This window comes from Actinomyces naeslundii (assembly GCF_001956585.1).
In the GTDB taxonomy this organism is placed as follows: domain Bacteria; phylum Actinomycetota; class Actinomycetes; order Actinomycetales; family Actinomycetaceae; genus Actinomyces; species Actinomyces naeslundii.
Genome location: NZ_MSRR01000007.1, coordinates 1 through 57,671, shown reverse-complemented (window position 1 = coordinate 57,671; position 57,671 = coordinate 1). Strand labels below are relative to the sequence as shown.

Here is a 57,671-nt window from a genome sequence, read left to right as displayed (position 1 = left end):
TCAGTGGTTCGGGCACCTAATCGGCTCTCTGTCGCCCAGAACAGGCCGTTGTGGACGGTTCCCGCTCCGGTGGGAGGAATGTGTGCGGGCGGGTACTCTGAAACCATCATCAATCCAGAGGCTCGGCCTCACCGTCAACCAGGCTCGCTGAACGCCAGCACATATGCAGATCATGCAGTGGAACAGAAGGTGTTCGCAGCGTGAGATGCACGGTGTGGTGGTCGTAGCCGGGACCCAGGGGAGGCGAAGATGGCGCAGTCGCAAGGACACCGCCCCGCTACCCCTGTCTCCGGGGCCCGTGTGCTGCACGGTCCCGCAGTGCGGCGCTGGATCGCGCTGGCAGAGATCGTCGCCGATCAGACACGCGATCTCGTCGACGTCCTCAACGTCTTCCCCGTGCCGGATGCCGATACGGGAACCAATGTCCTGCTCACCCTGCGCTCGGCCTCCGACGCTCTTCACCGCCTGGGGTGGGCCGCCGACGCCGCGCAGGTGGCACGGGCTGCAGCCGATGGCGCTGTGCGTGGCGCGCGCGGAAACTCGGGCCTTCTGGTCTCCCAGGCTCTGGCTGCCTTCGCCGACGTCTGCGCAGACACCCCCGACCCCGCCGGCCTGCGCCCCGTTGAGCTCGTGCACGCCTACGAGACCATGGCGGACACCACGTGGGCCGCGGTCTCGCGCCCCGTGGCGGGCACCCTGCTGTCGGTGGCCAGGGACGCCGCCACGGCCGCCCGCGCCGCCCTGGAAGAGGCGACGGCGAGCTCGCCGGCGACCCTGAGCGTCATCGCCGCCGCCGCCGCATTCGGGTCCCAGGAATCCGTCGTCGAGACCGCGGGCCTCGGACACGGACCGGTGGATGCCGGGGGAGCGGCCTTCATGCTGCTGCTGACCTGCCTGTCGGACACCATCGACGCGGTCCAGGACGCAGACCCCGGGGCGGCTCCGGAGCTGCGTCAGGGCGACGAGGACGCCGACGAGCACGCCCCGTATACGGCCGTCGCCCGCCAGATGCTCACCGATCTGGCCAAGGGCGGGGTTCCGCACGGCGTCGGCCCCGAGCCGCTGGGCATGTCCACCGGCGAGTTCGAGGTCATGTACCTGCTGGAGGCCACCGCGGTCCAGGCCGGCCAGCTGCGTCGCGACCTGGAGCTCATCGGTGACTCCGTGGGAGTCGTCGGCACCCCGGACGCTTTGGGTGTGGGCCTTTACCAGGTCCACGTCCACACCGACACACCGCGGGCGGCCCTGCCCCATGCAGGCCGCGCCCGCCAGATCTGCATCCACCACCTCCACCCCACCGCCCTGGTGGCCTCCACCGATGAGCCCCCGTCCCCGTGGGGCGCGCTCGACTCCGATCCCATGGGCCACGTGGTCTCCTTCGAGCGCCTGGCCGCCCGCCGGGCTGAGCGCAAGGCCAAGTCGGTGCGAATGCATCCCTCCCAGGCAGCCGTGCCCCAGCCCGCTCCGGTGGAGGGACCTCGCCTGGCCGCCCGCTCGCGGGAGGCGGGGGTCGGGGTCATCGCCTGCACCCGGGCCCCCGGGCTCATCGAGCAGCTCGCCCGTTCCGACGCCGCCGTTGTCCTCGATCCTGACCGGGAGGGGATCGCCCGTGCCGCTGCGGACCTGGGGTCCTCCCAGGTCATCGTGCTGCCCTGTGACGCCGCCTGCACTGAGGCGGCCCACGATGCCGCCCGCTTCCTGGCGGCCCGCTCCGCCGTCTCCACCGTCCGTCCTCCGGTCGGGAAGCGGAACGCAGGAGCCGCTCGTGAGACCGCTCGCGCCGGGATGCAGGCGGCGGCTCCGTCGGAGCGCTACAAGTCCGAGGGCATTCAGCTCCTCGTGTGCGACACCGATGACGAGGCCCGGGTCCTTGCAGCCACCGTCGCCCTGGCCGGACGGAGCGAGGAGGATGAGCTGGCCGATCTGGCCCGCCGCGCCTGGAGCGCCGCAGCAGGTCTGCGCACCATCGCCCTCAATGGGGCCCAGGCCGACGCCGACGCCGTGGCCCATGCCGTGGCATCGGCTCTGCGGCCCTCCGACGAGCTGCTGACCGTCATCACCGGTCGCAACGCCGGCCGTGACGTCGGGGCCCTGGCCGCGAGCGCAGCGGTGGGCGCCCGAGGGCAGGTACTCGGTGAGGATGTGGAGGTAGCCGTCCACGCGGGTGGCCAGGAGCGCCCGGACGTCCTCATCGCCATCGAGTAGTGGCACGGTAGGCCCCTCAACGTCACAGGACAGTCGTCGGCATAGGGTGGGTACCGTGCCCAGCTCGCCTGATCGCTCGACCCACGCGCCTCGTCCCGGCAGCGTCGGGCTCCTCGGGCGTCCCGTGACCCGGTTCGTGGGTAAGCGCACCGCCGCCCAGCTCGCCAAGCAGGGGGTGGAGACGGGGGGCGACCTACTGCGCCTTCTGCCCCGGCGTTACGACACCTGGGGGGACCTCACCGACATGCGCACGCTCGTCAAGGGCGAGCAGGCCACTATCCAGGCCCAGATCGTGCGGGCATCCTCCCGCCGCACGCGTTCGGGCCGGGCGCCGGCCCTCATGGAGGCCACCGTCACCGACGGCGTCTCGACCATGGACGTCGTCCAGTTCGGCGCGGCGGGCCAGATGCGCGCCCGCGCCACCCAGCTTGCCCCCGGAACCACTGTTCTCATGAGCGGCAAGGTGGGGCTCCACCGTGGACGCAGGCAGTTGTCCAACCCGCGCCTGTACGTCCTTGACGAGCTTGACGAGGCCGAGCGCGAGGCCCTCCTGGCCCGTCCCATGCCCATCTACCCGGGCACGGAGGCCCTCCCGTCCTGGTCGGTGGGCAAGGCGGTGCGGACCGTGCTGGACCAGCTGGAACCGGGAGACGTCCCCGACCCCCTGCCCGAGGACCTGCGGCGCCAGGCCGGACTCATCGACGCCTACACCGCCTACCGGTGGGTCCACCGACCCGATGACGCCCACCAGTGGAAGGCCGCCCGTACCCGGCTGCGCCACGAGGAGGCCCTTGTCCTGCAGGTGGCCCTGGCTCAGCGGCGGGCGCACCACGAGGCGACCCGGACGGCGGTTGCCTGGCCCGAGCCGGAGGCGACCGGATCCCTTCGAGCCGACCTCGATGCCGCACTGCCCTATGACCTGACTGCCGGGCAGGTGCGAGTCGGGCAGGAGATCACCACCGACCTGGCTCGCACCGTCCCCATGCAGCGCCTCCTCCAGGGCGACGTGGGCAGCGGCAAGACCCTTGTAGCCCTGCGTGCCATGCTCCAGGTGGTCGGAGGTGGCGGTCAGGCGGCCCTGCTGGCTCCCACCGAGGTGCTCGCCGCCCAGCACCACTCCTCCCTCGAGGCGGTTCTCGGCCCCCTGGGCCGCCTGGGGATGCTCGGTGGCGCCGAGCGCGCCACCCGGGTCCATCTGCTGACCGGCTCCACCCCGGCGGCCCAGCGCCGCCGGGTCCTGGCCGACCTGGCCGCGGGCGAGCCGGCCATCGTCGTGGGAACCCACGCCCTGCTGTCGGAGACGGTGCAGATCCCCTTCCTCGGACTGGTCGTCGTCGACGAGCAGCATCGCTTCGGTGTCGCTCAGCGCGATGCCCTGCGTGAGCGCGGCGGTGTCACCGACCCGGTCACCGGTCAGCGTCACACCCCCCACCTGCTGGTCATGACCGCCACCCCGATCCCGCGCACTGTCGCCATGACGGTCTTCGGCGACCTGGTCACCTCCGTCCTGGACGAGCTGCCCGCCGGGCGCAGTCCCGTGACCACCCACCTGGTCCCGTGGTCACGCACCTCCTGGGTCGAGGGCATCTGGCGGCGCGCCGCCAAGGAGGTCGCCGCCGGAGGGCGCGTTTACGTCGTGTGCCCACGGATCGAGGGGGGAGACGACGAGCCCCAGCAGGGGGATGCAGCCGCTTCTGATGCAGACATCGATGACGAACGGGCCTCAGGGCTGCTTGCGCTCGAGGAACCCGCCTCGCGTCCCGACCGTCCGCTGGCCTCCGTCGGGGAGTGGAGGCAGCGGCTGGAGGCCGAGCCCGCCCTGGAGGGCATCGGCGTCGGAGTCCTCACCGGCCGCATGAGCAGCGAGGACAAGGCCTCCGCCATGATGGGATTCGCCTCGGGTGCTACTCCCATCCTGGTGTCCACCACCGTCATCGAGGTGGGGGTGGACGTGCCCGAGGCCTCCATGATGGTCATCCTGGACGCCGACCGCTTCGGCCTGTCCCAGCTCCACCAGTTGCGGGGGCGGGTCGGACGCGGTGACCGGGAGTCGGTCTGTGTGGCGGTCACCGGCGTGGAGGTCGGTACCACCGCCTTCCACCGGCTCAAGGCCTTCGCCTCCACCACGGACGGATTTGCCCTGGCTGAGGCCGATCTCGACCTGCGCAGCGAGGGTGACGTCCTGGGGGCCTCACAGTCGGGGCGCACCTCCGGCCTGGACCTGCTGCGCGTGACCCGCGACGCCCGGCTCATCGCCACCGCCCGGCGCCAGGCCGAGCGGATCGTGGACGACGATCCGCAGCTGCGCGAGCACCGGGACCTGGCCGCGGCGATCGTTGAGCGCCTTGACGAGGAGGCTCAGGCCTTCCTTGAAAGAGCGTGACAGGTCGGGCTCAGGCAGGACTGGTGGACGCGACGGGATCGGTGGTCGGCTCGGCGAACCAGACCGTGGTCTCGCCGTAGCGCTTGTCCGCGAAGCGCGCCAGTCCCGCCGGCCAGGCGGGCTCCGCTGAACGCGTCGAGCGCTCGACGACGACGACGGCGCCGGGAGCCAGCCACGGGTCCTCGCCGCGGGCCAGGGGAGTGAGGATGTCGGTGAGCTCCTCCTGGGTCAGGTCGTAGGGCGGGTCGATCAGCACCAGGTCCACTGGTGCTCCCGCCGCTCCAGTCAGGAACGTGGCCGCCTTCGCGGTGACCGCGGTGACCTCGTTCAGGCCCAGCGCCCGGATGTTGCGCCGACAGGTGTCGGTGGCCGCGCGCGAGGAGTCCACGAGGGTGACGTCACCGGCCCCTCGGCTCGCCGCCTCCAGGCCCAGGGCCCCCGAGCCCGCGCACAGGTCCAGCACCCGGGCACCGTCGAGCACCCCGTAGTGGTCCAGTCGGGCGAAGAGGGCCTCGCGCACCCGCTCGGAGGTGGGGCGCGTCCCGGACCGGGGCACCTCGATCCTGCGCCCGCCCACGGTTCCGGCCACGATCCTCGTCATGAGGCAGACCCTACCCGGACTGCCCCCGCCTCTGTTCCAACGGGGCGCTCAGCCCTCCTCGGCCGGGGCGTGCTGGCCGTAACCGGTGTCCCGGATCTTGCGTGCGACCGCAGCGATCTGCTCATCGGAGAGGATCTTGGGGCTGCCGACGGCGAGCGTGCGCAGGTAGAGCTCGCAGACCCACTCCAGCTCCTGGGCCAGGACGTAGGTGGCGGCCAGGTCGGGGCCGGTCACCACGGAGCCGTGGTTGCTCATGAGGGCCGCCGTGCGTCCCTCGAGCGCCCGCTCGACATTGGCCGCCAGCTCGGGGGAGCCGTAGATCGCGTAGTCCGCCACCCGTACGTCGCTGCCGCCGAACATGCAGATGTAGTAGTGCACTGCCGGAAGCGCGCTGACTCCCTCAAGGCTGGCCACGGCGGTGGCGGCGTAGGAGTGGGTGTGCACCACGGACATCTGGCCGGTCGCCCGCAGCGCGGTCAGGTGCAGGTCGAGCTCGCTGGCGGGCTTGAGCGGCCCCTCGACCTGCCTGCCCGTGGCGTAGTCGACCACGGCGACCAGGTCGGGGCGCATGTCCTTGTAGGGCAGCCCTGAAGGGGTGATGGCGACCAGGTCGCCCTCCCGGACGGACAGGTTGCCGGCGGTGCCGACGACCAGTCCGTCGTCGGCCAGGTGGAAACAGGCCTCGGTGATCTGCTGGCGAGCGTTGTTGAGAAGCATCATGGGCTCTTTCCTCGGGGCGTACCGCTGCACGCCCCGTTGCGTCAGAAGTGGTACCGACGAATCATCTCATGTTGGCGCTCTCATGTCTATGACTGCGATGTTTTGCCTTAATGCTTGACATTACCGATTGGTTAGAGCCATTCTTTGTTTGCGCTCACATTCGTGTGGGCCCTGGTCATCGTCGCCCAGTGAAAGGAACCTGTCATGCCTACTGCGTCCTATCCCGCCATCGGAATCCGCCCCCTCATCGACGGCCGCCGTCGCGGCGTGAGGGAGTCCCTCGAGGACAAGACCGCTCAGCTGGCCAAGGATGTCGCCGAGCTCATCTCCTCCCGCCTGACCTACCCCGATGGCAGCCCGGTGCGATGCGTCGTTTCCGAGACCGCGATCGGGGGAGTGGCCGAGGCCAACCGTTGCAAGGAGCAGTTCCGCACCGAGAACGTGTGCGCCGACCTGACCGTCACCGCCTCCTGGAACTACATCACCGAGGTCCTCGACCTCGACCCCTCCATCCCGCACGCCATCTGGGGCTTCAACGGCACCGAGCGCCCCGGGGCCGTGACCCTGGCCGCCGCGGCCGCTGCCTACAACATGCTGGGCATCCCCTGCTTCGGCATCTACGGACACGACGTCCAGGACGCCGACGACTCCGGCCTGACCGACGACGTCGTCGAGAACATCCTGCGCTACGCGCGCGCAGCGCTGGGGGTCGGCCTCATGAAGGGGCGCAGCTACCTCTCGATCGGGACCGTCTCGATGGGGATCGCGGGCTGTCGTGTCCCCGAGCAGTTCTTCGTCGACTACCTGGGAATGCGCGCCGAGTACATCGACATGATCGAGATCGACCGCCGCATCGCCCACGGCATCTATGACCACGAGGAGTACGAGACCGCCCTGGCCTGGGCCCGGGAGAACCTCACCATCGGGGAGAACCGCAACCCCGAGGCCAACCGCTTCACCCAGGAGGAGTACGACGAGCAGTTCGACTACTGCATCAAGATGCTCCTCATCGGTCGTGACCTCATGGAGGGCAACCCCGCCCTGGCCGAGCTCGGCTTCGTCGAGGAGGCCGACGGGCACGACGCCATCGCGGCGGGCTTCCAGGGGCAGCGCCAGTGGACGGACTACAAGCCCAACGGCGACATCCTCGAGACCTTCCTCAATACCACCTTCGACTGGAACGGCAAGCGGCCCGAGAAGGTCTTCGCCACGGAGGGCGACGCCGGCAACGCCGTCGCCATGCTCTTCAACTCCGTCCTGACCCACCGTCCCCAGCTCTTCAGCGACGTGCGCACCTACTGGAGCCCCGAGGCCGTTGAGCGGGTCACCGGGTACAAGCTCGAGGGACGCGCCGAGAACGGGTTCATCGACCTGCGCAACTCCGGGGCGACGACCCTCAACGCCACCGGTGAGGAGAAGGACGCCGAGGGCAACCCCATCATCAAGCACTGGTGGGAGATCACCGAGGCGGACATCGAGGCCGACCTGAAGGCCTCCACCTTCCACGCCGCCACCCGCGAGTACTTCCCCGGAGGCGGCTTCTCCACCCACTTCACCACCGCCGGCGGCATGCCCGTCACCGCGACACGCCTCAACTTCGTGGCCGGTCAGGGGCCCGTTCTCCAGATCTCCGAGGGTTGGACCCTGGAGCTGCCCGACGACGTGCGCGACCAGATCGTCTACCGTACCGACCCAACGTGGCCGACGACCTTCTTCGTCCCACGCCTGACCGGCCATGGCGCCTTCACCTCCGTCTACGACTGGATGGCCAACTGGGGCGCCAACCACACGGCCACCGGCTACGGACACTTCGGCGCCGACCTCATCACCCTGGCCTCGATGCTGCGCATCCCCGTCTACATGCACAACGTCGAGCGCGAGAGGATCCTGCGTCCCAAGGCCTGGGTGCCCTTCGGCACCGCCGAGCTCGAGAGCGCCGACTTCAGGGCCTGCGCCACCTTCGGTCCCCTCTACCGCTGAAGGACCGACGCCATGACGAGCACCGACGAGCACCACGCACTCGCACTCGATCTCGGATCCAGCTCCGTACGAGCGGTTCTGGGAAGCTACCGTCAGGGAGCCATCAGCACTGAGGAGGTCTTCCGGCTCCACCACCAGGCGGTGGATGACCACGGCACCCTCACCTGGGACCTCGAGCGCATCATGGACGGTGCTCGTCGGAGCATCGTCGAGGCGACTGAGCGTCTGGGGCGGGCTCCTGACAGCATCGGCATCGACACCTGGGGCGTCGACTACGGCCTCCTCGACGCCCAGGGAGAGCTGCTGCGCGCCCCACGGGCCTACCGCGACGGGCGCATGGCCCGATGGGCTACGGACCTGGACCGGGCCATCTCCCCGGAGGCGGCCTGGCGAGCGACCGGCATCCTGCCCCAGCAGATCAACACGGTCTACCAGCTCTACGCGGACCTGAGGCAGGAGCCGGACCTCGTTGATCGGGTCGACCGCTTCCTGCCGCTGCCCGACCTGGTGGCGCACCTGCTCGGCGCTCCGGTCGAGGCAGGGCGGGCGATCGCCTCGACCACCGGGCTCGCCTCCCCAGGGGCGAGGCACTGGGCGTCTCAGGTCCTTGAGGCCACTGGGATCCCCGAGCGGTGGATGCCCCCGCTCGTCGACGATGCCACAGTGGCCGGGATGACGCCGGAGGGGATCACCATCGTGCGCCCCGGTGGACACGACACCGCCTGCGCCGTCCACGCACTCGGGCTGAGGGGGCACGAGGTTCGCCTGTTCATCTCCTCAGGATCCTGGAGCCTCATCGGGGCTGCCGTTCCCAGCCCCATCCTGGACGGAGCGGCGCTGCGGGCCGGACTGACCAACGAGGTCCGTACCGACGGAGGTATCCGGCTGCTGCGCAACCTCACCGGCTTCTGGCTGCTCCAGGAGTGCCAGCGCTCCTGGAACGAGCCCGATACCGGCGCGCTGGTCGAGGCGGCGGGGGAGTGCGCCTCCCTCGGGGTCGTCATCGATCCCGACGACGAGCTCTTCGCCAGTCCCGGCGACATGCCGGACAAGATCGCCGACTGGTGCCGCCTCCACTACAAGGTGGCTCCCGAGGGACCGGCGCAGACGGTCCGGCTCATCCTCGAGTCGCTCGCCTGCGCCCATGCCGCCTACGCCCAGGGGCTGCAGGACGTCGTCGGCGACCAGCTGGACCCGGCGGCACCGATACACCTGGTGGGAGGCGGGGCGCGCAACAGCCTCCTGCCGGCCATGACGGCGGCGGCCTGCCACCGTCGGGTTGTCGTAGGCACACCGGAGGCCAGTGCCCTGGGCAATATCCTCGCCCAGCTCGAGGCGGCCGACGTCCTCGACCCCAGTGCGCGCGGTGAGGTGCTGCGCCGCAGCATCAGCTCCGTGGAGGTCGACTCCTCCGGGGCCATTGCCGATCCCGGTGCCTTCGACGCCATGCGGGAACGGCTGGACAACGCCACCGCCGACTGACCATCAGCCACATCGACCACAACCACGACATTCAACTCAACACCCACCACATGAAAGGAGCAACGATGCTCCGCAACATTCCCGCCAACCTGTCACCCGAACTCGTCAAGATCCTGCTCGAGATGGGCCATGGGGATGAGATTCTCCTGGCCGACGCGAACTTCCCCGGGCACCACCTCCACCCCACCACGGTGCGGGCCGACGGCCTGGGGATCCCCGACCTGCTGAGGTCTATCCTCACGCTCATGCCCCTGGACCGCTACAGCAGCTACCAGGTGGCCCTCATGGAAACGGTTGGCGACGACCCTCGGCCTCCGGTGTGGGACGTCTACGAGCAGATCTGGAACGAGGCCGAGAAGGATGCCGGACCGGTGAGCGTCAAGACGATTGAGCGCATGGCCTTCTACGACTACACCCCCAGCGTCTACGCCGTCGTCCTCACTGGCGAGACCGCCCTGTACGGCAACCTCATCCTCAAGAAGGGCGTCCTGTGATGACTGCGATCCGCGACTCCGTGACTGAGGAGGCCCCCGTCCAGGAGGGGACGGCCAAGCGGGGCTTCCTGTATCCCGGCATGGTGCTGCCCTTCTGTCTGCTGGTCTCCTGCTTCGCCGCCTGGGGCCTGGCCGGAAACATGACGGATCCCTTGGTCAAGGTCTTCCGCTCCGTGTTCTCTATGACGAACCTGCAGTCCTCGCTGGTGCAGTCGGCCTACTACGGGGCCTACTTCTGCCTGGCGATCCCGGCGGCCTTCATCAACAGCCGCCTGGGCTACAAGGGCGGTGTCCTCATCGGGCTGGTGCTGGCGGGAACCGGCGGGCTGCTGTTCATCCCCGCGGCCTACGTCATGACCTACTCGGTGTTCCTGACCGCCCTGTTCACCCTGGCCGCCGGTCTGTCCATTCTGGAGACCAGTGCCAACCCCTTCGTCATGTCCATGGGGCCGGAGCACAACGCCACGCGGCGCCTCAACTTCGCGCAGGCCTTCAATCCCATCGGTTCCAATCTCGGGGTGCTGCTGGCCGCCCTGCTGATCCTGCCTAAGGTGAACCCGGCCACTGCCGAGCAGCGTGCGGCCATGAGCCAGGAGACGCTGCTGGCCACCCAGAGCGAGGAGCTCAAGGCGGTCATGGGCCCCTATGTCGCCCTCGGGCTCCTCTACCTCCTGCTGGCCTTCATGATCGGTCGGGTCAAGGTCGTGGAGCGGCAGATGGACGCCGCTGCGGGTGACAGTGGCGGGCCGGGCAGGCTCATGCGCCTGCTACGGAATAAGCGCTACAGCTTCGGAGTGGTGGCGCAGTACTTCAACGTGTCTGCTCAGACCTGCATCTGGACCTACACCCTGCACTATGTCACGAGTGCCTTGGGAGTGTCGGACAAGGTCGCCGGATACTGGTTGCAGGCGAGTCTCATCGTCTTCCTGGTCTTCCGTTTCCTCATGGTGGGGCTCATGGGGCGGTTTGACGCACGCAAGCTGCTTCTGTTCATGTGCTCCCTCGGGGTCGCTCTGTCCCTGTTCGCCATGGTGAGCGTGAACATTCTGGGGGTGCTGGCCATCATCTCCCTGTCCGCCTGCATCTCCTTGCTGTTCCCCACCATCTACGGCGAGGCCCTGATGGGGCTGGGGGAGGACACCAAGTACGGGGCCGCAGGTCTGGTCATGGCCATCATCGGCGGGGCCACCATGCCTCTGGTGCAAAGCGCCATCATGGACTACACGTCTCCTGCGGTGTCCTACGTCACGGTTGCCGGGTGCTTCCTGGTGGTGGCCGCCTACGGGGTCTACACACTGCGCACGCCCAGGCCCATCAGTGCGGCCTGACGGAAAGCACTCACACCATTCTCTCCGCCCACGCCGTACCGAGTGGGCGGAGAGAATGCTCAGTGGATCCGCTTGGCAAGGATGATTCCAGGTCCCAGTTGAGTGGGAGCGGTCGTGAGGACTCCATGGTCATGACTCACCTGTGTCTGTCCATCTCCCGGCCTCGACGATCTCCAGTCGAACTTCGCAGGCAGGCGGTCAAGCGGGACTGCGACATTCTCCAGGGCAAAGAGAACCGCATGGTCTCCGTGAGACATGAGTCGCGCACCCGGTAGTGAACAAGCCTGCTCCAGTAGCTCCGCAGAGGGGTGAGACAGTTCCGATCTCGCTGCTCGCATCCACGCGCCTAGTCCCCTCAGGCAGGCGCGTTGAGGATCAGGAATGGTTCCGTCGGCGTGCGGGCCGACGTTGAGCAGGAGACGTCCTCCCCGTGAGACGACGTCGACCAGGTGTCGAGCTGCGGACGGGCCGGTGAGGTACTGCTCATCGCCCTCCATCCGGTTGTAGCCGAAGGATAATCCGATACCGCGACAGTTCTCCCACCGGTCCGCAGCCTCCGAGTCGCGCATTGCCTGATATTCACTAGTCTCGTAATCGGAGTGGAACCCACCGAAGCGGTCATTGACGACGCCCTCCGGGCACAATTTGTAGTAGTGCTCAAGCAGTGTTCCCAGTCCGTGGGCATCGAAATTCTTCGCGCAGTCCGGCCATTCGATGTCGTTCCAGAAAATATCGGGGTGATACCTCTGAAACAGGTCAAGACAGTGATTGAAGATGTAGCGCCCGTACTCAGGGTCCACAGATCTGGCGAGCCGTTCAAGATCCTCTTCGCTCAGGATGACAGGAAAAGGTCTGTAATGCCAGTCCACTCCGCCCGAATAGTATGCGCCGAAACGTAGTCCTGCCCGACGTGTTGCCCGTGAGATTTTTTCGACGAGGTCTTGTCGGGGGCCGCGTTGAACCGTGTTGCGGCCATAGGTTTCGGGGGCCTCCCATAGGGTGATGCCGTCGTGGTGCTTGGTCGTTAGGACAACCAGTCCTGCCCCGGCTTCTTTGAACAGCGCTGCCCAGTCGTCAGGGTCGAATTTTTCAGCATGCCACATGTCCAGAAAACCGTCATACGGCAAGGAGCCGTAGGTCTCGTGGTGGTACTGGGAGGCGCGGCTACCCGGAATTCGTATGGTGTTGAAGTACCACTCGGCGTAGGAGTTATGAGTAAACCACGTCCTCTCATCGGGTTCGGTGCCGAGCTCTCCGTGAGGTTCTGCCCAACTTGGTACCGAATACGCTCCCCAGTGAATGAAGATCCCAAGGGGGGTGTGGTCCAGCCACTCAGGCTGATGGGTTCCCAGGCGATCTCGGTGCTGCGATACAGGTGGTCGATTCATCACTCAGCGACCTCCAAAGGCGCCGAGAGTGACGCCCTTCTCCAGCTGACTCTGCAAGAAGGCCACGATGAAAAAGGAAGGGATGACCGACATGGACACGGCGGCCATCATGGGTCCCCAGTCCGTGCCTCTCTCTCCTGAGAACATCTGAAGTCCCAGCGAGATTGTGGCCAGGTCCGCATCATTGACGACGATCAGAGGCCACAGGAATGTTGACCAATAATCGATGAAGGAGAAGACGCCAACGACGAGTATCGGAGCCTTGAGCAGTGGGATGAGGATGTGCCAGAGGATCTTGAGGTCGCCGGCCCCATCGATTCTGGCCGCCTCCTCGAACTCAAGGGGCAGGCTCAGGATGAACTGTCGGATGAGGAACGCCCCGAAGGCTCCGAAGGCAAAGGGAAGAATGAGGGCCGTGTAGCTGTTGACCAGTCCGAGGTACTGGAATCCGATGTATAGAGGGATGACAAGCACCTCCTGGGGAAGCACCAGAGTTCCCAGAAACAGCATGAACAAGTGGTCTCGGAATCGGAATCGAAGTCTGGCGAAGGCGTAGGCGCTCAGCAGTGAGACTGCCATGGTCAGGGCTGCTCCGCAGGTCGAGACAAGAATAGAGTTCAAGATGATGCGCCCCAGAGGAATCTGCTGAGTCGCCTCGGTGTAGTTGTCCCATGCAAGACGGGTGCCTGTGAGTGAGGCTCCTGAGGAAAACACCTCAGATGTCGGCTTGAGGGAAGAAGCCAGCATCCAGGCGAATGGGAAGAGGAATGCTATCGCTATCAGTGTGAGTAGCGAGTAGGAGAGAAATTTGCCAATTTTGGATCGGTGTTCAAGAGTCATAGTTCACCCACCTCTTCTGCTGGCTGAATTGAAGGGCCGTCAGCAGCATAACGATGACGAATAGTATCCAGGCCAGGGCGGAGGCGTAGCCCAGCTTGTCGAAGGAGAAGCCGTTGCGGTATAGTGCGAGCACAATGGTGTTTGTCGACTCACCTGGTCCTCCTTTTGTGAGAAAGAATGGTTGTGCGAACACCTTGAATGCTCCGATGACGGTCATGACGGTGCAGAAGAAGAAAGTCGGAGACAGGATGGGGAAGACGACCTGGAAGAATCGTCTGAATCCAGTTGCGCCGTCGAGCTCGCTGGCCTCCAGTATGGACGGGTTGATGCCGTTGAGGCCGGCAGTAAGGACCACGATGTTGTAGCCAAGACCCTGCCATAAGCTCATGATGACGAGCGAACCCATGGCAAGGCTGGGGTTGTTCAGCCAGGGTAGCGAGGGGAGCCCTATGCTGTTGAGGGCAGAGTTCACCACCCCTTCGTCATTGAGGAGGAGGCGCCAGATCAACGCATTCCCTGCCATTGGGGTGACGACGGGGATGAAGAAGATGATTCGCAGCACTCGAGAGAACCTGTTGGGGAGGTGCTGCAGCCAGTATGAGATACCAGTGGAGATGATGAGGTTGGCACCTGTGTATAGAAGGGCGAACACCACGGTGTTCTTAAGGATGGTGTAGAACGCTGGGTCCTCCCCGGAAATCATTCGTCGATAGTTGTCAAGGCCGACGAACTCTGATGTTCCCAGAAGCGACCATGAAAACAACGAGATGATCAGTGACGCGATCAGGGGGATGATGATGAAAACCAGAAACCCTGTCATGCCGGGTGTCAGGTAAGCGATGATGCGTAGTGTGTCTTGGGGAGCTCTGTGGCGCCTTCGACTCTCAGCGGTGGTTGCGGCTCCCATCATCCTGCACTCTCTTGCAGGTCCTTGAGGATGTCTGCCGCGGTACGTGAGCCCCGGTAGCCTTCTGGGCAGTACTGGGTGAAGGACGTCACGATCTGATTCCAGTTTGCTGGGGTTACCAAAGCGGTCCCGTGATCCAGGAGGAATTTGATGGCTTCAACATTTCCGGTCGGTTTACCTTCTGCCCATCCGTCGATTTGGGAGCCGATGGATGGTACCGTCCCGCGGGTGCGTGCCACCTTGCCGATGACCTCAGGGCTGACCAGCTTCATGATGTTTTTAAACGCGGCATCCTTGTCCGGACAGTTTTTGCCGATCCCGAAGCCCGATCCCTGAATGACTCCGATGGCCTGTCCGGAGTCACTGGGGATGACGCACACACCCAGGTTGTCGTTGAGCTGCTCGGCGAAGGTCGCGTACATCCACGGGCCGTCAATGATGGCGGCAGCCTGACCAGAGGTGAATGCGCCTTGTGCGACCTCGTCGCCGTCCGAAGCGGAAGGAGCCTTGGCGTAGCCGTTGACTGCGGCAAGGTCAAACGCCTTCTGCACGGATGAGACGAAGGCGCTGGAGGTCAACGAAAGGTTTCCCTTGTCGTCGAGGGCAGTGGCGCCATTGGCGTATGCGAATGCTCCAGGAGCGTTGTCCATGAGATTTGGTTTGATGGCCATGCCGACCTTCCCACCAGTAGTCAGGGCCTTCATGTCCGACAGGAACTGTGCGTAGGTGTACTTGGTTGTCGGCTCCTTCAACCCCGCTGCCTTGAAGGATTGCCGATTGTAGAACATGACGCAGGGCTCTGCGTCGTACGGCAGTGCGTAGATTTTTCCGTCCACCGTCATACCTTCAATCATGGCCTTGTTGAAGACTGACGTGTCGACCCCGTGCTTCTTGATGAGATCGTTCAGCGGTTCCATGATGCCGACGAGCTCCTTGGTTCGGGCTGCCTGTGTGGTCAGGATCCCTGGAGCATCAGCTGCCGTCATTCGGGTTTTGGCCTTGGTGTAGTAGTCGTTGTAGCTGGGACCTGAGAAGTCGAGCTTGAAGCTGGAGTCAGTTTCTTTGACTGCGTCGACGAATGCCTGCCACTGGGCGCGGTCCGACTCGCTGGACACCCACGTGAACATCTGGGTCGGGGCGTTATTGTTCTTGCTCTTCCCTGATGAGCATGCTGACAGCAGTGCTGCTGCCGTCCCACTCAAGAGCGATGCCGAGATGAAGGTGCGGCGGGGAAATGAAGGTGGGGTCATGGTCTTCTCTCTTCAGTGAGTGCGTAGGGGTGCCTCGTTGCAGCCGCTGGGGTCCGACGGCGATGTCGGAAGCAGCGGATGATGGCGGTAACATTAACTTGGTCACAAAAGGGTGTCAACCGTTGTGGCTTGCTGAATGCCCTGAAATGAAGCGAAATAGTGGGTGTGTCGAGGTGTCGGGAGGTGCGGGTCGCGGAGGAGTGGTCTGTGGGTTGAGGAGGTTTGAGTGAGCGCTGACATGTAGGTTGCCGTTGCCCTTTGCTGGAGACTGCTGCTGGTTGGGGCGTGCACTGGGTGGGGGCAATGTCGGGTGCTCGGGGGACGGCAGTCGCCCTCCAGGTGGGGCGGTCGTCGAGAACCGCTCACGCGGAGAGGTGGTCGCAGGTGCTAGGCCTTGGTCGTTGACGCCCTGACGACGAGCTGAGGCTTCAGGCAGATGCTGTGGGCAGGGGCGCCCTCGACGAGCTCGTCGGACAGCCTCAGTGAGGCCTGCCCCAGGGCGTCGAAGTCCTGAATCACGCTCGACAGCGACGGAGTCGCCCAACGCGCCAGGGGAATGTCGTCGAAGCCGACGACGGCGACGTCGTCGGGTATCCTCACGCCGGCGGCGAGAAGCTCGTGGCACAGCCCCAGGGCGATGTCATCGTTGGCGGCGAAGACGGCGTCGGGTAAGCCGCTATCGAGCAGACGTCTGGCGACCTTGGCCCCTGCTTCTCCTGTCCAGGCGTCCGTGCCCACCCAGCGGCCGGGAACTCCGGCCTGCGCGCAGACCGACTCGTAGGCGGCCAGGCGCTCCGAGGCATCCTGCCAGGAGAGGTCTCCGGTGACATGCAGCAGGCGGCTGCGTCCCTGAGCCAGAAGGTGCTCCGTTGCCAGCCTGGCTCCCAGGGCCTGGTCGATGGAGACGGTGGACAACTCGGAGAACTCGTGCTGACCTGAGATGATGGCCACGACCGGACCGCGGTTGCGTTGAGACGAGAGGACGGCCAGGACGTCGGCGCGTTGGGCGAGGACCACGACGGTCGTGACGCGGTGGCCGTGCAGGTGGGCGAGTGCCTCCTTGACCGACTCCGGCGCGTGGCCGTCAGCGGTGGCCAGGACGAATGTGTCCCCCCGCTCGCGCACCGCCCTGGCGATCGCGGAGAAGATGGAGGCCATCCCGTGCGACAGCCCGGCGGTCAGCAGAATTCCCACGCCCCCGGAGGAGCCCGAGGCCAATGAGCGGGCGGCGAGGTTCGGCTCGTAACCCAGTGCCTGGACGGCCGCCAGGACCTTCTGACGCGTCTCGGGACGAACCGACGGGTGGTTGTTGAGCACGCGGGAGACGGTCTGAGGCGAGACTCCGACTGCGTCAGCCACGTCACTGAGAGTCACGCGTGTGGACACAGAGGAAATATAGCAGCGCCTCCTTGACGTTCCGGGATATCCGGGTGCCGGCGGGCAGCGGGGTGAGGACTGACGGGCTGCTGCGGCGCGCGTCCCGCACGGCAACATGCCCAGCCATTAACGTGGCCGCATGAGCCTGGCCGTCTACCCCGGAAGCTTCGACCCCCTCACCCTGGGGCACGTCGACATCGCCGCGCGCGCGACCACGCTCTTCGACGTCGTCGTCATCGGGATCGCCCACAACGCCGCCAAGGCCGGACGTCATCTGCTCGATGCCGACGAGCGGTTGTCCCTGGCCAGGGACTCCACCTCCCACCTGCCCGGCATCGACGTGGCTCTCATCCCCGGGCTCCTGGCCGACTACTGCCGCGGGCGCGGTGCAAACGCCATCATCAAGGGACTGCGCAACGGCAGCGATCTGGACGCCGAGCTGCCCATGGCGCTGCTCAACCGGGACCTGGGCGCCCCGGAGACGGTCTTCCTGACCGCCTCACCCGCCTACGCGCACATCTCCTCCTCCCTCGTCAAGGACGTCGCCGGCTACGGCCGCGACGTCTCCGCCCTCGTCCCGCCCGCCGTCGCCCGCGCCCTGGAAGCCCGCCTCGCCTCCGCCGGAACCCAGCCCGCCCGACCGGTGGCTCAGCAGGGCCGTGCTTCAGGGACCCTCCCCACCAAGACCCAGCCAGGCCGCATCGTCGGCGCCGACCACACACGAGAGGACCTACCGTGACGACCAGCCGCGATGCCGGAGACGACCTGCTGCACATCCTCGATGAGCTCGATGATCTCATCACCCATGCCCGCTCGATGCCGATGAGCGCCTCCGCGATCGTCAACCGGGAGGCCGCGCAGAACCTCATCGACCGGGCCCGTGACGCGGTCCCCACCGCCGTTCACCGCGCCGAGAAGATCGTCGCCGACGCCGACGCCGTCCTGGCGGAGGGACGTGCCGAGTCCGAGCGGCTCGTGCAGTACGCCCAGGAGGAGTCCGAGCGTCTGGTGGCCGGCGAGAACATCGTGCGCATGGCCAACGACCGGGCCGACAGCATCGTGGCCGCCGCGGAGGACAAGGCCGCCTCCCTTCGCCACGGGGCGGACGAGTACTCCGACCGGGCCCTGGCCTCCCTGGAGGCCGAGGTCGCCAAGGTCGCCGAGCAGATCCGCGCCGGCCGGGAGGTCCTGGCCGGGCGCCTGGGTGACGGCATGGACCAGTCGGTGGAGGTCCAGGAGCCCGTTCGTCGCCGCTCCGGCTGGTCCGTGGACCCCTCTGCCCGCTGAGTCGGTGCTGCTGGGACTGCCGGGTACGCTCGCGCCAGACACATCGTTCATCACCTCGCCGACGACGGTCATCGTCTCAGACGGCGCGGTCAACCAGCTGTGGAGGAACTCATGTCAGGACTCGTCGTCGACATCGTCGACCTGCCCCGTGCCACCGGCTCGGTCAAGAACCTGCAGATCCGAACCCCCGCCCCCGCCGACCTGGGCACAGAGGTCATCGGTGTGCCCGAGGGCAGCGACCTCGTCCTCGATGTCACCCTGACCTCCATGGACGACGGCGTCCTGGCCCACGCCGATGCCGACCTCCATGTTCACGGCGAGTGCGTGCGCTGCCTGCGCGACCTCGACGAGGACCGTACCGTGAGGATCGACGAGCTCTACCTCTTTCCCGAGGCCATTGAGGCTCAGCGGGCCCAGGGCGATGAGGAGGCCGACGATCTCCTCGCCCTGGGAGACACCACGCTGGACCTCGAGCCCGCCCTGCGCGATGCCCTGGTGCCCACGCTGCCGTTCCAGCCCCTGTGCCGCCCCGACTGCCCCGGGCTGTGCCCCGACTGCGGCAGGCGGCTCGAGGACCTGCCCGCCGACCACCACCATGAGGTCCTCGATCCGCGCTGGTCCGCGCTGGCCGGCCTGCTGGAGACCGAGCCCGACCCGCAGGGCGAGGCCCCCGAGGAGGGCCGGTCCTGATGGCCAAGCGCCGCAGCGCCCCGCCCGCACGCACTGACACCGAGGCACTCGTCTACCGCTGGGGTCCCAGCATTGACGGTGAGCTCCTCGACCTGGCCCTGACCCACCGCTCCTACGCCCACGAGAACGGTGGCCTGCCCACCAACGAGCGTCTGGAGTTCCTGGGAGACTCCGTCCTGGGGATCATCGTCACCGAGCATCTCTATCGCACCCACCCGGACGTCCCCGAGGGCCAGCTCGCCAAGATGCGCGCCGCCACGGTCTCCGAGCCGGCGCTGGCCGCCGTCGCTCGCGACCTGGGACTGGGGGAGTTCATCAAGCTCGGCAAGGGTGAGGCGCTCTCGGGCGGACGGGACAAGGACTCCATCCTGTCCGACACGGTCGAGGCCCTCATCGGCGCCACCTACCTCACCCACGGGCTGGAGGAGACCCGCACAGTCGTCACCCGCCTCGTCTCACGCTTCCTGGACTCGGCCCGCACCCGCGGTGCGGGTCTGGACTGGAAGACGAGCCTCCAGGAGCTCACCGCCGCCCACCAGCTCGGCAACCCCGCATACGAGGTGGCCGGCACCGGTCCCGACCACCAGCGGGTCTTCACCGCCAGCGCCATCGTCGACGGCGAGGTGCTGGGACAGGGGACGGGAAGCTCGAAGAAGGTCGCCGAGCACGACGCCGCCGAGGCCGCCTACGCCGCCATCCTCGCCGCCCGGGGCGACGGCGGGCTGGACCTGCCCGGTGTCAACGAGGCCCTGCGCGCCGACCTGCTCACCCAGCAGACCACCCAGAAGAGCTGATGCCCGAGCTCCCCGAGGTCGAGGTGGTGCGTGCCGGGCTCGCCCGGCACGTGGTCGGTCGCACTGTCACGGGCGTCGACGTTCTCGACCCGCGCCCTCTGCGCCGCCAGGACGGTGGTGCTCATGCCTTCGTCGACCAGCTCACCGGGCGCATTCTCACCGCGGCGGTCCGGCGGGGGAAGTTCCTGTGGCTGACCCTGGACGACGGTCGTGCTCTGTCGGCCCACCTGGGTATGAGCGGCCAGCTGCTCGTGCGCGGCACCGCCGCCTCAGCCGGAGCAGAGGTCGCCCCCGGAGCAGTGAGCGCCGCCCCCTTCCTGGTCGACCCGGATACTCAGCCCAACGGACGCCCGGTGGACCTGAGTGCCACCGAGCAGCCCCGCTACGTACGGGACATCTCGACCTCGCTGCGTCACCTGCGCGTGCGCATCCATCTCAGCACCGACCCGAGTACGGAGCCGAGCACCGATGACGGTGACGGTGGGGACGGAGCAGCCCTTGACCTGGTCGACCAGCGCATGCTCGGAGGCCTCCATGTCATCGACCTCATCCCCACCGCCGACGGTGCCCCTGGAGGCGCGGGCAGCCCGGAACCGTTACTGCCGGCCGACGCCACCCATATCGCCCGCGACCTGCTCGACCCCGCCCTGCAGCGCACCGGTCCCGACGGGGTCATCTCCCGGATGCGTGCCTCGAGGCGCGCCATCAAGACCCTCCTGCTCGACCAGGGGATCGTCTCGGGCATCGGTAACATCTACGCCGACGAGGGCCTGTGGGAATCAGGGGTGCATGGACTGCGTCCCGGGACCGCACTGGGACCCAGGGTCGTGGCCCGGATCCTTGAGTCCACGGCGGAGGTCATGACGAAAGCCCTTGAGGCCGGTGGCACGAGCTTCGACGCCCTCTACGTCGACGTCGAGGGCGCCGCCGGATTCTTCGCCCGCGAGCTCGGGGCCTATGGGCGCCAGGGACTGGAGTGCCGCCGCTGCGGGGCCACCATGCTCCGCGAGGTCCTGGGAGGGCGCTCTCACACCTACTGTCCCGGCTGTCAGACCCGACCACGACGGCCCGGCCGACCGCAGTGGTCGAGCAGGGTGGGCTGAGGCCGGCACCGAGATGTGCTGAGACGTGTTGAGCGACCCCGTGCACACCCTGCGGGAACGGTGCCATGATGCGGCAGTTCATGTGACGTAGGTCCCCGGCCCTGGTAATGTCATGAGCATGCCACACACCCCCTCCTCGGAGATCGTCCGCGTCATGATCGTGGACGACCACGAGATCGTCCGTCGCGGTATCGCCGAGATCATTGACCGTGCCGACGGGCTCGATGTTGTTGCCGAGGCGGGCTCCCGGGCGGAGGCGGTGCGCCGGGCCGAGCTGGTCCGTCCCGACGTCATCCTCGTAGACCTCCAGCTGCCCGACGGCACGGGCATCGAGCTCATGCAGGAGCTGCGCGAGTCCGTGCCCCAGGCCCTGCCGATCGTGCTGACCTCCTTCGACGACGATGACGCCCTGGCCGAGGCGCTGGCCGCCGGGGCCAGGGCCTACCTGCTCAAGACCGTCCACGGCGCCGAGATCAGCGACGTCGTGCGGGCGGTCGCCTCCGGTCGAGTCCTGCTCGACGAGCGCACCGTCACGCGCCGGCGGGCCGACCACGACGACCCCACCGCCGACCTGACCAATGCTGAGCGCAAGGTGCTCGACCTCATCGGCGACGGCCTGTCCAACCGGGAGATCGGTGAGCGCCTCGGGGTCGCCGAGAAGACGGTCAAGAACCACATCACCTCCCTGCTGGCCAAGATGGGCCTGCAGCGGCGCACCCAGGTCGCCGCCTGGGTCGCCGGGCAGCGCGCCTCGGGCTGGCGCAACGGCTGACCGGAGCGTCCCGCAGAGGACCCACCGCGGGCTGCGGCGCAGTCAGCGCAGCGCGCCGCCCACGTCCAGCGGCACCCGCCAGGTGAAGCAGGTACCACGGCGCTCGCCGTCGGAGCGGGCCCTGGGGCCGATGACGAAGCTTCCGCCGTGGCGGCGGGCCCGCTCGGCCATATTGGCGGTCCCCGAACGTCGCTTCACCGACGGGTTCACCCCGACGCCGTCGTCGCGGCAGACGATCTCCACCACCGGCCTGCCCCGGAAGGGCTCGGCGTCGCCCGAGGCGTGGCCCTCGTCGTCCCCCGGCCCGCAGCACAGCTCCGAGCCCGGGAGCACGCCTTCGATCTTGACGTCCACCGTCACCGAGGAGGCATGGGCGTGGCGGGCCACGTTGCTCAGGCCCTCGCGCACCACGGCCACCATGTCGTCGGCGATGTCCGGGCCCACGACGGCGTCGACCGAGGTGATGAGCCGGTCCTCCTCGTCGCGGTCCACCTGGGCCAGGCCCCGGCCGTCGACGCTCAGCAGCAGCGAGGGGGCGTAGCCCAGGGCGTTACGGGCCAGAGAGGCCTCCCGTCGCAGGCGCTCGACGACACCGACCTCCTCATCGCGGTCACGCAGGGAGCGCACGATGGAACGGATCTGACCCACGGAGTCGTCCACCGCCTCCAGGGCGGTGCTCAGCACGGAGCACACCACGTCCAGGTCCACCTCGTTGCCGGCGCTCTCATCGTTGTCCCGGGCTCCGGCCAGCCGCTCCCGGACCGCCGAGATCTGCATGCCGGTGGCGAAGAGCTGCTGGATGGCCAGGTCGTGCAGGTCCCGGCCGATTCTGGCCCGCTCGTCCAGGAGCGTGGCCATCTCCTCGGCGTGCTGGGCGTCGGCCAGCTCGAAGGCCATCGTGGCCTGACCCGCCACGAGCTCGGCGATCTCCAGGTCCTGGGCGGTGAACGGGGCCGCTCCGGGGGAGCGCAGCAGCAGCATGACGCCCACACCCCGCCCCCGGTGGATCATCGGGGCGTAGAGGGCCGGCCCGAACCGGGCCAGCTGGGGCACTAGGAGGTCGCCGTCCTGCCAGGCATCCTCCAGGGAGGCCACGACCAGGCCGGTCTGGTGGGCCAGGGTGGTCAGGGCCCGGCCCTCGGACGGGAAGAAGGTGCCCACCAGCTCCCGGGCGTGCTCGCCGTCGGCGATCTCGCAGATCCAGCGCTCCCCGATGCTGGGCAGGATGAGGGCGGCGGTGTCGGCATGGGCGACCTGGCGGACCCGGTGGGCGATGAGGGTCAGGGCGTCGTCCTCCTCGGCCCCGGAGAGCAGCAGCGTCGTCAGCTCCTGGGAGACGACCATCCACTGCTCGCGATCGCGGGCCTCTCGGTACAGGCGGGCGTTCTCCACCGCCACGGCCGCGGCCTGGGCGAGGGTCAGGACGGCGTCGGCGTCGGAGCGGGTGAAGCCCCCGGGCTTGTCACACAGGTAGAGGTGGCCGTAGACCTGCCCGTGCAGCCGCAGCGGGGCGGAGAGCAGACTGCCGGTGTCCTCGTCCTCGATGGCGCCAGTGAAGGCCGAGGCCCGACCCAGGTCATTGTCGATGACCAGGCCGGTCCCCTCGAGCCCACTGAGCAGGGCGTCCGCGGCTCTGCTCGGATCAGTGGCGGAGCTCGTGGCACCGGCCATCTGGGCGAGCTCATCAAGGGTCGCCGTGGGCACGCCGCTGCTCAGGCCGGTACCGGTCCCTCCAGGGGCGGATCCGGCCTCGACGGCCTCAACATCCATGTCCGCGTGGCTGAGCACGGCGATAGTGCCCCAGGAGGCACCTGTGATGGAGCAGGCCGACTCCACCAGGCGGCGCAGCGCGTCAGGCACCCGCAGGGAGCTGGTGAGCCTCAGGGCCGCCTGGATGAGGGCGACGGTCGCCTGGTCCAGGCTCGGGTGGACGACCGCCGCCCGTGGGCCTCGGGTGGACACGAGCTGGTCGGCGTGGACGGCGTAGGCCAGACGCCCTGCCGGGGTGGTCTCCTCCGACGGCGGCGCCGCCGGTTCCCGGTCCTGGAGAGCGGGGCCGTCGGACTCCTGCGGATCGTCCTCGGGCACACCGGGAAATCGGGGGCCCTGCGGGGGCGTGTCTGCTGCGTGTCTCGTCTCGTGTGTCGTCATCGTGCTCAGCTCGTCCGGCTCACGTGGGACGTGTCGTCCTGTTGTCTGTCCTGGTCCTCCTGGGAGAGCGCCCACCGGTAGGCATCGGAGACGTTCTGGAGGCTGTCGTGGCTGCCCCTGTGCAGGATAGTCGCCGGCGCCTGCTCCGTGGTCGCCTGCGGGGGGCGTCCCATGACCATGACCTCGTCGGCGTGCGCCAGAGCGCTCAGGCGGTGGGTGATCAGGAGCGTGCCGCGGCCCTGAGAGGCCCCCACCGTCAACAGGTCGGCCACGAGCCGGTCCGCGGTGGCGGCGTCGAGGTGCTCGCCGGGTTCATCCAGGAGCATGAGCGGGGCGGGAGCCGCCAGCGCCCGGGCCAGCAGAAGCCGACGTCGCTCCCCGCCCGACAGCGTTGCGGCGTCCGTCCCGATGATCGTGTCGACGCCATCGGGTAGCGCCTCGAGCCAGTCGCCCAGTCCGGCCCGCACCAGCAGCTCACTCGCCTCGGCGGGAGTGACGTCCCCACGCGCCACACGCAGGTTCTCCAGAACACTCGTGTGGAAGACATGCGCGTCCTCCGCGGTCAGACAGACTCGGGCTGCCGCCTCGGCACGGGCAACCTCCCACGGCGGGACGCCGTCGAGCGTCAGGCTGCCGCCCCGGGGCTCCAACAGCCCCGCCAGAGTGGCCAGCAGGGTCGATTTCCCGATCCCCGAGGGGCCCACGATCGCCACCCTGCTGCCGACCTGAAGGTCCAGGTCGATGCCGTCGGCCACGACCGGCCCACCCGGCCAGCCCACCGCCAGGTTCCTGGCCCGAAGCCACGGCCCCCGCTGCGAGGGGGCCGGTAGCTCCCGGGTGACCGATGATCGCTGAGCGCTGGCCTCAGCGGTCTCAATGAGCTCCACGATACGGCAGGCGGCGCCGGCGGATCTCACCAGCTGCACGCTGGCAGGGCTGAGCGCGGAGGTGGCCTCGAAGGCCGCCAGCGGAACCAGGACGATGACCGCCAGCCACACCGGGCCCAGCTGTCCGGCGGCCACGGCCCCCACCCCGACCACCAGGTTGCCCACGACCGCAACACCCATGGCTGCTGTGTCCAGGGCCGCCGCGATCGCCGCGGGGACGGCGGCCCGGTCTCGCAGACGGACCAGGCTCGTCTCCCGGGAGGCGACCTGGCGCATGGAGTCCGTCAGGCGTCCGGAGACAGTCAGTTCCGGGGCGCCCTCCAGCACCGCGAGCACGTCCGCGGACAGCTCGGAGGCCTGCTGCTGGCGGGCCTGCTCGGCGATCCGGGCCGAGCGGATCGTTGCCAGCGGTGCCCCCAGCCCGGACAGAAGCAGACAGGTCGCCAGGATGAGGCCGGCCGGCCAGTAGACGAGCCCGATCCCGACGGCGGTGGCCGCACCCAGGACGGCTGCGACTACCGCGGGCAGGTAGGCGCGCACGACGAGGTCACCGACCGCGTCGATGTCGCTCCCCACTCGCGCCAGCACGTCGCCGCGACGCAGCCCGGCGACCGTGTCGGTGCGCGCCGAGGCCAGCGACTCGTAGAGGCGCGTGCGCAGGGCTCCCATGCCCCTCAAGGCGGTGTCGTGGGAGACGAGCCGCTCGCAGTAGCGCAGCACCGAACGGGAGATGCCGAAGAGCCGCACCGCCACCGGCGCCACCCCCAGAGCGACGACGTCGGGCATCTGGGAGGCCCTCGCAATGAGCCAGGCCGCCACCCCGGACAGGGCCACCGCCGAGGCCATTCCGGCAGTGCCGGCCAGCGCGGCCAGGGCGAAGCGCGAGCGGTCCAGGTGCAGCAGCCCCACGGCCCGGCGCAGTGCCCGGCGCTCACGGGCGGACAGGGCAGGGGAGAGGAGGATGCTGGACATCGCTTTCACAGGGCCTCCTCCTGCGCTCGCGCAGCCTCATGCGCGGCAGACCCGTCGGTTGAGACCTCTGCCTGAGGTCCCGGCGGTATCGGCTCGCTTGTCACGGCGACGGTCTGCTCGGCCAGGGCGATGAGCGCCGGACGGTGCGCGATGATGACAACCGTGCGCCCCGAGGCGTGCAGCGCGCGGACCGCAGTGAGTACGTGCGCCTCGCTGGCGGCGTCGAGGTGCGCGGTCGGCTCGTCCATGACCACCAGGGGCGCCGTCGAGCACAGTGCCCGCGTCAGCGCCAGGCGCTGGCGCTGACCCACGGACAGCCCCACGCCCCCACTGCCCACGAGTGTGTCCCATCCCTGCGGCAGCCCCGCCACCACCTCATCGAAGCCGGTGGCCCGGGCGGCCTCCACCAACTCTGCGGGCACGGGCCCGGTCCCGCCTGCGGTCGGCGAGGCACTGCAGGCGGCGTCGGCAGCGTTGCCTGCGGTATCGCCCGGTGCGTTGCTCAGCACGTTCTCCAGCACCGTTCCCGGGGTGATGGTGGGACGCTGGGGGACCCAGACGATCTGCTTCCACCAGGTACCCGGATCGATCTCGCTGAGGTCGACGGCGCCGTCCAGTCCGTCCCCCTCGGGGGCGGGCACGACCCTCACCCGTCCCCGGTCCGCGGGCAGCAGGCCGAGGAGGACCTGCGTCGTCGTGGTCTTTCCCGCGCCCGATGCCCCGGTCAGGGCCACGAGGCTGCCGGGACGGATCGTGGTGCTCAGGCCCGCCGGCGCCCATGCTCCTCGGGCCGCCACGGACACGGCGTCGAGCCTGATGGTCGCGGTGCGCAGATCGGGGGCCGGTAGGCTGCCGTGCTCGGGGACGGGCGTCTCAAGAATCTCGAAGACGGACTCGGCGGCGGCCACCCCGTTGGCCGAGGCATGGAACTGAAATCCCACCTGTCGCAGCGGCTGGTAGACCTCCGGGGCCACCATGAGCACGAGCAGACCGGTGAACAGGTCCATGCGACCGGCCACCAGCCGGAACCCGATCTCGACGGCGATGATCGCCACCGACAGGGTCGTGATGAACTCCAGGACCGCCCCCGACAGGAAGGCGATCCGCAAGGTCGACATGGTGGTGCGTCGGTAGGAGCGCCCCAGGGCTCGCACCCGCTCGGCCGGCTTCTGCTCACGCCCCAGGGCCTTGAGGGTGGGCAGTCCCGAGATGAGGTCGAGCACCTGGTCGCCCAGGACCTGCATGGTCTCCAACCGCTCCTGGGAGACGGACTGGGTCATCCTGCCGATAAGGATCATGAAGATCGGGATGAGGGGCAGGGTGCACACCACGGCGACAGCGGCCGGCCAGTCCTGGGTGATGAGAACCAGCACTGTCGCAGGAGTGACCGTGGCGGTCAGTACCAGCTGGGGCAGGTAGCGGGTGAAGTAGGGTTCCAGGTCATCCAGGCCTCGGGTCAGCAGCGTGGCGGCCTCGGTCCCGTGCACAGCCTGCCACCGAGGGCCCAGCCGGGCGGCGTGCTCCAGGACCAGACGGCGCAGCTCGATGATCGTCCCCGCCGCAGAGCGATGGGCATGGACCTCCTGCAGGAGGATCACCAGGGCCCGAGCCGCCACGACACCTCCCAGAGCCAGCAACAGCCCTCTTACCGCCGTGGGGCCGGCGCCTTTGGAGATGACTGCGCCGACCGCGCCCGAGACGAGGAAGGCCTGTGCCACCACCAACGCGGCGGTCGCCATTCCGGTCACGGCCGTCGCGGCGATGTATCTCCGGGCCGAACGGGCGTAACGCATCAGCCGAGGGTCGAGAGGCTTCACCCGTCCAAGGATAGGGGAGTAGGTCCAAAGACCCGATGCCCTCGGCCCGTGCGTTCATCCGGGGCCTGTGACAGCTCAGTACCCGAAGTGCGCCTCGGGCTGGGCGGAGTCACGCACCAGCGTCGGGTGAAGCCCGCCCTGATCGGGGTTGATGCCCTCCACGCTGATGCGTGAGGCGAACACCTTGTAGCTCCAAACGGTGTAGGCCAGGACCCCGGGGACGAATACGGCCGCAGCGACGGTCATGATGAGCAGCGTCGTGTCGGCGCTCGCGGCCTGCTGGATCGTCAGCGAGTAGGCCGGGTCCACCGAGGAGCGCATGACATTGGGTGCCATGGCCGCGAAGATGAAGACGGCGGCGAAGGCGATCCCCACGAAGTGCAGGGCGAAGGCCCATCCCTCCCCCCGTCCCTCACCGGCGGTGCGACCGGCCAGCAGCGAGCCGATGAGTCCGGCTGCAGCGATGGCCAGCGGGATCCAGGACAGGGCACTGTTCGAGTAGGCCAGCTGCGCCCACAGGGCCCAGGCGGCGGTGACGGCGGTGGCCGCCGGAGCCAGCCTGCGGGACAGGCTCAGCGCTCGCTGGGAGAGATCACCGGTGGTCTTGAGGGCCACGAAAAGCGCGCCGTGGTTGAGGAAGAGCAGGCAGGTGACGGCGCCACCCAGCAGGGTGAAGGGTGTCACCATGGTGAGCAGTCCTCCGGTGATCTGGTGGGCGGCACCGGGAACCAGCGAGTCCGCCGGAACCTGGCCGGCCGGGACGACGGCGCCGTTGGAGATCCGGACGACCTCGATGTGCATGCCCTGGACCAGGTTCGCAAAGGCCACGCCCCACAGGATGGAGGGTAGCCAGGCGCTGATCGTGTGCACCCAGTCCCAGCGGTCACGCCAGGTCTGGCAATTGACCTTGGGGCGCCACTCGATGGCGCACACGCGCACGATGAGGCACAGCAGGATGACGAACAGGACGATGTAGGCCCCGGAGAACAGGGTGGAGTACCACTCGGGGAAGGCGGCGAAGGTCGCCCCGCCGGCGGTGAGCAGCCACACCTCGTTGCCGTCCCAGTGGGGGCCGATGGTGGCCAGCGTCGCGCGCCGCTCGCGCTCATCACGCCCCAGGATCTTCAGAAGCATTCCGACGCCGAAGTCGAAACCCTCCAGGGTGAGGTAGCCGATCCACAGGACGGCGATGAGGATGAACCAGAGGATGCTCAGTGTCATGGGTGTCTACCTTCCTCGGTTCAGTAGGCGAAGGACAGGGCCGGGGTGCTCGTGGATGAGCCGGTGGCCTCGGCGTCGGAGCTGTCGGAGTCCTCCGAATCCGCGTCGTCGGATCCTGAGGCCTTGCCGGTGTCGGAGATCTTGTCCGGCACCGGGGTGCGCACGCCCTCGCGGATGTAGCGTCTCAGCAGCACGAACCAGACCACGCCGAGCGCGGCGTACAGCAGGGTGAAGATGACCATTGAGGCCAGCACCGTGCCCGAGGAGACCACGGAGGAGACTCCGTCGGCGGTGAGCATGTAGACCTGGGAGACCGGGTCGGACAGGTTGGGCACAATGACCCAGGGCTGGCGCCCCATCTCGCGGAAGATCCACCCGAAGGAGCAGGCGATGAAGGGCAGCCACATGGTGGCCAGGGCCGTCTTGCCCAGGAGCGGGTGGGAGATGAGCCGCCCGGAGCGGGTCAGCCACAGGGCCAGAGCGCCCAGACCCATGGAGGCTATGCCCAGCCCGATCATAAGGCGGAAGGACCAGAAGTTGACCATGACGTTGGGGCTGTAGTCCACGGCGTTGCCTCGGGCGTCGGTGTTGCCGTACCGCTCGGTGTAGGTGTCGCCGGCCTCCTTGAGCCCGGTGATCTCGGCATTGAAGTCGTTGGTGGCCATGAAGGAGTAGACACCCGGAACCGAGATGAACCGGACCATGCCGTCCTCGTCCTTGCAGTCCCCGAAGGCGGCCACGGTGAAGGGAGCCCCGGCCTCGGTGTGGCACAGGCCCTCGGCCGCGGCCATCTTGGCCGGCTGGTACTCGGCGACCAGCTGGCCCTGCATGTGGCCGGTGCCGGCCGTGACCAGTCCTGCGGCCACCATGGTGATGGCGCCGAAGCGGGTCACGCGGCGCCACAGCTCACGAGCCTCGAAGTCCTGCTCGGCGCGGGCGGCCTTGACCATCCACCACACCGAGACCCCCATGACGACGGCGCCGGCGACCAGCAGGGCCGAGGAGATGACGTGCAGGACGGTGGCCCACACCAGCTCGTTGGACAGAAGCTTGAGGAAGCCGCTCACGCCGTCGAGCTCGGCGCGGCCTGTCTTGGGGTTGACGACGGAGCCGACCGGGTGCTGCATCCAGGAGTTGGCGGTGAGGATGAAGAAGGCGGAGAAGTTCGTGCCGGCGGCCACGGCCCACATGCACAGGTTGTGCAGCCTGGGGGAGAGGCGGTCCCAACCGAAGATCCACAGCCCCAGGAAGACGGACTCCATGAAGAAGGCCAGCAGGGCCTCGAAGGCGAGCGGAGCGCCGAAGATGTTGCCCACGAACCTCGAGTACTCCGACCAGTTCATCCCGAACTGGAACTCCTGGACGATACCGGTGGCCACACCCAGCGCGAAGTTGATGAGCAGGATCTTGCCGAAGAACTTGGTGGCCACCAGCCACTGCTTGTTGCCGGTCCGACGCCAGAGCGTCTCCATGAGAGCCACCAGCGGCGAGAGCCCGATGGTCAGCGGGACCAGGATGAAGTGGTAGACGGTGGTGATACCGAACTGCCAGCGCGCCAGATCCAAAGAGTCCAGCGCCATAGGAGAGATGGCCATCCGTGCCACCTTTCGGAGACGACGATGAGATCGATAAGGTATTCTGTAGAACGTCCTACAGGTCAATAGGGAGATTGTAGGCCATCCGTGACGTGATGTCATGAAACAAGCGGGTCTCAATGTGATGGCGGCGCCCGTAGCAGGCCTCCTATTCTTCTTGTCAAGACTACGATTCAGAGGAGTTGTCGGAGGGTGGTTCAGGCTGTGAACGCCGAAGGCGGGCGATCCTGTGAGTAGGACCGAAGGCCCGCAAGTAGATCGCGGGAGTTCACTAAATACTGACTGAATTCCGAGAAGATGCTGGCTGTGAGTTGAGTTCAGGGTGGGACGAGATATGGGCCACCTGGGGTCACGACGAGTCGCACAGGCACTTATCGCCGCATGTGTGGGATACTTCCATTCGGCTTCGGGTGCTTCGTACCAGTACCTGGGACCACGCCTTCCGACCGACCCTGTCCGAGGACCTTGCGCCGCCCGAGCTGCGCCGCTGCGAGCCCGGTCTGTGTGGACGTCAGGTAAGGCAAGCGCCCTACTGGGCGCGATCGCAGACTTTTTCGCTGCTCCCGCTCGGGAGCACAACCGCGCTGATGCGTCGAGGGTACGACGACGGCGTCAGCCTCGGAGAGTGCAAGCCCCATGGCACGTCGCACCACATCAGAATCAACAGAATCGCACGAGCAGGACCACGCCGGCGCTGACGCCCTGAGCGCCCCGGCTCCGCGTCGTCGCCGTCGAGTTACTGCCGCTGCCGCTGCCCCGGCTCAGGCGCCCGCTGCCGAGCAGCCCGGCTCGGTCGGCGTCTTGGACGGTGTCGCCGCCTTCGGCACCGACCGGGATGACGAGGACGGTCCGGAGGCTTCGGCCGCCTCGGACACCGGCTCGGATACGGCCCCGACCCCGCCTCGTCGTCGCCGCAAGGTGGTTGCGGCCTCCGCCGCTCCCGAGGCGGCTCCAGCCGCTGAGTCCCGCACCGCCCTTGCTCAGGCCGGTGAGTCCGATGATGCGGAGTCGGAGAGGTCTGAGCCTGCGTCGACCACCGTGCTCGACGCAGACCCTGTAGAGGGTGAGGGCGAGCCGCTGGTCGAGGATGAGGGGACCGAGGAGGAGGACCCCGGCGTGTCCGAGGCTCGCGACGACGGGTCCGCGCAGGTGGACACGCATGAGGAGGAGCCGGAGGCTCCTCGTCTTCCGGCTGCCTCGCTGCTGTTCCAGGCCCCCGACCCCAGTCGGGCCCGCCGGCGTCGGCGGGTCACCGCCGCGACCTCCGCTCCTCAGGAGGCGCCGACCGCCTCTCGTCACCAGGGCGGTGCACGTGACTGGGCGGATGATGAGGGTGGGCTCGGCTCCGGTTCCCGAACCGACGCCGGTGACCGGGAAGCGGGTGACGAGGGCGAGGATGAGTCCTCCGCGTCGACCTCTGCCCGAGCCGGCCGGGGCGCGAGGCGGAGCCGTCGTCGTCGGGCTGTTGCTGATTCGGGGGCGCCCCGCCCGGGGCGCGGGGACTCGGCGGACGACGAGTCCAGTGATGACGCCGAGGCGTCCCAGGACGCCGCCACCGACTCCCAGGCCGAGTCCTCCGATGATGCTCAGGAGGGCGGCACTCGCCGCAAGCGTCGCCGTGGTGGGCGCGGTCGGCGCTCGCGCTCGCGTGGCGATGACCGTGGTGATGACTCGGCTCGCGGTGACCTCGAGGACGGTTCCCAGGACGCCGGGGAGGACTCGAGCGACGCGACGTCATCGGTGCGGGAGTCCTCCGCCGACGGTGGAGCGGAGACGGGTGCGGGGACCGCGTCCGGATCGCGCCGGCGGCGGCGTCGGTCCCGTACCCGCTCGGACAGTGGTGACCCGCGTGATGAGGTGACCGCCCTCAAGGGATCCACCCGGTTGGAGGCCAAGCGTCAGCGCCGCCGGGAGGGGCGGGCGGCCGGACGTCGTCGGCCCATCGTCACCGAGGCCGAGTTCCTGGCCCGCCGCGAGTCCGTGGACCGCCAGATGATCGTGCGCGAGTCCGATGGCCTCAACCAGATCGCCGTCCTGGAGGACGGGCTCCTCGTGGAGCACTACGTCTCCCGGCACACCCAGACCTCCATGGTCGGCAACGTCTACGTCGGTCGGGTCCAGAACGTCCTGCCCTCCATGGAGGCCGCCTTCGTGGACCTTGGCAAGGGACGCAACGCCGTGCTCTACGCCGGCGAGGTCAACTGGGACGCCGCGGGACTGGAGGGGCGGCCCCGCCGGATCGAGGACGCGCTCTCCAGCGGGGACACCGTTCTGGTCCAGGTCACCAAGGACCCCATCGGGCACAAGGGCGCCCGCCTCACCAGTCAGATCACCTTGGCGGGCCGCTACCTGGTCCTTGTTCCCGGCGGCTCCATGACGGGGATCTCGCGCAAGCTGCCCGACACCGAGCGCAGCCGCCTCAAGAAGATCCTCAAGCGGATCGTCCCCGACTCCGCCGGAGTCATCGTGCGCACCGCCGCGGAGGGGGCCAGTCAGGAGCAGCTGACCTCCGACGTCGAGCGGCTCGTCGCTCAGTGGGAGGCCATCGAGAAGAAGGCGTCCTCCGTCATGAAGGGCAGCGGCAAGGCCCCGGTCCTCCTCAAGGGAGAGCCCGAGCTCGCCGTGAGGGTCATCCGTGACGTCTTCAACGAGGACTTCCGCAAGCTCATCGTCTCCGGGGACAGGACCTGGTCGACGATCTCCCAGTACATCGACGAGGTCAGCCCGGACCTGGCCGAGCGGCTCGAGCACTGGACCGGACCTGAGGAGGTCTTCGCCGCCCATCGCGTGGACGAGCAGCTCGCCAAGGGCTTCGACCGCAAGGTCTGGCTGCCCAGCGGTGGCACCCTGGTCATCGACCGCACCGAGGCGATGACCGTCATCGACGTCAACACCGGTCGCTTCACCGGGGCTGGCGGCACCCTGGAGGAGACCGTCACCCGTAACAACCTCGAGGCCGCCGAGGAGATCGTGCGCCAGCTGCGCCTGCGCGACATCGGCGGCATGGTCGTCATCGACTTCGTCGACATGGTCCTGGAGTCCAACCGGGATCTCGTCCTGCGCCGGCTCGTGGAGTGCCTGGGCCGTGACCGCACCCGCCACCAGGTCACCGAGGTCACCTCCCTCGGCCTGGTTCAGATGACCCGCAAGCGGGTCGGACAGGGACTGGTCGAGGCCTTCTCCACCACCTGCGAGCACTGCAAGGGCCGCGGCTTCATCGTTCACGACGAGCCCGTGGAGAACCAGCAGATCGACATGTCGGCCTCGGCCTCTCGCGGCGGCGGGCGCTCGCGAGGGCGCAAGAACCGCGAGGAGCAGGCGGCTGCCGGTAGGAAGGAGAGCAAGAAGGACTCCCAGGAGACCAAGAGCTCCAAGAGCGCTAAGGGCTCCGGTCGCGGCAAGGGATCCGGGGGCCGTGACGTCGTCGGCTCGCCCGAGTCCGGGGCTGATGACGAGGCCCGGGCCGCGGTCCGCGGCGCCCTGGCCCAGATCGCGGCAGCTGCTGAGCAGGCTCACAAGGAGGCTGAGCAGGAGAGCCCGGAGCCTCAGGAGGCCGTCGGTCCGCAGGGGGCTGGTGAGGAGCAGGCCGAGATGGCGCATGACGTGGTCGAGGACGGCGATATCCAGGATACCCAGGATACCCAGGACACTCAGGCCTCCACCGGCGAGGACGGGCCGGCCAGGTCCAGGGCTAGGAAGTCGGCCGAGAAGGCCTCGGAGAGGAAGGCCGCCAAGAGGACTGGCAAGAAGACCGAGAAGGCTGAGAAGAAGACCGGCAAGAAGACTGAGAAGAAGGCTGAGAAGAAGACCGGCAACGGACCCGAGGCTCCTGCCGAGCAGCAGCCCGGTGAGACGCCTGAGGAATCGGTGGGCGAGAAGCCCGCCAGGAGAACCAGGAGACGGGCCACTGCCAAGAGCGCTGCGCCGTCGTCGGAGAATTCTTCAGAGACCTCCGACGCGTCGGCCTAGGGCCCAGGGGGCTTCGTGCCCAAGAACACAGGGAGTAGAAGAGGTCGGAGGTTGGTGCGGGCGACATGATCGCCTAGAGTTATCTGCCGGTGCGTCTTGCGCCATTGCCCAGGACAGGGCCCTCCCGGCGAGGCTGATCAGAGCCTTGCAGCGCGTGAGAGCCTTTCGAAGAATCTACAGAGATGAGCATTCAAGTGGTCTACGCGATCGTCAAGGCCGGCGGCCGTCAGGAGAAGGTCTCCGTCGGCGACGTCGTGGTTGTCGACAAGCTTGCTGGTGAGATCGGCGACGAGGTCACCCTCGCCCCCGTCATGCTGGTGGACGGCGACAAGGTGACCACCGCTGCCGCCGACCTGGCCAAGTCCTCCGTCACCGCAGAGATCATCGGTGACGAGAAGGGCCCCAAGATCAACATCCTCAAGTTCAAGAACAAGACCGGCTTCCGCAAGCGCCAGGGCCACCGCGCTCAGCTGACGGCCGTCAAGGTCACCGCCATCAAGTGACCGCCCCGGCGCCAGCCAGTACGCGGGCATCCTGAACGCACACGCTCGAGAAGAAAGAAGCCTTAAACCATGGCACACAAGAAGGGTCTTGGTTCCTCCCGTAACGGCCGCGACTCCAACGCGCAGCGCCTCGGCGTCAAGCGCTTCGGAGGTCAGTTCGTCAAGGCCGGCGAGATCATCGTCCGCCAGCGCGGCACCCACTTCCACCCCGGCCGCAACGTCGGCCGCGGCAACGACGACACCCTGTTCGCCACCGCTGCCGGCAACGTCGAGTTCGGCACCTTCCGCGGTCGCCGGGTCGTCAACGTCGTGCTTCCCGAGGCCTGAGCCCCGAGCACCTCACACGTCGCATGAGGGCGGACGGCACCTGCCGTCCGCCCTCGCGCTATCCCCGGACTCACAGGAGACCCCATGCCCAGCTTCATTGACCGAGTGGTCCTCCACGTGGCCGGCGGCGACGGCGGCAACGGCTGTACCTCCGTGCACCGTGAGAAGTTCAAGCCCCTGGCCGGTCCCGACGGCGGCGACGGCGGTCACGGCGGGGACGTCGTCCTGGCCGTCGACCCTCGGGTGACGACGCTGCTGAGCTACCACCGCTCCCCGCACCAGCGGGCCGGAAATGGTACGCCCGGTATGGGGGACTGGCGTCGCGGTACCGACGGCAAGGACCTTGTCCTGCCCGTGCCCGAGGGCACCGTGGTCAAGGACACGGGTGGTCAGGTCATCGCCGACCTCGTGGGCGAGGGCGCCAGTATCGTGGTCGCCGAGGGCGGCACCGGCGGGCGCGGCAACTTCTCACTGGCGTCCTCCAAGCGCAAGGCCCCTGGCTTCCACCTTCTGGGAGAGCCCGGCCAGGCCAGGGACGTCACGTTAGAGCTCAAGACCATCGCCGACGTCGCCCTGGTGGGCTACCCCAGTGCCGGTAAGTCCTCCCTCATCGCCGCCATGAGCGCGGCCCGCCCCAAGATCGCCGACTACCCCTTCACGACCCTTGTGCCCAACCTCGGGGTCGTCGAGGCCGGCGATGTCCGCTACACGATCGCCGACGTCCCCGGACTCATCCCCGGTGCCTCCCAGGGCAAGGGGCTGGGGCTGGACTTCCTGCGGCATATCGAGCGCTGCGCCGTCATCGTGCACGTCCTGGACTGCGCCACCCTTGAGCCGGGCCGCGACCCTCTGTCCGACCTGGACACCATCGAGGCCGAGCTCGCCGCCTACTCCGAGCGCCTTGGCGACCAGGAGGACGATCCCTCACTCACTGGCCGGATCCCGCTCATGGAGCGGCCCCGCATCGTGGTGCTCAACAAGGTTGACGTCCCCGACGCCGCCGAGCTCGCCGAGTTCGTGCGTGCCGACATCGAGGCCCGGGGTCTGCCCGTCCACATCATCTCAGCGGTCGCGCACACGGGGCTGCGGCCCCTGTCCTTCGCCCTGGCCGGTGAGGTCGAGCGGGCCCGTGAGATGGTCCCGGCGACGGCCGCCGAGGGCGGTGGCCGGCCCAGCGAGTCCGGTGGGACCGGTGAGCCGCGTCCCGTCATCCGTCCGGCGGCGGTCGGGCGCCGGGAGAAGGAGAGCGTCGCCCAGGTGCGTCCGCTGGCTCACCCCAGCGAGGGGCAGGTCTACCAGGTCCGCGGGCAGCGCCCCGAGCGGTGGGTGCGTCAGACCGACTTCTCCAATGACGAGGCCGTGGGTTACCTCGCAGACCGCCTGGCCGCGGCCGGGGTTGAGGACGAGCTCGTCAAGGCCGGTGCCCACGCCGGTGACGCCGTTCTCATCGGTGAGGTCGACGGGGGAGTGCTCTTCACCTGGGAGCCCTCGATGACCACTGGCCCCGAGCTGCTGGGCGCCCGCGGTACCGACCTGCGCCTGGAGGGCAGTCGGCGTCGGACCAACGTGGAGCGGCGCAGCCAGTACCACGAGATGATGGACGCCAAGGAGGCCGCGCGCCAGCAGCTGCGTGATGAGGCCGCCGAGGGGCTGTGGACCGACGCCGCCACCTGGCACGAGGACGACGAGGACTGACAGGCGGGTACCAGTGACTCCAGCAGCGACTGACAGAAGCGCGAGCCACGGGCAGGGACGTCCGAGACGGTTGCCGGAGGGCGCCCGCGTGGTGGTCAAGGTCGGCTCCTCCTCCCTGACGCGCGCCGACGGCGGGCTCGACCTCAACCGTATCGACATCCTGGCCGGCCTCTTCGCCGGCATGCGGCGGCGCGGCCACGACGTCGTCCTCGTCTCCTCCGGTGCCGTCGCCTCGGGCCTGGTCCCCCTGGGGCTGAGCCGGCGCCCCGACGAGCTGAGTCTTCTGCAGGCGGCCGCCTCCGTGGGCCAGGGACGGCTCGCTGCCCGCTGGGAGACCGCGATGAGCGCATACGGGTTGGTGACCGCCCAGGTTCTCCTGACCGCCCACGACGTCGCCATCCGCAGCCACTACCGCACGGTGCGCGCCACCTTCGACTCCCTGCTCTCACTGGGGGCCGTCCCCATCATCAACGAGAACGACGCGGTGGCCACCAGTGAGTTCAGCCTCGGCGACAATGACCGCCTGGCCGCCCTCGTGGCCCATCTGGTGACCGCCGACGTCCTGGTGCTGCTCACCGACGTCGACGGCCTGTGGACCGCGCGTCCCGGGACCCCCGGTGCCGAGCCCATCCGATACGTGCGCTCAGCCGCCGACCTGGAGGGAGTCAGCGTCTCCGGGCGCGGCTCCTTCGTGGGCACCGGCGGCATGACCACCAAGCTTCAGGCCGCCACCATCGCCTGCGCCTCGGGCACCACGACCCTCATCGCCCGGGCCGACGACGCCGCCGGCCTTCTCGGGGAGGTCCAGGTTCCGGTGGACCTGGGGACCTGGTTCGAGCCCACCGGGCCGCACCGCCCCAGTCGCCGGCTGTGGATGGCCCACGCCTCCCAGCCCGAGGGGCGCCTGCTGGTCGACGCCGGTGCCGCCCATGCCCTGACCGTCGGTAAGAAGTCGCTCCTGCTGCCCGGCCTAACCGGCATCGACGGCGACTTCGAGTCGGGGGCCGTGGTCGACGTCGTCGGTCCCGAGCGCACCCTGGCCCGTGGGATCTGCCGCTACGCCGCTGCCGAGCTGCGTGAGGTCCTGGTGGCCCGGGCGGAAGGGGTGCCTGCGCCCGATCACGTGGCTCCCGTCGTTCATCGTGACGACCTCGCCGAGCTGCCCCGTACCGCCGGAGTCTGAGGCCACCATGTCGGGGGCCACCACGGGCCCCGGTGATTCGATCGATCGGTAGGACACAATGGTCGGGTGAGTCACTCGCCCCCGCAGCAGCCTTCCGGTTGGCCGCCCACCGGGCCGTGGATGCAGTCGCCGCCGCCCCTGAGCTCCCACCCCTACGGCGACCCCGTTGCCCTCCCGCCCTTCCTCAGGGGCTCCTGCTGAGGAGGAATCTTCTTCTATGGTGGCCCTATGAACGACGTCGACGCCTACGAGCTTGTCACCGCAACCGCCCGCTCAGCCCGTGTGGCGCAACGGAGCCTTGCCGGGGCTCCACGTGCCGTCAAGGATGCCGCCCTGGAGGCCATGGCCCGCAGCCTCACCGAGCACGGCGAAGCGATCCTTGCGGCCAACGCCGCCGATCTGGAGCGTGGACGCCAGGCGGGAATGAAGGCCGGTCTCCTCGACCGCCTGGCCCTGGACAGCGAGCGGCTGTCAGCCATCGCCGACTCGCTGCACGAGGTGGCCGCCCTGCCCGACCCCGTTGGTCAGGTCGTTGACGGCTCGGTCATGCCCAACGGACTGCGAGTGCGCCGGGTGCGGGTGCCACTGGGCGTCGTCGGCATGATCTACGAGGCCCGCCCCAACGTCACCGTCGACACCGCCGCCCTGGCCGTCAAGTCCGGCAACGCCATTGTCCTGCGCGGAGGCAGCGCCGCCCAGGACTCCAACGCCGCCATCGTCGCGGCCCTGCGCGGCGCCCTGGAGGCGCAGGGACTGCCCGCAGACCTCGTTGCGAGCGTCGATGCCGCAGGTCGGGACGGGGCCCGCGCCCTCATGCGCGCCCACGGTCTGGTCGATGCCCTCGTGCCTCGCGGCGGGGCCGGGCTCATCCGTACCGTCGTCGAGCAGTCCACCGTCCCCGTCATTGAGACCGGATCGGGCAACTGCCACGTCTACGTCGACTCCAGCGCCGATCTCGAGACGGCGGTGGACATCATCGTCAATGCCAAGACCCAGCGCGTCGGCGTGTGCAATGCCGCCGAGACGCTCCTGGTCCACGCCGACGTCGCCGCCAGCTACCTACCGGCCGCTGCTGCCGCCCTGTGGGGCAAGGACACCACCTTGCACGCCGATCCCGTCGCTCGCCGGATCCTGGCCGAAGTCGCTTCCGGCAGCGGACGCGAGGCGTTCCTGACCGAGGCCACCGAGGCCGACTGGGACACCGAGTACGGGTCACTGGACCTGGCCGTGCGCGTTGTCGAGAACCTGGAGGAGGCCATCGACCACATCCGGTCCCACACCACCGGGCACACCGAGGCGGTCCTCGCCCAGGACGTGGGTGTCATCAACGCCTTCATCGCCGGTATGGACTCGGCGGCCATTATGGTCAACGCCTCGACCCGCTTCACCGACGGCGGGCAGCTGGGCCTGGGCGCCGAGCTGGGAATCTCCACCCAGAAGCTCCACGCCCGCGGCCCCATGGGCCTGACCGAGCTGACGACGACGACCTGGATCGTCGAGGGCGCTGGCCACATCCGTCCCTGAGTTCTCGCGCCTCCGAGCAACGTTGGGACGCCTTGGAGTTGTGCTGATTCTAAGAAGCGGGCGGATCAGTTCTGTGATTCTCCCGGTGCCGTGCTCCAGTGCTTTGTCATCTCATTCGTGTTACGGTCGACGAAAGTCGGACGGGTCCAGGACAACCGAGGGAGAAGGGGGACGCTGGAGTGGAGAGTCTGCTGCGTCGTTTCGGTCGTGGCCGCGTCGTTGCCACCACGGTCGTCGTTGTGACAGCGGGCCTCCTGCTCGCGGTCACCCGCATGGTGTTCTCCCACCCCGCCGAGTCGGCGAAGGAGCCGGGAATCGTCCTGACGGCAACCCCACAGGTCACGTCATCCCAGTCCTCGACCACGGCGAGGCCGAGCCGGAGTGCCGGCGGTGCCAGCAGTACCCAGCACGAGCCGGGCAGCGCCGAAGCGGGAGCCGCAGACTCATCGGACTCCTCGACGCAGGGCCACGCGCCTCAGGCGGTTGAGCCCGATCCTCCTGTCGCCGTCGACCACGGCAGTCATCAGGTAGCGCCCGCTGCTCCCGTTGCCCCGGCCGCGACCGGGGGATCCGATGACTCCCGCACCGAGGTCGACAATGATGACGACGACAGGAAGCCGGCCAGAAACGGTGTGCAAAAAGAAGCCGATGACGACGACCGCGACATCGATGACTGAATGGACGACTGACGAGATGGCTGACGCCGCGGTCACCGGCCAGTGCGCGGCGTCGCGGGGGCGGCGGATCAGGTGAGCCGGTAACCCATGCCGCGTACCGTCTCCACCCTGTCCCTGCCCAGCTTGTTGCGCAGGTAGGAGACGTAGACCTCCACCACGTTGGAGCCGGGGTCGAAGTCCAGCCCCCACACGGTGCTCAGGAGCTGCTCACGGCTGAGGACCTGGCCGGGGTGGCGCATGAAGGTCTCGGCCAGGGCGAACTCCCGAGCCGAGAGCTCCACTGTCCGGCCCTCCAGCGTCAGGGTCCGGGTGCGCAGGTCCAGGACCATGTCGCGGTGGGTCAACCTCATCTGGTCCGCTCCCGCAGCCTCCGGACGCAGTCGCACCCGGATACGGGCCAGGAGCTCCTCGAAGGAGAAGGGCTTGGGCATGTAGTCGTCCGCGCCGCCCTCGAGCCCGGCGACGCGATCGGCCACCGAGGAGCGCGCCGTAAGCATGATGACCGGCGCCGTCACCCCCTGACCACGTAGCTGTTGGAGCACCTCGAAACCGTCGATGTCGGGTAGGCCCACGTCCAGGATGATGAGGTCGAAGCTTGTCTGGAGTGCGAGCTCCACGGCCTCCCGTCCTGCGGCGGTAGTGTGCGTGGTGAACCCGGCCGCTTTGAGGCCCTTGGTGAGGAACGCGACGATGCGGGGCTCGTCCTCAATGATGAGGATGCTGCTCATGGTGGGTCACTCCTTGGACGCTGTCGGGGACTGTTCAGGGGGTGAGGCACCGACGTCGCCCGAGGTCGCGGTCTCGGACGAGGACGGAACAGGGGACGCCTCCAGAGGGATCGTCATGGTGAACACCGATCCCTCGCCCACCTCAGAGCGTATGTCCAGTCGCCCCCCGTGCGCTGCGACGATCGTCTCCACGATACTCAGTCCCAGCCCTGTTCCCGAGCTCATCTCCTGAGCACCGGCGGTGCGTTTGAACCGTTGACGCACCACCTCGATCTCCTCGGCGGCGATCCCGATGCCCTCGTCGCCCACCCACATCAGCAGGCGTCCGTCCCTCACCGCCGAGCCCAGGCGGACGGTGCTGTAGTGACTGGAGTACTTCACGGCATTGGCCACCAGTTGGAGCCAGGCCTGGGTGATTCGGGTGGGATCGATCATCGCGCGGGTGAAGGCCGCCGACTCCAGTTGCCACCGGCGCTCGCCCAGGGCGAGGGACTTGTCGAAGACCATCTCGGTGAGCTCGGCGACATCGGTGTCCACCGGAGTGATGAAGTCGCTCTGGGCGCTCTTGGCCAGCAGGATCAGATCATCGATGAGCACACCCATCCGGTCGAGCTCATCAATGGCCAGCAGCTGGGTCTGGTGCACATCCTCGGGGTCGGAGGGGTCGGTGAGCTCTAGGTGCCCACGGACCACGGCGATGGGCGTACGCAGCTCGTGGCCGACGTCGTCGAGCAGGTTGCGCTGCGCCTCCACCGAGGTCTGGACCCGGTCCAGCATCCGGTTGACGGCTGCGGCCAGGGCGGTCAGATCGTCTCGGCCCTTGACCGGGACCCGGGTGGTCAGGTCGTCCTCGCCGATGGACTCGGTGGCGCGCCGCAGCTGCTCGATGGGGCGCAGGAGCCGCTCGACGGCGAACCAGGCCAGGCCGGTCACCAGGGCGACGGTGAAGACGGCCGCCGCGGCGTAGAAGGCCATGGTGCGCAGGAGCTGGGACTCGGCGACCTTGAGGTCGATGACGTGCACGAGTGCCCCGTGCTGGGAGCCGCCCTGGACCGGGACGACGAGGACCCGGTAGCTCGATGAGGGGGTGCGTACCGTCTCGATGACCGACTCCGATGCGGCGGCCCGGGAGGTCACGTGCTTGAGCAGCTTCGCGTCCTTCTCCGGGCGGAAGGAGACGTTGTCGGAGGAGACCCAGACCAGCTCCGTATTGGAGCTGGTCCCCACGAATCCGAGCTCGGCCTCACCGGGTCCCTCCGCAGTACGCTGGATGTGGACGCGAAGCACCGCTGAGACGTCCTCCAAGGGCCGGCCGCTGGAGGGATCCGTACCCTCCGCGGCCAGCTCGCGGATCCGGTCTCGGCTGTGCTCGAGCCGGTTCGTGGCGTCGGCCGACACGCTCGAGTGCCCCAGCGCCCACACGATCGCACCGCAGGTGACCAGTGCGACGCCTGCGACCAGCACGATCGCCCACATGACGCGGGTACCGATGGTGATGGTACGGGTGGGCATCAGTGAGGTCACGTCGCCATTGTGCCCGGATCCACTGGGCTCCGTTCGGCGAGTCCGGGTCCGGGCGGAACCGGTTGCGGCAGTACTCAGCGTCCCACCCCCGCGTAGGTCCACCCGGCCTGGCGCCATGCCACCGGGTCCAGGGCGTTGCGTCCGTCGATGATGACGCGATCGGCGACGTCGGTGGCAGCGTCAGCAGGGTCGAGGGCCACGAACTGGTCCCACTCGGTCAGGAGCAGGACCAGCTCGGCGCCCTTGAGCGCGGTGCGGGGGTCCTCCTCCACCGTGAGATGGGGGTGGGACCTGGCCACGACGGGCAGGGCCTGCGGGTCGCAGACGGTCACCTCCGCCCCGAGGTCGGCCAGGCGGGAGGCGACGTCCAGGGCGGGGGAGTCGCGCACGTCGTCGCTCAGGGGCTTGAAGGCGGCTCCCAGGATGGTGATCGCCTTGCCGGAGAAGTCTCCTCCCACGTGGGTGCGAGCCAGCTCGACGATCCGGTCGCGCTGCTCGCGATTGATGGAGTCGACCCGCCCCAGCAGGTCCGCCAGGTGCCTGGCGCCGTGAATGTCGGCGCTGGCCTGCAGAGCCCGGATGTCCTTGGGCAGGCAGCCTCCGCCGAATCCGACACCGGCCTGGAGGAAGCGCCTGCCGATGCGCGGGTCGTGGCCGATCGCGTCGGCCAGGACAGTGACATCGGCACCCGCGGTGTCGCACAGGTGGGCCATGGCGTTGATGAAGCTGATCTTGGTGGCCAGGAAGGAGTTCGCTGCGGTCTTGACCAGCTCGGCGGTGGGGTAGTCGGTGACGATGCGGGGAATGCCCTCCTCCAGCAGGGGCCGGTAGACGGCGTCGAGAGCGGCCTGGGCCTCCTGGGCGTCGCGGGAGTCGGCGGGCATCCCGTAGACGATGCGGTCGGGGTGGAGGGTGTCGGCCACGGCGAAGCCCTCGCGCAGGAACTCGGGGTTCCACAGCACCAGAGCGCGGTCGGCCAGGCGCTCGGCCACCTGTTGGGCGGTGCCGACAGGAACGGTCGACTTGCCCACCACGACGCTGCGCCCGCCCTCGGGCAGGGCGTCATGAAGCATGTCGACCACGCTCCACAGCTGGCTCAGATCCGCCTCACCGCCGGTGGCGGACTGCGGGGTGCCCACGGCGATGAAGTGGACGTCGGCCTCGGCCAGCTCCGCCGCCGTCGGCGCCGAGGTGAAGCGCAGATCGCCCTGCTGGACGCCGGTGATCAGCAGCTCGGGAAGGCCCGGCTCGTAGAAGGGGGCGCGGCCCTGGGAGAGGGCCTCGACCTGCTCGGTCCGGGTATCGATTCCCAGGACGTGGTGTCCCAGGTGTGCCATAGCGGCGGCGTGGACGGCACCGAGGTATCCGCAGCCGATGACGGTGAGCTTGAGAGGGGTCATGAGTTGTTCCAATCGTTGCTGAGGTCGAGGGGGGCGAAAGGCGAGGCGTGCCCCAGGCAGTGGCGCACCCAGATGGGCAGCCACTGGTGGGCGATGGGCCGGAAGGCGTGGACGAAGACGAGTCGCAGCGCCGAGGATCGGTAGTAGGTCTCCAGACGCTCCGCCGTCATGGGCAGCGTGCGGGCCAGGTTGTCGAGCAGCCCGCGGACCTGTGCGTGGGCCTCGGGGCTGAGCCGTCCCTGAACCGCCATGAGATCCGCATGGGCCCAGAGGTTGCCCAGGTCGAGAGCAGCCTCGGCCATGGCCGCGGTGTCCAGGTCGAGCAGGGAGAGATCGATTCCGTCCCACAGGAGCTGGCCGTCGTGGAGGTCGCGGTGGGCGATGACGCGCTCCCCGTCGTCCTCCCGCAGGCTCAGGCAGGTGTCCACCACCTGCTCGTGCAGGGGAGCCGGCTGGTCGATGACTCCGTGGCGTTGGGCGGAGGCGAACCATCGGCGCAGCACCTCGGTCTCCTGACGCGGCCCGTGGACGGGCAGGTCCGCCTTGTCGTGGGCCAGGTGGGCCCAGGAGTCCGTGAGCCGCTGCCACCCGGGCAGGCCGGCATCGCCGAGCTCGTCGAGGCTGCGGCCGGGCAGCAGCTCGAGATCGACGACGTCGTCCTCGTTGCCCAGGATCCTGGGGGTGCGCAGGCCGGTGACTCGCAGCACCGAGGCGGCGCTCGTGTGCGCACGTACCAGGGAGACGGCCCTGAGGGGTCGTACGATCTTGCGAACCCGGGAATCCTCCATCACCACGGCGCGGCGGCCGGCGCGGTGGACGACGAGCGCCCCGGTCAGGTGCGTGGACAAGGCAGGCAGGGCCGGGTCAGTGGCATAGGGCAGCAGGTCGGGAGTCGCTCCGGCGGTGACGTGACCGGCGCGCAGACGCCCTTCCCCATCGACGCACTCGATGCTCATGCTCGTGGAGCCCGAGCTCCGGTGCTCGGGCCAGGCGCGGCGCAGCCCCGGGATCGCGCGCAGCGTGCTCAGCATGCCGGTTACTTCTGGTTTCTGTGTCATCTCAGTCATCCGTGTCGTAGTCGCGGCTTCGCTCATGCCCACCCGACCTCCTTCTCAGGTGACCGGGCGATGCGCTCAATGACGGCCAGCTCCGCTCCGATGCGCTCACGCCAGGACGGATCGGCTCGGCGCAGAGGGTCGGCCAGCCGCGCCAGGCGCGAGCGGGCGACCGCCACCCCCAGCTGCTCGGCGCAGGGCACCGGTCGGCGCTCGGCGTAGCCCTCCAGCAGGGCGCGCTCTTGGGAGGCCGGAGCCACCGCGAGGTAGGAGCCCAGGTCGGCGACTGCCGGCGCTAGGCGCACCCGGTCGAAGTCGGTCAGCCAGATCCGCCCGGAGGAGCGCTCGTACAACACCTGGTCGGGGGAGGCGTCGCCGTGAGCGAGGACCGGATCGCCCGGCAGCCGGGCGGGCAGCATGCCGCCCACCGCCCGCACGCGGCGTGCCAGGTCGGGGTCCAGGGCATCGAGCTGACGGGCATGAACCTCGGCCAGGTCCCGAGGATCGGGATGCCGGTGAGGCAGCCGGTCGACGAGCTCCGGCTTCAGCGCTTCCACGCAGGAGTGCAGCTCGGCCAGCAGCGCCCCCACGCGCCGCGTGGCACCGGCTGCGGTCTCGGAGACGACCTCGGACGTGGTGTGCTCAGCGGTACGGGCGTCGAAGAGCTCGGCCAGGTTCGTGTCGCCGCACCACTGCTGGATGCTGACATGCCCCTGGCACCGGGCCACGGACTCGGAGTCGAGCAGACGCGGGACCGGGAGGAGCTCGGCCAGGGCACGATGGACGTCGTCGGCCGGGTCACCGGGCCGAATACGTATCCGCAGCACCGTGGAGCCGTCTCGCAGCACGAGACGCCGTGAGGGGTTGTAGCGCAGGACGTCCCCGGCCTTCCAGGGTCGCAGTACCCCCTGGCGGGCGGCGCCCGCCATCGGCTCGGCCAGCTTGGGATCGGTGTGAACCGGACCGCTCTGCAGCAGCAGGTCGCCGTCTGCACCCCGGGTGACCGGAGCCTGGTCGAGTCCCAATGATGCGGCCAGGCGCTCGGCCTGGGCGGCCTTGGAATGCGAGACCGGCCAGAGCAGCCGAGCCCACCCGGACGTGAGCCCGGTGGAGCGATCTGTCAAGGACACCAGGACCGAGACGTTCGGCTTGATGCGCAGCCGGCCTGCCCGCACAGGTTGGTCGAGGAGCTCACTGAGCCGGTCGGCGTCGAGCAGCGTGGAGACGGCGTCGGCCGTGGTCGCTGTCGCGACTGGAAGGTTCACGATCCGCTCCCCTCCAGGGCGAAGGAGCTGGACAGATGGCTGTTCGCCCACCGGCGGAACTCGGCCGAGGTGTCCAGGAGCCGCTGCGGGCTGCCCTCCAACAGGATCCGCCCGTCCTGGATCCACACCACCCGGTCGGCGCGCATCGCGGCCTGAGGGTCGTGGGTGACCGTCAGCGTTGTGCGCCCGGTCACCAGCTCATCGATCGCCTCGAGCACCGCCGACGTCGAGGCGGGGTCCAGTCCGGTGGTCGCCTCGTCCAGGATGATGATCGGCGAGTCGCGCAGCAGCGCCCGGGCGATGGCGATGCGCTGACGCTGGCCCCCGGAGAGGGTGCCGCCCCGCTCGCCCACGGGCGTGTCATAGCCCTCAGGCATCTGGGTGATGAAGTCATGGGCGTGGGCGGCGCGCGCGGCCGCCTCGACCTCCTCGTCGGTGGCGTCTGGCCGTCCCAGACGGATGTTCTCCCGGATCGTGCCGGTCAGCAGCACCGCCTCCTGGTGCAGGACGGAGACCTGCGAGCGCAGGAACCTCAGGTCCAGGTCGTCGAGGCTGTAACCGTCGAGACTGACCGTGCCCGACGTCGGATCCAGGGCTCGCACCACCAGGGAGACCAGGGTGGACTTGCCTGAGCCCGACGGCCCCACGAGCGCCACGTGCTCACCGGAGACCACTGTCAGGCTCACGCCGTGGAGCACCCGGCGGCCCTCGTAGGCGGCGTGCACGTGATCGAAGTGGACCATGCCGTGGACCCGGTCCAGTACGACGGCGTTGTGCGGGGAGACGATCTCGGGCTCGACCGCCATGAGGTCGGCGACCCGCTCGCCCGAGGCCGTCGCCCGGGCGATGCGGCCGGTGTACTTGGCCATGTCCCGAAGCGGCTTCATGGTGGTGCGCAGGTAGGTCGTGAAGAGCACGAGGTCTCCCGGAGACATGGCGCCGTTCAGGACTCGGATGCCCCCGCCGACCATGACCACGGCCGTGGCCACGCCGACGATGACGTCCGTGGAACGTTCCAGGCGCGCGGCGATACGGCGTGAACGCACTCCCTCGCTCAGCGAGACGGTGTTGGCGCCCGTGAAGCGCTTGTGCAGCAGGGGTTCCAGACCGTAGGCCTGGACCACCTTGATCGCGCCGAGCGCCTCCTGGGCCGTGTTGGCCAGGTTCCCCTCCGACTTGCGGCTGCGCAGGGAGGCCGCGGAGATCCGTCGAGAGTTGCCGGAGGAGGCGATCGCGAAGGCCACTACCGCCATGACCACGATCATGGCCAGCAGCGGGTCCAGGAACACCATGACCACGACCATGACCAGCAGGGTCAAGGTATTGGCGGCCATCGGCAGGCCGGCGGTGACGGCCACCTCCTGCATGCGGTTGACGTCGGCGATGAGACGCTGAACAGTGTCCGCGCTGCGGTTGCGGGCGTGGAACTGCTGGGAGAGCCCCTGGACGTGGTGGAAGGCGCGACTGCGCAGGGAGGCCGCCGTGCGCGAACCGACCAGGGCGAAGGCCACGGTGGCCAGGTAGTTGCACCCCGCCCGGCCGGCCACGAGCACCAGGAGGACCACGCCCAGCCCCACCAAGGAGGAGATCGTGGCGGGTGCGCTGCCCGTGTGCCGGCCCATGGAGGCCACCAACGAGTCGATGACGACCTTCAGGGGCCAGGGCTCCAGCACCCGGAAGGCCACTTCCGCCAGAAGCACCACCGTGCCCCCGGCCATGAGACGCCACTGCGGCGCGGCATCGGGCCCTATCAGGCGCAAGGTCTGGCACATGGGGGAGCGGTGCGCCTGGGCCGCGTGCCGAAGCACAGGCGCACCCATCACCGCTCACCACCCTGAGCGAGGCCGGCCAGCTCCAGGATCCGGGCGACGGTCCGACGCCAGGAGTGGCGCTGCTCGGCCAGAAGGCGCCCGCTGCGGCCCATGCGGGCGCGCCGGTCCGGGCATACCGCCAGATCATCCAGGGCCGCGGCCAGCGCTGTGGGGTCCGAGGGGGCTACGAGCACACCGTGCCGTCCAGAGCCGTCCTCAAGCAGCTGGGGGACCTGTCCGACGTCGGAGGCCACGACCGCGAGCCCCGCGGCCAGGTACTCCAGAACCTTCATGGGGGAGAAGTACTGCTGCTCGCCCCCACCCAGGTCCGGGTAAGGGGCCACTCCGATCGCCGAGCCTGCCACGTGGGTGGGAATGTCCTGCGGCGCGACCGCCCCACGGAAGTCCACCTCCACCCCCAGGCGTCCGGCCTGGGCACGCAGCGAGTCCATCTCGGGGCCGTCCCCGATGATCCGCAGGCTCCAGCTCTGGCGTGCCAGGGCCGCCGCCGTGATGAGGTCGGCCACCCCGTGCCAGGGCTTGAGAGTCCCCACGAAGGTGACGACCACCCGGTCCGGGTCCTCCGGCTGGGGCTGGATACGGCGCACGCTCACACCGTTGGGAACCGTGTGGATCCTGCCCACGACGTCGTTCGCGTCCGGCAGATCGGCGGTGCGGCGACGCACCCAGTCGGCCACCGGGTCCGAGACGCACACCGTGGCCCGGGCGGCCGCCACCTGACGGTGCAGCACCTGCGCCGCGCCGGAGGCGTCCACCAGCGAGCGGTGACGACGCTGCTCATCGATCAGCGGGGCATTGACCTCCAGGATCCCCGGCACTCCGGTGGCGGCCGTGATGTCGGCCAGTGCCGTGGAGAACAGGGAGTATCGCTCGTAGACCAGGTCGGCGCCGTCGGCGATCACCCGGGAGACGATCCGCTCCGCGGCGTGCGCCTGCGCCTGCTCCCGCTCGGCGGGCTCGACGTCGGCCACGGCCTCCAGGTGCAGCTCGAGGTCGGTGAGGTCGTCGGGAACGTGCTTTCCGGAGCGCACGGCGTACAGGGCCACCTCATGGCCGATGGATCGCAGCTCGCGGACGACCTCCTGGATGTGCACTGAGGCGCCCTTGGTCCCGAACACCGGGATGCCCGGGTCGCAGCAGATGTAGGCGATCCGCATCAGGCGGCTCCTTCCTGATCGGTCAGGCTCGCGGCGGGAGCGGGGCGGGGGCCCGACTGCCAGGCGGCCAGCACCTCGGCCTGGGCACGGGAGTCGAAGTGCTCCTCGATGAGCCTGCGCGCCCCACGTGACAAGGAGACGGTGTCGACCTCGCCCAGCGCGATCCCGCGCAGGGCCATCGCCAGCTCGGCAGGGTCCCCGGGCGGCAGCAGGAGCCCGGTGACGCCGTCGTGAACCACCTCCGGCAGTCCCGAGACCGCTGTGGCCACCACCGGTGTCCCGCAGGCCATCGCCTCCAGGACCACCGTGGGCAGACCATCGATGTTGCCGTCGGTCGCCTCGATGCAGGGTGCTGCGAACACGTCCGAGCGCGCCAACAGACCACGCACCTCCGCCTGCGTGAGCGGACCCAGCAGACGAACCCTGCTGGCCAGTCCCAGGCGGTCGATCTGCGCGGTCAGGCGCTCGCGCTCCTCACCGTCACCGGCCAGCTCCACCTCGACGTCGACGCTGGAGCTCACCAGGATCCGCACCGCCTCGATCAGATCGGCGAAGCCCTTCTTGGGCACCAGGCGGCCCACGGCGCACACCCGAAGCGGTCCGCTCCTCCCGGACGCCACCGGCTGCGGGGCCCGGTAGGAGAAGCGGTCCAGCTCGATGGCGTTGTAGCGCAGCGACACCGTGGCCCCTGTTCCCGCTAGGACCTTGCCCAGGTGCGCCTCGTTGTAGCGGCTGATGGCGACGACTCGTTGCGCGTCGGCGCAGATCCGGCGCAGCCACACGGGATCCACCGACTCATGGAAGATGTCCTTGGCGTGGGTGGTCACGGTGTAGGGGATGCCGGTCAGGGCCGAGGCGATCCATGCGACCCGGCCCGCCAGGGACGCGAAGTGCGCGTGCAGGTGCGTGATGGAGTCCCTGCGCGCCTGACGCGCCAGCTCCACGCCCTGAGCCACCTCGTCACCGGGAAGGTCGGCCAGCACCGCCATGATGGCGGCGAAGCGCTCGCGGTCGTCCTGGCGGGTCAGGCCGTCGGTGAGCAGGCTCCACATGTCGATGGCCCGTACCGGCCGGCCCACCCAGTTGACCCGGGCGGCCACCCGGGCGATCTCGGGGTGGAAGCGCGAGTCCGTGGTAGGGCGCAGCGCGTAGATGCTCAGGTCCTCGCCCTGGGCCTCGCGGGCGAGGATCTCGGTGACGATGAAGGTCTCCGAGAAGCGCGGGTAGACCTTGAGGACGTATCCGATGCGGGCACCGTTCTGATGAGTGTCTTGCCGGTGATCGGTTGCGGGACTCATGCGGGGATCTCCATCCTGGTGAGGCTGACGGTGTGGCTGGTGAGGTGAGTGAGGCGGGTGTCGAGGACGTCGTCCCGGTTGCCGAGGAGCTCGGCGGCGAGCAGGGGGACGGTTTCCAGACCGTCCAGGCGCAGACGACGTCGCCCCGCCAGCTGGCTGCGAGTGCCGGCGTCCTGATCGCTCAGCCGCTCGGTGAGCCAGTCCTCGAGTGCCGCAGTGCTCAGGTCCGTGACTCTCAAGAGGTCGATGGCGCCCGCGTGCTTCAGAGCAGTGGCCCGGATGAGCTGCTCGAGGCGAGGCGTCTCTCGGGGGACGAGGAGGGCCGGGGTGTCGGAGGCGAGGATCTCGCTGACCGTGTTGTAGCCGCCCATCGAGATGACCGCTGCGGCCTGCTGGATGTGGTGGCTCATCCCGGGCCAGGACCGGCGCACGATGGTGCGGGGGCCGGCTGTCTGAGCGACCTGGTGGAACAGGGCGGCGTCGAGCTGGGGGCCGGTGACCACGACGTGCCGGTACCCGTCGGGGACACGCGCCGCGGCTGCGGTACGCAGCAGGTTGACGCCGTCGGAGCCGCCGCCGGCGGTGGTCAGGATGAAGGTTCCGGCAGCCTCGGCGTTACCGGCCAGGGCTTCTGACGCCTCGGAACCGTGAGTGGCCTCTGCGGCATCGCGGCCATGGGCGAGGTAACCGGTGTAGCGCATCCGCTCCTCAAGCGCCGTCGGAGCCTCACCAGTAGCGCTCAGGTCGTGGACCGAGTCGTCCCCGTAGACCCAGACCTCGTCGATGAGCCGTCGCAGCGTGTCGGCCTCGCCGAGCTCCTCCCACTCGCGCTGCACGGTCACGGGTGTGTCCAGGACCTCGCGCAGGCCGAGCACCACGCGCGCGCGGGGGCTCGCCTGACGTAGACGTGCCAGGGGCTCGCGCAGCTCCTGGTGCACCCCGTAGGGATGACGGTCGATGATGAGCAGGTCCGGGGTGAAGGTCGTCAGGACACCGGACAGCAGAGCGCTGCGGACCAGGCCCAGGTCCTCACGGGTGATACGCAGGCGTTGAGGCAGGTAGACGCCCTTGGCCTTCTTGACCCCCGGCAGTACCAGCCAGTCGAAACCGTCAGGAAGCCTGTGCTCCTGTCCCGGAGCCAGCCCGGTGATGACCAGGCCGGTGACGTTACGGCCGGTGAGTCCCGGCAGTGCTCGGGCCAGGTGATGGGCCAGAGCGAGGTTGCGGCGAAGGTGCCCCAGCCCCTTGGCGTCGTGGCTGTAGAGCGCCACCCGTAGGGGAGCGGTTGTCATGGGTCGTCTCTTCTCTCGGTGTCAGGTCAGGGTCGTTCTGAGACGATCCTGACCGGCCAGGAGAAGACGACGATTAAGGGTGGATGAGAAAGCTCTCAGGTTTCTCGGAGGCTAGACCAGCCGTACCTCGGCTCCCGCCCGACGCAGGACCTCGACCTGGTCGGCGGGGGCGCCGTCGTCGGTGATGACCACGTCGATCGAGCTGGTGGGGCAGATGAGGGCGAAGGCGGTGGAACCGAGCTTGGAGCTGTCGCACACGACGACGACGCGTTGGGCGGCACTGACCAGGGCGGCGTTAACGGCTGCCTCGCCGTCGTGCTGAGCGTAGGCGCCCCGCTCATCGAGGCCCTGGACGCCCAGGAAGAGTGTGTCCACGCTGATCGAGGGCAGGATGAGCTCGGCCAGCGGGCCAGTGAGCTCGAAGGATCGGGGGCGTGCGATCCCGCCGGTGACGACGACGCGTACGCACTGGCGCACCGTCATCTCGTTGGCGATGTTGACGGCGTTGGTCACCAGGGTGACCGGCACGTCCGGGTCGGTCAGATCCGGCAGCAGCACGATCTCCCGGGCCACCTCGGTGGTTGAGGTGCCGCCGTTGAGGCCGATGGTGTCGCCCGGGTGCACCATGGCTGCCGCCGCCTTGGCGATGCGGGCCTTCTCATCAGCCATCTTCGAGGTGCGATAGCGCAGAGGCGGCTCGGTGGAGGTGGGGTTGGCGATGGCACCGCCGCGGGTGCGGCTGATGAGCTGCTGATCCGCCAGGTGGTCGAGGTCGCGCCGTGCGGTCGCCGCTGAGACCCCCAACCGCGTGATGATGTCGTCGATATGGACACTGCCCTCGTCCATGACGATGTCGAGGATGGCCGAATGGCGATCATGCCGAGACATCTCGATCCTCCTGGGGGTCAAGGGGGGTGGTGCGGGGCGGAGAGGGGGTGGGGCTGAGCGCGTACATGATTTGTACATCAACTATTTGCCTTATCCTGGTGACCGCGCGGCAGGTAGTCGGTGTGCTGACGTCAGCATAATCAGTCATGCCCTCGGCTGCCCGCTGAGAGCGACACATAGCGATACGAACCTTGCTACTGTCGTCGATATCAATCACACCAACGTGTGGGGTGGTGGTCCCGTGGGCTTGCCGCCCTGCCCCCGAGAACAGAGAAAACATGGGACATCCCGCAGACCTTTCCGAGTGCTCCTGCTCCAAGGAACGCGCTGTTGCGCTGGGGGTCGCCGTCGGTGCCGACGGCATCACCGCGGTTGTTGCCGATGGGCGAGGGCGTGTCATCTCCTGCCTGGAACGCGGTCTCCCGGAGGGGGGTCACTCGAATGGTCATCGGCTGGCGGAGGAGGTCGCCGGTGTGATCGCCTCCTTGCGCGCAAGCGCTGCTGATGAGCGTGCCGGCGAGGTGGCCGAGGCGGTGAAGACGTCGGCTCTGGCCGTTGGGGTCTGCGTGCCGGGCGTCGTCGACGAGGATGAGGGGCACGTCTGTCGCAGCGGCGCGCTGGGGCTGCAGGACGTCCCGCTGGCGAGCCTGGTGAGTCAGTCTCTGGCGGGCACGGCTGCTGAGTCGGCCGAGGTGGCGCTTTATCAGGATGCTCGTTGCGGCGCCTGGGCGGAGAGTCGGTGGGGAGCCGCTGGGGAGAACTGCCTCTTCCTGTCTGTTGCTGAGCACATCTCCTGCGCCGTGCTTCTCAACGGCGCCCCGGTGCTCGGCGGTGGTTGGGCAGGTCAGATCGGGCGGGTCCTGGTTCCCGATCCCGACTGGAGCGGGGAGAGGGCCTGCCTGGAGGACGTCGCCTCCGTTGACGCGATGGTCAGGCGCTATACCGCCGGCATCGTCGATGACTCCACTGACTCCACCGGCTCGGTTGGCTCAGGCGTTTCCGACGACATCGGCGCCGGGCGCACCGGTTCTCCCTCCTCGGGGCTCGACTCGCTCCTCAGTGCGATGCGTTCAGGGGACCGGGAGGCGCGCCGTGTCTGGGACACGGGCCTGGATGCGCTCGCTGACCTCATCGCTCGCGGTGGCGGTCTGCTCGGCCCTCTCGACGTCGTCCTGAGCTCGGAGCTGACTCGGGCGGGAGAGGCCGTCTTCCTGGAGCCGCTGCGTCAACGGGTCGCTGACCTCATGGCCGGCCTGCCGGCGCCGAGCCTGCTGCCTGCCCGGCTCGGGAAACCGGCACCGGCGCTGGGGGCTGCCGGACGCGCTCTGGATGCCTGACAGGGTGCTGGTAACGCCCTGAGTGTCTTCTTGTGTCTCTGCGCCGTTGGCTGACAACTCGCTTATGGCGTTGCGGAGACCCACAATGGGTGCAGGCCGTGGCAGTATGTTCGCCAACTGCAGTTGTCCGAACCGGTTGAGGAGAGCCAACGTGTCCCCCAGGAAAGAAGCGAGGCGCAGCGCGTGACCCAGTCTGCTCGTCCGCTTCGCATCGGTATCATGGGAGGAACCTTTGATCCGATCCACCATGGGCACCTCGTGGCAGCCAGTGAGGTCCAGAACGTCTTCGCCCTCGATGAGGTCATCTTCGTACCCACCTGGGCCCAGCCCTTCAAGAAGGATCGCCGGGTCTCTCCGGCCGAGCACCGTTACCTCATGACGGTTATCGCCACTGCCTCCAACCCGAGGTTCACGGTCTCCCGGGTCGACATCGACCGGGGCGGTACGACGTACACGATCGACACTCTTCATGACATCGCGGCCGAGTATCCCGGCGCGGAGCTGTACTTCATCACCGGTGCAGACGCCCTGGCGCAGATCCTCACCTGGAAGGACAGTGAGGGCATCTTCGACCTGGCCCACCTGGTGGGGGTGACGCGGCCGGGGCACGTCCTCAGTGACTCCGGGGTTCCCCGCGACAGGATCTCGCTGGTGGAGGTGCCTGCCATGGCCATCTCGTCGACGGACTGCCGTCAGCGAGTCGGAGAGGGATCACCGGTGTGGTACCTCGTTCCTGATGGTGTCGTGCAGTACATACGCAAGTACGGGCTTTATCGTATGGCCTTGCGGCCGGCGTCGGCGACGTCGATGACGGCGAGAGTGGCCCGCGAGCAGTCCCTGAGGAAGGAGAACGACGGTGAGCACTGAGCAGACCGGCGTCAATGCCCCCACGACCGAGGAGCCGACGCAGGATGAGCACGCTCCACGCGGCAGTCGTCGTGCGATCCGACAGGCGGAGCGCGCCGCCGAGCGTGAGGCGATCCTGACCGGTCAGCAGCCGCTCCTGACCCGACGTGAGATGAGGCGTCTGCGTGAGGAGGCCAAGGCGCTCAGAGCGGCCGTTGAGGCCGGAGAGATCACCCCTGAGCAGGCCCAGGCCCTCCAGGACCCTCTTGCCGATCCCGCTTCGGTCACCTCTCGTTCCTCCGCACCCTCTGGCGACGACGCCGGGACCGGCCTGGAGGAATCGGTCGAGTTCCCAGCAGTGGGTGAAGGGGAGTTCTACCTCGAGCAGGAGGGACAGAACCCGCCTCTCAACCTCTCCGTTCCCGAGGGGCCGTCCGCCTCCGCGCCGAGCTGGCGCTCATTGTCGGCGGCTGAGGCCGTGGCGATCTCCGAGATCGAGACGGGCCTCATGGAGGCGGTCGACCTGCCGGTGGCGACTCTGGACTACGACGCCCACTGGGCCCAGGACACCAGCTCCGAGCCCGCGCCGGTGCCCACGCGTTTCTCGCTCAAGGAGCGCCTTGAGGGAGGACCCGCCTCGGACGCCGAGGAGAGAGGTGACCAGGACGGGGCGGCGCTCCAGGCTCCTGGCGAGGACACCGGTGGGACGGAGGCTGAGGAGCTCGCTGCCGGCCCCTACGACTATCGAGAGGACTTCTCTCCGAGCGCCCAGTCGGACGAGGCGCCGTCTTCGGCGGCCTCTGCGGCCTCCTCGCAGCCCTCCTCCCAGTCGGCGGAAGCCGTCAGTGCGGTCCCCGCCGTGTCGACATCGGCGTCCGGCGCTGCCGACTTCGCTACCTTCGGACAGGCTGGAGCCCCGCAGGCGGCCGAGTCTGCACGCAGTGGTCTGAGCGCCGGCTCGGCGTCCTCAGCCGGCTCGGTGCGCCGTCCCATCGTGCGCATTCCGGCCGCTGCGCAGGGGGTGCGCACCGTCAACGTGTCCACGGGTGAGCTCAGCTCGGTTCAACCCGTCGACAGCTCGCCGTCCGCCCAGGAGGCCGCTGACGCTCAGGATGTCTACGGCGTCGCCTCCATCGAGGAGCCGATGACGCAGGAGACCGTCACGGTCGATGTCGAGGCGCAGGCCGCGATGCCCACGCCGTCCGAGCAGCCGGAGGTCGAGTTCGGCACCCCCGGAGCCCCGCAGTGGAAGTCGCTGCACCAGCCCTCCCAGGTGGACAGCTTCCAGGAGACGATCGTGAGCGGAGTGGCCGATGCCACCGATCCCGCCGTTGCGATGTCTGGTGAGGCAGTCGGTCCCTACGCCTTCTACGCAGATGAGGTCGAGACCGGCAATGGTCCGGTCGGCGGCTCCGAGTGGGACTCCGTGGCGGTCCCGGCTGCTGAGGCGCCTGAGGAGCCCTATCTGGCTCCGGTCAATGAGGTGACTGGGCGGGTTCCCACCCCGGATCACGTCCTGCCAGTGGAACAGGCCAATTCCTCCTCGCGCATCGGAAAGGTGCTCATGGCCCTGCTCATCGTCGTCGTCCTGCTGCTCATCATCGCGGTTGTCGCGTGGCTGCTGATCGCCAACGGCAGTAACAGCGCCAGTGCCATGAGCGCCGTGGGCGCTGGGGAGTGGATCCGACAGGTCGTATGACGATGGTGCGCACGGTACAGTCGCCGCTGCATGATGCCTGACCGCCCGAAGGAGATCCGTGCCCGCCACTGAACATGCCACCCGTCTGACTCTTGCCGCGGCTCGTGCCGCAGCCGACAAGAAGGCGGAGCACCTCGCCGCAATTGATGTCTCCGAGCGACTCGGCCTGACCGATGTGTTCCTGCTGGCCTCCGGCTCGAACGATCGCCACGTCCACGCCATCGTCGATGCGGTTGACGAGGCCATGCACGGTGCCGGGGTCAAGCGCCGCACCCGTGAGGGCTTCGCCGACGCACACTGGGTGCTGGTGGACTACGGTGACGTTGTCGTCCACGTCCTGCAGAACGAGGACCGGGAGTTCTACTCGCTGGAGCGCCTGTGGAAGGACTGCCCGACCGTCGAGCTGCCGACGGACCTGACGCAGCCGGACGGTCCGAAGGAAGATGAGGGCGGCGGCCAGGAGGATGCCGCCTCATGACCGACCTCATCCTGTGGCGTCACGGGCAGACCGACTACAACCTTCAGGGACGCATCCAGGGGCGAGTCGACATCCCCCTCAATGACACCGGTCGCGAGCAGGCTCGCCGTGCAGCCGACTGCATCGCGGCGCTAGGTCCTACACGCATCGTCTCCTCCCCGTTGCTGCGGGCGCGGGCCACTGCCGAGGTCCTGGCTTCTCTGACCGGGCTGAGCGTCGAGATCGCCCCAGGGCTGGCGGAGAAGTCCTTCGGGCAGTGGGAGGGGCTCAAGGCAACCGATATTGAGAAGCAGTGGCCCGACCACTACGCCACCTGGCGCGCCGGTGGCGACCTTCCCCAGTTCGGGATCGAGGGGCGCCGTCAGACCGCGCAGCGAGTGGGGGAGGCGCTCAGGGACATTGCCGCCGACGCAGGGAAGGACGATGTCATCGTGGCGGTCTCCCACGGGGCGGCCACCAACCTGGGGGCTACGTACCTGCTGGGGATGGACCCCCAGCAGTGGTTCGGTCTGCGCGGCATGAGCAACTGCTGCTACGCGCTCATGCGTACCAACAAGCGGCCTCCGAACTGGTCCGTGGTGAAGTGGAATGCCGGACCGTCGGTGGATCCCAGTCCGCTCGGCAGGATCCTCGGCTGAGTGGGTGAGGTAGTACACGCGTCGTGGATTTGCTCCAGCGGGGCCGAACTTCATACAGTTATCCGCGTCGCCGCACGAGAGCGACGCCCGAACGGGGCTATGGCGCAGTTGG

46 protein-coding genes are annotated in these 57,671 nt (G+C 68.5%); 24 read left to right on the top strand and 22 right to left on the bottom strand.

Annotated elements, in window-relative coordinates:
• Positions 1-249 precede the first annotated feature (249 nt).
• Positions 250-2,205, top strand: coding sequence for a DAK2 domain-containing protein (locus BKH33_RS03900; protein WP_076142563.1), 1,956 nt, complete (start codon positions 250-252; stop codon positions 2,203-2,205).
• A 124-nt stretch (positions 2,206-2,329) separates the two neighbouring features.
• Entirely contained in the window at positions 2,330-4,588 is a 2,259-nt protein-coding gene (locus BKH33_RS03895) for an ATP-dependent DNA helicase RecG (protein ID WP_003781583.1), read from the top strand.
• Between the two features lie 10 nt (positions 4,589-4,598).
• On the opposite strand, the gene rsmD is transcribed toward BKH33_RS03895, so the two are convergent.
• Together rsmD and BKH33_RS03885 are read right to left on the bottom strand one after the other, a co-directional pair.
• Positions 4,599-5,189, bottom strand: a complete 591-nt coding sequence (gene rsmD, locus BKH33_RS03890) for a 16S rRNA (guanine(966)-N(2))-methyltransferase RsmD (RefSeq protein WP_003781598.1) — start codon at positions 5,187-5,189, stop codon at positions 4,599-4,601.
• Between the two features lie 48 nt (positions 5,190-5,237).
• Positions 5,238-5,906 (bottom strand): class II aldolase/adducin family protein, encoded by a 669-nt coding sequence (locus BKH33_RS03885; protein ID WP_043538996.1) that lies wholly within the window; start codon positions 5,904-5,906, stop codon positions 5,238-5,240.
• 207 nt (positions 5,907-6,113) lie between these two features.
• Here BKH33_RS03885 and BKH33_RS03880 point away from each other — a divergent pair, with 207 nt between their 5' ends.
• The 4 genes from BKH33_RS03880 to fucP all read left to right on the top strand — a co-directional run bounded on the left by BKH33_RS03880 (position 6,114) and on the right by fucP (position 11,193).
• Positions 6,114-7,889, top strand: a complete 1,776-nt coding sequence (locus tag BKH33_RS03880) for an L-fucose isomerase (RefSeq protein WP_003781599.1) — start codon at positions 6,114-6,116, stop codon at positions 7,887-7,889.
• A gap of 12 nt (positions 7,890-7,901) precedes the next feature.
• Positions 7,902-9,371: a rhamnulokinase gene (locus tag BKH33_RS03875; RefSeq protein WP_003781590.1), complete on the top strand. Its 1,470-nt coding sequence runs from the start codon at positions 7,902-7,904 to the stop codon at positions 9,369-9,371.
• 65 nt (positions 9,372-9,436) lie between these two features.
• Positions 9,437-9,865: an RbsD/FucU family protein gene (locus BKH33_RS03870; protein WP_003781586.1), complete on the top strand. Its 429-nt coding sequence runs from the start codon at positions 9,437-9,439 to the stop codon at positions 9,863-9,865.
• A complete protein-coding gene (gene fucP, locus BKH33_RS03865; RefSeq protein ID WP_043538994.1) occupies positions 9,865-11,193 on the top strand; it encodes an L-fucose:H+ symporter permease in 1,329 nt (442 codons plus the stop codon). The genes BKH33_RS03870 and fucP overlap by 1 nt, the downstream gene beginning before the upstream one ends.
• Before the next feature lie 59 nt (positions 11,194-11,252).
• On the opposite strand, the gene BKH33_RS03860 is transcribed toward fucP, so the two are convergent.
• The 5 genes from BKH33_RS03860 to BKH33_RS03840 form a co-directional block, all read right to left on the bottom strand.
• Complete coding sequence (locus BKH33_RS03860; RefSeq protein WP_309314200.1) at positions 11,253-12,581, bottom strand: alpha-L-fucosidase; 1,329 nt, start codon at positions 12,579-12,581, stop codon at positions 11,253-11,255.
• A 3-nt stretch (positions 12,582-12,584) separates the two neighbouring features.
• Entirely contained in the window at positions 12,585-13,421 is an 837-nt protein-coding gene (locus tag BKH33_RS03855; protein ID WP_003781587.1) for a carbohydrate ABC transporter permease, read from the bottom strand.
• On the bottom strand, positions 13,411-14,241 hold the full coding sequence (locus tag BKH33_RS03850; protein ID WP_003781585.1) for a carbohydrate ABC transporter permease: 831 nt from the start codon (positions 14,239-14,241) through the stop codon (positions 13,411-13,413). Before BKH33_RS03850 ends, BKH33_RS03855 begins: the two co-directional genes overlap by 11 nt.
• An 86-nt stretch (positions 14,242-14,327) precedes the next feature.
• Positions 14,328-15,578: an ABC transporter substrate-binding protein gene (locus tag BKH33_RS03845; protein WP_003781595.1), complete on the bottom strand. Its 1,251-nt coding sequence runs from the start codon at positions 15,576-15,578 to the stop codon at positions 14,328-14,330.
• A 387-nt stretch (positions 15,579-15,965) separates the two neighbouring features.
• Positions 15,966-16,964, bottom strand: a complete 999-nt coding sequence (locus BKH33_RS03840; protein WP_076081052.1) for a LacI family DNA-binding transcriptional regulator — start codon at positions 16,962-16,964, stop codon at positions 15,966-15,968.
• Positions 16,965-17,094: 130 nt separating this feature from the next.
• Here BKH33_RS03840 and coaD point away from each other — a divergent pair, with 130 nt between their 5' ends.
• The 6 genes from coaD (at position 17,095) to BKH33_RS03810 (ending at position 21,601) form a co-directional block, all read left to right on the top strand.
• Positions 17,095-17,694: a pantetheine-phosphate adenylyltransferase gene (coaD, locus tag BKH33_RS03835; protein WP_003785890.1), complete on the top strand. Its 600-nt coding sequence runs from the start codon at positions 17,095-17,097 to the stop codon at positions 17,692-17,694.
• Positions 17,691-18,242: an ATP synthase subunit B family protein gene (locus BKH33_RS03830; protein ID WP_003785872.1), complete on the top strand. Its 552-nt coding sequence runs from the start codon at positions 17,691-17,693 to the stop codon at positions 18,240-18,242. Before coaD ends, BKH33_RS03830 begins: the two co-directional genes overlap by 4 nt.
• 111 nt (positions 18,243-18,353) lie before the next feature.
• Positions 18,354-18,932, top strand: a complete 579-nt coding sequence (locus tag BKH33_RS03825; protein WP_003785896.1) for a YceD family protein — start codon at positions 18,354-18,356, stop codon at positions 18,930-18,932.
• Positions 18,932-19,726: a ribonuclease III gene (gene rnc / locus BKH33_RS03820; protein ID WP_003785899.1), complete on the top strand. Its 795-nt coding sequence runs from the start codon at positions 18,932-18,934 to the stop codon at positions 19,724-19,726. Before BKH33_RS03825 ends, rnc begins: the two co-directional genes overlap by 1 nt.
• Positions 19,726-20,829, top strand: a complete 1,104-nt coding sequence (gene mutM, locus BKH33_RS03815; RefSeq protein ID WP_003785870.1) for a bifunctional DNA-formamidopyrimidine glycosylase/DNA-(apurinic or apyrimidinic site) lyase — start codon at positions 19,726-19,728, stop codon at positions 20,827-20,829. Before rnc ends, mutM begins: the two co-directional genes overlap by 1 nt.
• 118 nt (positions 20,830-20,947) lie before the next feature.
• On the top strand, positions 20,948-21,601 hold the full coding sequence (locus tag BKH33_RS03810; protein ID WP_003785882.1) for a response regulator: 654 nt from the start codon (positions 20,948-20,950) through the stop codon (positions 21,599-21,601).
• 42 nt (positions 21,602-21,643) lie between these two features.
• On the opposite strand, the gene BKH33_RS03805 is transcribed toward BKH33_RS03810, so the two are convergent.
• The 5 genes from BKH33_RS03805 to BKH33_RS03785 form a co-directional block, all read right to left on the bottom strand.
• Complete coding sequence (locus tag BKH33_RS03805; protein WP_043540026.1) at positions 21,644-23,752, bottom strand: GAF domain-containing sensor histidine kinase; 2,109 nt, start codon at positions 23,750-23,752, stop codon at positions 21,644-21,646.
• Between the two features lie 5 nt (positions 23,753-23,757).
• Positions 23,758-25,611, bottom strand: coding sequence for a thiol reductant ABC exporter subunit CydC (gene cydC / locus BKH33_RS03800; RefSeq protein WP_076078320.1), 1,854 nt, complete (start codon positions 25,609-25,611; stop codon positions 23,758-23,760).
• A 5-nt stretch (positions 25,612-25,616) separates the two neighbouring features.
• On the bottom strand, positions 25,617-27,428 hold the full coding sequence (gene cydD / locus BKH33_RS03795) for a thiol reductant ABC exporter subunit CydD (protein ID WP_181950051.1): 1,812 nt from the start codon (positions 27,426-27,428) through the stop codon (positions 25,617-25,619).
• Positions 27,429-27,503: 75 nt separating this feature from the next.
• Positions 27,504-28,649: a cytochrome d ubiquinol oxidase subunit II gene (cydB, locus tag BKH33_RS03790; protein ID WP_003785885.1), complete on the bottom strand. Its 1,146-nt coding sequence runs from the start codon at positions 28,647-28,649 to the stop codon at positions 27,504-27,506.
• Between the two features lie 20 nt (positions 28,650-28,669).
• A complete protein-coding gene (locus BKH33_RS03785; RefSeq protein WP_003785905.1) occupies positions 28,670-30,244 on the bottom strand; it encodes a cytochrome ubiquinol oxidase subunit I in 1,575 nt (524 codons plus the stop codon).
• 636 nt (positions 30,245-30,880) lie between these two features.
• Between BKH33_RS03785 and BKH33_RS03780 the strand changes: the two genes are divergently transcribed.
• From BKH33_RS03780 to BKH33_RS03750, 7 genes are all read left to right on the top strand, one after another.
• The gene (locus tag BKH33_RS03780) at positions 30,881-34,213 is read left to right on the top strand and encodes an Rne/Rng family ribonuclease (RefSeq protein ID WP_076142560.1); all 3,333 of its coding nucleotides are present in this window, start codon (positions 30,881-30,883) and stop codon (positions 34,211-34,213) included.
• A 182-nt stretch (positions 34,214-34,395) separates the two neighbouring features.
• Positions 34,396-34,716 (top strand): 50S ribosomal protein L21, encoded by a 321-nt coding sequence (gene rplU, locus BKH33_RS03775; protein WP_009746876.1) that lies wholly within the window; start codon positions 34,396-34,398, stop codon positions 34,714-34,716.
• A 69-nt stretch (positions 34,717-34,785) separates the two neighbouring features.
• Positions 34,786-35,043, top strand: coding sequence for a 50S ribosomal protein L27 (gene rpmA / locus BKH33_RS03770; RefSeq protein ID WP_003785909.1), 258 nt, complete (start codon positions 34,786-34,788; stop codon positions 35,041-35,043).
• An 84-nt stretch (positions 35,044-35,127) separates the two neighbouring features.
• The gene (obgE, locus tag BKH33_RS03765; protein WP_003785875.1) at positions 35,128-36,738 is read left to right on the top strand and encodes a GTPase ObgE; all 1,611 of its coding nucleotides are present in this window, start codon (positions 35,128-35,130) and stop codon (positions 36,736-36,738) included.
• Positions 36,739-36,826: 88 nt separating this feature from the next.
• Complete coding sequence (gene proB, locus BKH33_RS03760) at positions 36,827-37,921, top strand: glutamate 5-kinase (RefSeq protein ID WP_003785877.1); 1,095 nt, start codon at positions 36,827-36,829, stop codon at positions 37,919-37,921.
• A gap of 228 nt (positions 37,922-38,149) precedes the next feature.
• Entirely contained in the window at positions 38,150-39,445 is a 1,296-nt protein-coding gene (locus BKH33_RS03755) for a glutamate-5-semialdehyde dehydrogenase (protein ID WP_003785901.1), read from the top strand.
• A gap of 179 nt (positions 39,446-39,624) precedes the next feature.
• Positions 39,625-40,122 (top strand): hypothetical protein, encoded by a 498-nt coding sequence (locus BKH33_RS03750; RefSeq protein WP_003785894.1) that lies wholly within the window; start codon positions 39,625-39,627, stop codon positions 40,120-40,122.
• Positions 40,123-40,190: 68 nt separating this feature from the next.
• On the opposite strand, the gene BKH33_RS03745 is transcribed toward BKH33_RS03750, so the two are convergent.
• The 10 genes from BKH33_RS03745 to BKH33_RS03700 form a co-directional block, all read right to left on the bottom strand.
• Entirely contained in the window at positions 40,191-40,850 is a 660-nt protein-coding gene (locus tag BKH33_RS03745) for a response regulator transcription factor (RefSeq protein ID WP_003785880.1), read from the bottom strand.
• 6 nt (positions 40,851-40,856) lie between these two features.
• Positions 40,857-42,362 carry a sensor histidine kinase gene (locus BKH33_RS03740; protein WP_143228508.1) on the bottom strand — a complete coding sequence of 502 codons (1,506 nt, stop codon included), beginning with the start codon at positions 42,360-42,362 and terminating at the stop codon, positions 40,857-40,859.
• Between the two features lie 86 nt (positions 42,363-42,448).
• Positions 42,449-43,774 (bottom strand): UDP-glucose dehydrogenase family protein, encoded by a 1,326-nt coding sequence (locus tag BKH33_RS03735; RefSeq protein ID WP_076142558.1) that lies wholly within the window; start codon positions 43,772-43,774, stop codon positions 42,449-42,451.
• Entirely contained in the window at positions 43,771-44,832 is a 1,062-nt protein-coding gene (locus tag BKH33_RS03730; protein ID WP_232621451.1) for a phosphotransferase, read from the bottom strand. Before BKH33_RS03730 ends, BKH33_RS03735 begins: the two co-directional genes overlap by 4 nt.
• 32 nt (positions 44,833-44,864) lie before the next feature.
• Entirely contained in the window at positions 44,865-46,094 is a 1,230-nt protein-coding gene (locus tag BKH33_RS03725) for an aminoglycoside phosphotransferase family protein (protein ID WP_076142553.1), read from the bottom strand.
• Positions 46,091-47,866 (bottom strand): ABC transporter ATP-binding protein, encoded by a 1,776-nt coding sequence (locus BKH33_RS03720; protein WP_043539933.1) that lies wholly within the window; start codon positions 47,864-47,866, stop codon positions 46,091-46,093. Before BKH33_RS03720 ends, BKH33_RS03725 begins: the two co-directional genes overlap by 4 nt.
• Positions 47,867-47,913: 47 nt before the next feature.
• A complete protein-coding gene (locus BKH33_RS03715) occupies positions 47,914-49,083 on the bottom strand; it encodes a glycosyltransferase family 4 protein (protein WP_076142550.1) in 1,170 nt (389 codons plus the stop codon).
• Complete coding sequence (locus BKH33_RS03710; RefSeq protein ID WP_003785459.1) at positions 49,083-50,381, bottom strand: glycosyltransferase; 1,299 nt, start codon at positions 50,379-50,381, stop codon at positions 49,083-49,085. Before BKH33_RS03710 ends, BKH33_RS03715 begins: the two co-directional genes overlap by 1 nt.
• A complete protein-coding gene (locus BKH33_RS03705) occupies positions 50,378-51,673 on the bottom strand; it encodes a glycosyltransferase family protein (protein WP_076142548.1) in 1,296 nt (431 codons plus the stop codon). Before BKH33_RS03705 ends, BKH33_RS03710 begins: the two co-directional genes overlap by 4 nt.
• A 111-nt stretch (positions 51,674-51,784) precedes the next feature.
• A complete protein-coding gene (locus tag BKH33_RS03700) occupies positions 51,785-52,561 on the bottom strand; it encodes a DeoR/GlpR family DNA-binding transcription regulator (protein ID WP_003781268.1) in 777 nt (258 codons plus the stop codon).
• A 278-nt stretch (positions 52,562-52,839) separates the two neighbouring features.
• Between BKH33_RS03700 and BKH33_RS03695 the strand changes: the two genes are divergently transcribed.
• From BKH33_RS03695 to BKH33_RS03675, 5 genes are all read left to right on the top strand, one after another.
• Positions 52,840-53,898: an ROK family protein gene (locus BKH33_RS03695; protein WP_003781277.1), complete on the top strand. Its 1,059-nt coding sequence runs from the start codon at positions 52,840-52,842 to the stop codon at positions 53,896-53,898.
• A 183-nt stretch (positions 53,899-54,081) separates the two neighbouring features.
• Complete coding sequence (nadD, locus tag BKH33_RS03690; RefSeq protein ID WP_003781257.1) at positions 54,082-54,765, top strand: nicotinate-nucleotide adenylyltransferase; 684 nt, start codon at positions 54,082-54,084, stop codon at positions 54,763-54,765.
• Positions 54,755-56,443 (top strand): hypothetical protein, encoded by a 1,689-nt coding sequence (locus tag BKH33_RS03685; RefSeq protein ID WP_003781241.1) that lies wholly within the window; start codon positions 54,755-54,757, stop codon positions 56,441-56,443. The genes nadD and BKH33_RS03685 overlap by 11 nt, the downstream gene beginning before the upstream one ends.
• A gap of 58 nt (positions 56,444-56,501) precedes the next feature.
• Entirely contained in the window at positions 56,502-56,921 is a 420-nt protein-coding gene (gene rsfS, locus BKH33_RS03680; RefSeq protein ID WP_003781253.1) for a ribosome silencing factor, read from the top strand.
• On the top strand, positions 56,918-57,559 hold the full coding sequence (locus BKH33_RS03675) for a histidine phosphatase family protein (RefSeq protein ID WP_003781280.1): 642 nt from the start codon (positions 56,918-56,920) through the stop codon (positions 57,557-57,559). Before rsfS ends, BKH33_RS03675 begins: the two co-directional genes overlap by 4 nt.
• The last annotated feature ends 112 nt before the right edge of the window (positions 57,560-57,671 follow it).

Bases quoted from the DNA above. Each gene is read 5' to 3' on its own strand.
- BKH33_RS03900 (WP_076142563.1), top strand. From the start codon at position 250: ATGGCGCAGTCGCAAGGACACCGCCCCGCTACCCCTGTCTCCGGGGCC.
- rsmD (WP_003781598.1), bottom strand. From the start codon at position 5,189: ATGACGAGGATCGTGGCCGGAACCGTGGGCGGGCGCAGGATCGAGGTG.
- BKH33_RS03885 (WP_043538996.1), bottom strand. From the start codon at position 5,906: ATGCTTCTCAACAACGCTCGCCAGCAGATCACCGAGGCCTGTTTCCAC.
- BKH33_RS03880 (WP_003781599.1), top strand. From the start codon at position 6,114: ATGCCTACTGCGTCCTATCCCGCCATCGGAATCCGCCCCCTCATCGAC.
- BKH33_RS03875 (WP_003781590.1), top strand. From the start codon at position 7,902: ATGACGAGCACCGACGAGCACCACGCACTCGCACTCGATCTCGGATCC.
- BKH33_RS03870 (WP_003781586.1), top strand. From the start codon at position 9,437: ATGCTCCGCAACATTCCCGCCAACCTGTCACCCGAACTCGTCAAGATC.
- fucP (WP_043538994.1), top strand. From the start codon at position 9,865: ATGACTGCGATCCGCGACTCCGTGACTGAGGAGGCCCCCGTCCAGGAG.
- BKH33_RS03860 (WP_309314200.1), bottom strand. From the start codon at position 12,581: ATGAATCGACCACCTGTATCGCAGCACCGAGATCGCCTGGGAACCCAT.
- BKH33_RS03855 (WP_003781587.1), bottom strand. From the start codon at position 13,421: ATGACTCTTGAACACCGATCCAAAATTGGCAAATTTCTCTCCTACTCG.
- BKH33_RS03850 (WP_003781585.1), bottom strand. From the start codon at position 14,241: ATGACAGGGTTTCTGGTTTTCATCATCATCCCCCTGATCGCGTCACTG.
- BKH33_RS03845 (WP_003781595.1), bottom strand. From the start codon at position 15,578: ATGACCCCACCTTCATTTCCCCGCCGCACCTTCATCTCGGCATCGCTC.
- coaD (WP_003785890.1), top strand. From the start codon at position 17,095: ATGAGCCTGGCCGTCTACCCCGGAAGCTTCGACCCCCTCACCCTGGGG.
- BKH33_RS03825 (WP_003785896.1), top strand. From the start codon at position 18,354: ATGTCAGGACTCGTCGTCGACATCGTCGACCTGCCCCGTGCCACCGGC.
- rnc (WP_003785899.1), top strand. From the start codon at position 18,932: ATGGCCAAGCGCCGCAGCGCCCCGCCCGCACGCACTGACACCGAGGCA.
- mutM (WP_003785870.1), top strand. From the start codon at position 19,726: ATGCCCGAGCTCCCCGAGGTCGAGGTGGTGCGTGCCGGGCTCGCCCGG.
- BKH33_RS03810 (WP_003785882.1), top strand. From the start codon at position 20,948: ATGCCACACACCCCCTCCTCGGAGATCGTCCGCGTCATGATCGTGGAC.
- BKH33_RS03805 (WP_043540026.1), bottom strand. From the start codon at position 23,752: ATGACGACACACGAGACGAGACACGCAGCAGACACGCCCCCGCAGGGC.
- cydC (WP_076078320.1), bottom strand. From the start codon at position 25,611: ATGTCCAGCATCCTCCTCTCCCCTGCCCTGTCCGCCCGTGAGCGCCGG.
- cydB (WP_003785885.1), bottom strand. From the start codon at position 28,649: ATGACACTGAGCATCCTCTGGTTCATCCTCATCGCCGTCCTGTGGATC.
- BKH33_RS03785 (WP_003785905.1), bottom strand. From the start codon at position 30,244: ATGGCCATCTCTCCTATGGCGCTGGACTCTTTGGATCTGGCGCGCTGG.
- BKH33_RS03780 (WP_076142560.1), top strand. From the start codon at position 30,881: ATGGCACGTCGCACCACATCAGAATCAACAGAATCGCACGAGCAGGAC.
- rplU (WP_009746876.1), top strand. From the start codon at position 34,396: ATGAGCATTCAAGTGGTCTACGCGATCGTCAAGGCCGGCGGCCGTCAG.
- rpmA (WP_003785909.1), top strand. From the start codon at position 34,786: ATGGCACACAAGAAGGGTCTTGGTTCCTCCCGTAACGGCCGCGACTCC.
- obgE (WP_003785875.1), top strand. From the start codon at position 35,128: ATGCCCAGCTTCATTGACCGAGTGGTCCTCCACGTGGCCGGCGGCGAC.
- BKH33_RS03755 (WP_003785901.1), top strand. From the start codon at position 38,150: ATGAACGACGTCGACGCCTACGAGCTTGTCACCGCAACCGCCCGCTCA.
- BKH33_RS03745 (WP_003785880.1), bottom strand. From the start codon at position 40,850: ATGAGCAGCATCCTCATCATTGAGGACGAGCCCCGCATCGTCGCGTTC.
- BKH33_RS03740 (WP_143228508.1), bottom strand. From the start codon at position 42,362: ATGCCCACCCGTACCATCACCATCGGTACCCGCGTCATGTGGGCGATC.
- BKH33_RS03735 (WP_076142558.1), bottom strand. From the start codon at position 43,774: ATGACCCCTCTCAAGCTCACCGTCATCGGCTGCGGATACCTCGGTGCC.
- BKH33_RS03730 (WP_232621451.1), bottom strand. From the start codon at position 44,832: ATGACACAGAAACCAGAAGTAACCGGCATGCTGAGCACGCTGCGCGCG.
- BKH33_RS03720 (WP_043539933.1), bottom strand. From the start codon at position 47,866: ATGTGCCAGACCTTGCGCCTGATAGGGCCCGATGCCGCGCCGCAGTGG.
- BKH33_RS03715 (WP_076142550.1), bottom strand. From the start codon at position 49,083: ATGCGGATCGCCTACATCTGCTGCGACCCGGGCATCCCGGTGTTCGGG.
- BKH33_RS03710 (WP_003785459.1), bottom strand. From the start codon at position 50,381: ATGAGTCCCGCAACCGATCACCGGCAAGACACTCATCAGAACGGTGCC.
- BKH33_RS03705 (WP_076142548.1), bottom strand. From the start codon at position 51,673: ATGACAACCGCTCCCCTACGGGTGGCGCTCTACAGCCACGACGCCAAG.
- BKH33_RS03700 (WP_003781268.1), bottom strand. From the start codon at position 52,561: ATGTCTCGGCATGATCGCCATTCGGCCATCCTCGACATCGTCATGGAC.
- BKH33_RS03695 (WP_003781277.1), top strand. From the start codon at position 52,840: ATGGGACATCCCGCAGACCTTTCCGAGTGCTCCTGCTCCAAGGAACGC.
- BKH33_RS03675 (WP_003781280.1), top strand. From the start codon at position 56,918: ATGACCGACCTCATCCTGTGGCGTCACGGGCAGACCGACTACAACCTT.